At 44.3% G+C, this 41,410-nt stretch carries 48 protein-coding genes; 8 read left to right on the top strand and 40 right to left on the bottom strand.

The annotated features are described in order from the left end of the window. Nucleotides 1-648: 648 nt before the first annotated feature. From JC606_RS16545 to dusA, 7 genes are all read right to left on the bottom strand, one after another. Nucleotides 649-1,425 carry a phosphoadenylyl-sulfate reductase gene (locus JC606_RS16545; RefSeq protein WP_137408851.1) on the bottom strand — a complete coding sequence of 259 codons (777 nt, stop codon included), beginning with the start codon at nt 1,423-1,425 and terminating at the stop codon, nt 649-651. Continuing rightward, a complete protein-coding gene (cysI, locus tag JC606_RS16550; protein WP_198779000.1) occupies nt 1,418-3,145 on the bottom strand; it encodes an assimilatory sulfite reductase (NADPH) hemoprotein subunit in 1,728 nt (575 codons plus the stop codon). Before cysI ends, JC606_RS16545 begins: the two co-directional genes overlap by 8 nt. Continuing rightward, on the bottom strand, nt 3,145-5,010 hold the full coding sequence (locus tag JC606_RS16555) for an assimilatory sulfite reductase (NADPH) flavoprotein subunit (protein WP_137408849.1): 1,866 nt from the start codon (nt 5,008-5,010) through the stop codon (nt 3,145-3,147). Before JC606_RS16555 ends, cysI begins: the two co-directional genes overlap by 1 nt. A gap of 123 nt (nt 5,011-5,133) precedes the next feature. Continuing rightward, entirely contained in the window at nt 5,134-5,364 is a 231-nt protein-coding gene (locus tag JC606_RS16560; protein ID WP_004735813.1) for a hypothetical protein, read from the bottom strand. A gap of 192 nt (nt 5,365-5,556) precedes the next feature. After that, complete coding sequence (locus tag JC606_RS16565; protein WP_137408848.1) at nt 5,557-6,228, bottom strand: TIGR04219 family outer membrane beta-barrel protein; 672 nt, start codon at nt 6,226-6,228, stop codon at nt 5,557-5,559. A gap of 135 nt (nt 6,229-6,363) precedes the next feature. Then, a complete protein-coding gene (gene pspG, locus JC606_RS16570; RefSeq protein ID WP_008224319.1) occupies nt 6,364-6,585 on the bottom strand; it encodes an envelope stress response protein PspG in 222 nt (73 codons plus the stop codon). 182 nt (nt 6,586-6,767) lie between these two features. After that, entirely contained in the window at nt 6,768-7,772 is a 1,005-nt protein-coding gene (dusA, locus tag JC606_RS16575) for a tRNA dihydrouridine(20/20a) synthase DusA (RefSeq protein ID WP_198779001.1), read from the bottom strand. A 104-nt stretch (nt 7,773-7,876) separates the two neighbouring features. Between dusA and JC606_RS16580 the strand changes: the two genes are divergently transcribed. Beyond that, nucleotides 7,877-8,947: a tyrosine-type recombinase/integrase gene (locus JC606_RS16580; protein WP_198779002.1), complete on the top strand. Its 1,071-nt coding sequence runs from the start codon at nt 7,877-7,879 to the stop codon at nt 8,945-8,947. A 104-nt stretch (nt 8,948-9,051) separates the two neighbouring features. On the opposite strand, the gene JC606_RS16585 is transcribed toward JC606_RS16580, so the two are convergent. From JC606_RS16585 to JC606_RS16680, 21 genes are all read right to left on the bottom strand, one after another. Continuing rightward, a complete protein-coding gene (locus JC606_RS16585; protein ID WP_198779003.1) occupies nt 9,052-9,501 on the bottom strand; it encodes a hypothetical protein in 450 nt (149 codons plus the stop codon). Nucleotides 9,502-9,529: 28 nt separating this feature from the next. Further along, complete coding sequence (locus JC606_RS16590) at nt 9,530-10,072, bottom strand: hypothetical protein (protein ID WP_198779004.1); 543 nt, start codon at nt 10,070-10,072, stop codon at nt 9,530-9,532. 280 nt (nt 10,073-10,352) lie between these two features. After that, nucleotides 10,353-10,514 (bottom strand): hypothetical protein, encoded by a 162-nt coding sequence (locus JC606_RS16595; RefSeq protein WP_198779005.1) that lies wholly within the window; start codon nt 10,512-10,514, stop codon nt 10,353-10,355. Then, nucleotides 10,514-10,732, bottom strand: coding sequence for a hypothetical protein (locus JC606_RS16600; RefSeq protein WP_198779006.1), 219 nt, complete (start codon nt 10,730-10,732; stop codon nt 10,514-10,516). The genes JC606_RS16595 and JC606_RS16600 overlap by 1 nt, the downstream gene beginning before the upstream one ends. 36 nt (nt 10,733-10,768) lie before the next feature. Further along, nucleotides 10,769-11,197, bottom strand: a complete 429-nt coding sequence (locus JC606_RS16605) for a M15 family metallopeptidase (protein WP_198779007.1) — start codon at nt 11,195-11,197, stop codon at nt 10,769-10,771. Nucleotides 11,198-11,270: 73 nt separating this feature from the next. Continuing rightward, nucleotides 11,271-11,954 carry a hypothetical protein gene (locus tag JC606_RS16610; protein WP_198779008.1) on the bottom strand — a complete coding sequence of 228 codons (684 nt, stop codon included), beginning with the start codon at nt 11,952-11,954 and terminating at the stop codon, nt 11,271-11,273. Continuing rightward, nucleotides 11,954-12,604, bottom strand: coding sequence for a hypothetical protein (locus tag JC606_RS16615; RefSeq protein WP_198779009.1), 651 nt, complete (start codon nt 12,602-12,604; stop codon nt 11,954-11,956). Before JC606_RS16615 ends, JC606_RS16610 begins: the two co-directional genes overlap by 1 nt. Beyond that, nucleotides 12,601-13,524 carry a hypothetical protein gene (locus JC606_RS16620; protein WP_198779010.1) on the bottom strand — a complete coding sequence of 308 codons (924 nt, stop codon included), beginning with the start codon at nt 13,522-13,524 and terminating at the stop codon, nt 12,601-12,603. The genes JC606_RS16615 and JC606_RS16620 overlap by 4 nt, the downstream gene beginning before the upstream one ends. Next, entirely contained in the window at nt 13,505-13,711 is a 207-nt protein-coding gene (locus tag JC606_RS16625) for a hypothetical protein (protein ID WP_198779011.1), read from the bottom strand. The genes JC606_RS16620 and JC606_RS16625 overlap by 20 nt, the downstream gene beginning before the upstream one ends. Continuing rightward, complete coding sequence (locus JC606_RS16630) at nt 13,711-13,857, bottom strand: hypothetical protein (RefSeq protein ID WP_198779012.1); 147 nt, start codon at nt 13,855-13,857, stop codon at nt 13,711-13,713. Before JC606_RS16630 ends, JC606_RS16625 begins: the two co-directional genes overlap by 1 nt. Nucleotides 13,858-13,859: 2 nt before the next feature. Next, nucleotides 13,860-14,132, bottom strand: coding sequence for a hypothetical protein (locus JC606_RS16635; protein WP_198779013.1), 273 nt, complete (start codon nt 14,130-14,132; stop codon nt 13,860-13,862). Nucleotides 14,133-14,141: 9 nt separating this feature from the next. Next, nucleotides 14,142-14,957: a major capsid protein P2 gene (locus tag JC606_RS16640; protein WP_141925965.1), complete on the bottom strand. Its 816-nt coding sequence runs from the start codon at nt 14,955-14,957 to the stop codon at nt 14,142-14,144. Between the two features lie 12 nt (nt 14,958-14,969). Beyond that, nucleotides 14,970-15,098, bottom strand: a complete 129-nt coding sequence (locus JC606_RS23560; protein WP_256099348.1) for a hypothetical protein — start codon at nt 15,096-15,098, stop codon at nt 14,970-14,972. A 131-nt stretch (nt 15,099-15,229) separates the two neighbouring features. Then, nucleotides 15,230-15,994 carry a hypothetical protein gene (locus JC606_RS16645; RefSeq protein ID WP_198779014.1) on the bottom strand — a complete coding sequence of 255 codons (765 nt, stop codon included), beginning with the start codon at nt 15,992-15,994 and terminating at the stop codon, nt 15,230-15,232. After that, on the bottom strand, nt 15,954-16,421 hold the full coding sequence (locus tag JC606_RS16650) for a hypothetical protein (protein ID WP_198779015.1): 468 nt from the start codon (nt 16,419-16,421) through the stop codon (nt 15,954-15,956). The genes JC606_RS16645 and JC606_RS16650 overlap by 41 nt, the downstream gene beginning before the upstream one ends. Further along, nucleotides 16,408-16,947, bottom strand: coding sequence for a hypothetical protein (locus JC606_RS16655; protein WP_198779016.1), 540 nt, complete (start codon nt 16,945-16,947; stop codon nt 16,408-16,410). Before JC606_RS16655 ends, JC606_RS16650 begins: the two co-directional genes overlap by 14 nt. Next, entirely contained in the window at nt 16,940-17,257 is a 318-nt protein-coding gene (locus JC606_RS16660) for a hypothetical protein (protein ID WP_198779017.1), read from the bottom strand. The genes JC606_RS16655 and JC606_RS16660 overlap by 8 nt, the downstream gene beginning before the upstream one ends. Nucleotides 17,258-17,321: 64 nt before the next feature. After that, the gene (locus tag JC606_RS16665; RefSeq protein WP_198779018.1) at nt 17,322-19,151 is read right to left on the bottom strand and encodes a replication endonuclease; all 1,830 of its coding nucleotides are present in this window, start codon (nt 19,149-19,151) and stop codon (nt 17,322-17,324) included. After that, entirely contained in the window at nt 19,151-19,345 is a 195-nt protein-coding gene (locus tag JC606_RS16670) for a hypothetical protein (protein WP_198779019.1), read from the bottom strand. Before JC606_RS16670 ends, JC606_RS16665 begins: the two co-directional genes overlap by 1 nt. A gap of 2 nt (nt 19,346-19,347) precedes the next feature. Then, entirely contained in the window at nt 19,348-19,542 is a 195-nt protein-coding gene (locus JC606_RS16675) for a hypothetical protein (protein ID WP_198779020.1), read from the bottom strand. Between the two features lie 10 nt (nt 19,543-19,552). Continuing rightward, complete coding sequence (locus tag JC606_RS16680) at nt 19,553-19,807, bottom strand: pyocin activator PrtN family protein (protein ID WP_016783608.1); 255 nt, start codon at nt 19,805-19,807, stop codon at nt 19,553-19,555. A gap of 133 nt (nt 19,808-19,940) precedes the next feature. On the opposite strand from JC606_RS16680, the gene JC606_RS16685 reads away from it, so the two are divergent. Continuing rightward, on the top strand, nt 19,941-20,546 hold the full coding sequence (locus JC606_RS16685) for a S24 family peptidase (RefSeq protein WP_048667338.1): 606 nt from the start codon (nt 19,941-19,943) through the stop codon (nt 20,544-20,546). Between the two features lie 373 nt (nt 20,547-20,919). Here the strand turns inward: JC606_RS16685 and JC606_RS16690 are convergent, their stop codons facing one another. Both JC606_RS16690 and JC606_RS16695 read right to left on the bottom strand, forming a co-directional pair. Further along, nucleotides 20,920-22,206 carry a hypothetical protein gene (locus JC606_RS16690; RefSeq protein WP_137408846.1) on the bottom strand — a complete coding sequence of 429 codons (1,287 nt, stop codon included), beginning with the start codon at nt 22,204-22,206 and terminating at the stop codon, nt 20,920-20,922. A gap of 22 nt (nt 22,207-22,228) precedes the next feature. Further along, nucleotides 22,229-23,479, bottom strand: coding sequence for a magnesium transporter (locus JC606_RS16695; RefSeq protein ID WP_137408845.1), 1,251 nt, complete (start codon nt 23,477-23,479; stop codon nt 22,229-22,231). A gap of 691 nt (nt 23,480-24,170) precedes the next feature. Between JC606_RS16695 and zur the strand changes: the two genes are divergently transcribed. Then, a complete protein-coding gene (gene zur, locus JC606_RS16700; protein WP_063524689.1) occupies nt 24,171-24,629 on the top strand; it encodes a zinc uptake transcriptional repressor Zur in 459 nt (152 codons plus the stop codon). A 17-nt stretch (nt 24,630-24,646) separates the two neighbouring features. Next, nucleotides 24,647-25,108, top strand: coding sequence for a chemotaxis protein CheX (locus JC606_RS16705; RefSeq protein WP_004741271.1), 462 nt, complete (start codon nt 24,647-24,649; stop codon nt 25,106-25,108). Between the two features lie 141 nt (nt 25,109-25,249). On the opposite strand, the gene pgi is transcribed toward JC606_RS16705, so the two are convergent. Continuing rightward, a complete protein-coding gene (pgi, locus tag JC606_RS16710) occupies nt 25,250-26,902 on the bottom strand; it encodes a glucose-6-phosphate isomerase (RefSeq protein ID WP_137408844.1) in 1,653 nt (550 codons plus the stop codon). Nucleotides 26,903-27,228: 326 nt separating this feature from the next. Here pgi and JC606_RS16715 point away from each other — a divergent pair, with 326 nt between their 5' ends. Beyond that, complete coding sequence (locus JC606_RS16715; protein WP_004741273.1) at nt 27,229-27,648, top strand: secondary thiamine-phosphate synthase enzyme YjbQ; 420 nt, start codon at nt 27,229-27,231, stop codon at nt 27,646-27,648. A 157-nt stretch (nt 27,649-27,805) separates the two neighbouring features. Here the strand turns inward: JC606_RS16715 and alr are convergent, their stop codons facing one another. Further along, entirely contained in the window at nt 27,806-28,891 is a 1,086-nt protein-coding gene (gene alr, locus JC606_RS16720) for an alanine racemase (RefSeq protein WP_137408843.1), read from the bottom strand. A 6-nt stretch (nt 28,892-28,897) separates the two neighbouring features. Further along, the gene (locus tag JC606_RS16725; protein WP_004741275.1) at nt 28,898-30,289 is read right to left on the bottom strand and encodes a replicative DNA helicase; all 1,392 of its coding nucleotides are present in this window, start codon (nt 30,287-30,289) and stop codon (nt 28,898-28,900) included. A 175-nt stretch (nt 30,290-30,464) separates the two neighbouring features. Between JC606_RS16725 and JC606_RS16730 the strand changes: the two genes are divergently transcribed. Beyond that, complete coding sequence (locus JC606_RS16730) at nt 30,465-31,349, top strand: DUF481 domain-containing protein (RefSeq protein ID WP_137408842.1); 885 nt, start codon at nt 30,465-30,467, stop codon at nt 31,347-31,349. 164 nt (nt 31,350-31,513) lie between these two features. Here the strand turns inward: JC606_RS16730 and rplI are convergent, their stop codons facing one another. The 5 genes from rplI to rnr all read right to left on the bottom strand — a co-directional run bounded on the left by rplI (nt 31,514) and on the right by rnr (nt 36,662). Continuing rightward, the gene (rplI, locus tag JC606_RS16735) at nt 31,514-31,966 is read right to left on the bottom strand and encodes a 50S ribosomal protein L9 (protein WP_008223927.1); all 453 of its coding nucleotides are present in this window, start codon (nt 31,964-31,966) and stop codon (nt 31,514-31,516) included. Between the two features lie 38 nt (nt 31,967-32,004). Next, on the bottom strand, nt 32,005-32,232 hold the full coding sequence (gene rpsR, locus JC606_RS16740) for a 30S ribosomal protein S18 (RefSeq protein ID WP_000090472.1): 228 nt from the start codon (nt 32,230-32,232) through the stop codon (nt 32,005-32,007). Nucleotides 32,233-32,342: 110 nt separating this feature from the next. Next, on the bottom strand, nt 32,343-32,732 hold the full coding sequence (gene rpsF / locus JC606_RS16745; RefSeq protein WP_004741278.1) for a 30S ribosomal protein S6: 390 nt from the start codon (nt 32,730-32,732) through the stop codon (nt 32,343-32,345). A gap of 549 nt (nt 32,733-33,281) precedes the next feature. Next, complete coding sequence (gene rlmB, locus JC606_RS16750) at nt 33,282-34,022, bottom strand: 23S rRNA (guanosine(2251)-2'-O)-methyltransferase RlmB (protein WP_198779021.1); 741 nt, start codon at nt 34,020-34,022, stop codon at nt 33,282-33,284. Nucleotides 34,023-34,160: 138 nt separating this feature from the next. Then, entirely contained in the window at nt 34,161-36,662 is a 2,502-nt protein-coding gene (gene rnr, locus JC606_RS16755; protein ID WP_102422993.1) for a ribonuclease R, read from the bottom strand. Between the two features lie 249 nt (nt 36,663-36,911). Here rnr and JC606_RS16760 point away from each other — a divergent pair, with 249 nt between their 5' ends. Next, complete coding sequence (locus JC606_RS16760; protein WP_198779022.1) at nt 36,912-38,321, top strand: amidohydrolase; 1,410 nt, start codon at nt 36,912-36,914, stop codon at nt 38,319-38,321. A gap of 128 nt (nt 38,322-38,449) precedes the next feature. On the opposite strand, the gene motX is transcribed toward JC606_RS16760, so the two are convergent. Continuing rightward, a complete protein-coding gene (motX, locus tag JC606_RS16765; RefSeq protein ID WP_137408840.1) occupies nt 38,450-39,085 on the bottom strand; it encodes a flagellar protein MotX in 636 nt (211 codons plus the stop codon). A 450-nt stretch (nt 39,086-39,535) separates the two neighbouring features. Next, on the bottom strand, nt 39,536-40,852 hold the full coding sequence (locus tag JC606_RS16770; RefSeq protein ID WP_004741285.1) for an adenylosuccinate synthase: 1,317 nt from the start codon (nt 40,850-40,852) through the stop codon (nt 39,536-39,538). 172 nt (nt 40,853-41,024) lie between these two features. Between JC606_RS16770 and JC606_RS16775 the strand changes: the two genes are divergently transcribed. After that, on the top strand, nt 41,025-41,213 hold the full coding sequence (locus tag JC606_RS16775) for a DUF2065 domain-containing protein (protein WP_004741286.1): 189 nt from the start codon (nt 41,025-41,027) through the stop codon (nt 41,211-41,213). Nucleotides 41,214-41,410: the final 197 nt, after the last annotated feature.

Consider the following 41,410-nt stretch of genomic DNA (forward strand, 5'->3'; position numbering starts at 1 on the left):
CTGCCGCCAGCGTTCAATCTGAGCCATGATCAAACTCTTCAATTTAAGATTTTGTCGACTCAATGAATACTGATTACATTCTCTTCGCTTAATAAAAAGCTAAGTAATGTTGAATTGACTGTGCCGAATCTTACGATTCGAATTGGTCACTCAGTTCATTGAAATCAAGTTGAAACCGAAGCTTCATTTTTTGATATTCATCAACGAGTGCCCACACAGATTGATAGGTTTAAATTGTTAAAGAACTTCTCTTCGTTGTGACTTACATCACTTCGGAAGAGGTGGCCATTCTAGCGACTTAATCTTCAGTGTCAAACACTTTTGAAAATTAATTTCTACTTTCTAAAAGTAGAAGCGAATAATCGCTTGAAGCTAGTTGCCTAACCAACATTCTTTGCTGAAGCCTTATGGCGTCTGCCGTGTCAGTGAGGCGGCATTATAGAGATGTAGCTCACATTGGCAAGTGTTTATTTAAGAAAAATGCAAAAACAAGGCTTACATGATGGATAAGCCACCAAGAGCTTATTTATTCAAGTTTAACTACAAAGTACCTACAAACTAATCACAGAGTTACCCACAGGAGTTGCTTTCTTGCCCCCAGAAAAGCAAAAAAGCTGCCCTAAAGCAGCTTTTTAATAAACAATGAGCCTAAATACCTGAGCCATATTGTTCGCCATCGTCCTCATGAAGCCCACATTCTCGTTTTAACCCGTTAAAGCGGGTTTCTTCTTCTGTCATACCAGGCTCCCACTTCTTAGTTGTGTGTGTATCTCCAACTGAAAGGTAACCCTGCTCTCGAAGCGGATGGTAACTCAGACCGTACTCTTCTAGGTAGTAGTGAACATCTTTATTGGTCCAATCAATTATAGGTAAGAACTTAAACACACCATTTTGGATAGACAAGATTGCCAAATTTGCACGTGATTGGGATTGCTCTCTTCTCAAGCCGGAGAACCAAGTACCTGCCTCAAGTTCATCTAACGCCCTTCTCATCGGTTCGACTTTATTGAGCTTGTTATATTTCTCGATACCTTCTAGCCCTTGCTCCCAAAGTTTTCCATATTGTGCTTCTTGCCAATTAGGACTTTGCTGAGCACGAAATACTTGTAGGTTTAAAGTGAGCTTCTGGCTTAACTCATCTATAAAGCGATAGGTCTCTGGAAATAGATACCCGGTATCGGTAAGGATAACTGGAATATCCGGCTTTGCCTGAGTGACTAAGTGCAGCATGAGTGCTGCTTGGATTCCAAAACTTGAAGACACCACATGTGTCCCTTCTAAGTTTTCTAGTGCCCATTTGACTCTTTCTAGAGCAGTTAGCTGTTCTAACTCTGCATTTATCTGTCCAAGACGAAGTACCTGCTCCGTCTTGGTCAATGCGAGCAGCTCTGCTAACTTCAATTTTGAAGCGACAGAATTATGCATGCAGGTCCCTCTTTGAAATGATCACCTCTTGGATGATGCCAGCTCGGATTGTGAAGTCACCGAACCCTTCGTTCTCTTCTCGCTCTGCTGCCCAACGGCCCACCAGCGTGTCAATCTCTTCTAAGATCTGAGCTGATGTGATGTTCTCTTTATACATCTTAGGAATACGAGTACCGGCTTTGTTGCCACCTAAGTGCATATTGTAACGACCTGGAGCTTTGCCTACTAAACCAAGCTCAGCCAACATTGCACGGCCACAGCCATTTGGACAACCGGTTACACGAAGGATAATGTTATCGTCTTCTGGTAAACCGTGTTTCTCGAGAATGCCTTCAACATCGGTAACAAACTCTGGAAGAAAGCGTTCGGCTTCTGCCATTGCTAGAGGACATGTTGGAAATGCCACACACGCCATCGAATTTTTGCGTTGTTCACTTACCGCGTCATCCATCAAACCATATTGACGAGCAAGCTTCTCAATTTTTGCTTTTTGGTTCTTAGGTACACCTGCAACAATTAAGTTTTGGTTTGCAGTCATACGGAAATCGCCTTTGTGGATCTTAGCAATTTCTGCGACACCGGTTTTCAATGCTTTACCAGGAAAATCAAGCAAGCGACCATTTTCAATAAACAGCGCCAAATGGTGCTTACCATCAATGCCTTCAACCCAACCGATACGGTCACCACGCTCCGTGAATTCATAAGGGCGACTTTCCGAGAACTTAACACCCGCACGCTTTTCAACTTCCGCTTTGAACACATCAATACCTACACGGTCTAGTGTGTACTTAGTTTTTGCATTCTTACGGTTTGAACGGTTACCCCAATCACGCTGTGTGGTAACAACCGCTGCCGCAACATCTAACGTATTTTCTAGTGGTACGAAACCAAAGTCGTCAGCTTTACGAGCATAAGTAGAAGTATCGCCGTGCGTCATTGCTAAGCCGCCACCAACTAACACGTTAAAGCCCACCAGGTTTCCGTCTTTAGCAATTGCAACAAAGTTAAGATCGTTAGCGTGAACATCAACATCATTTTGTGGTGGGATCACAACTGTTGTTTTGAATTTACGCGGTAGATAATTATTACCTAGGATAGGCTCATCATCGGTTGTTTCTAATTTCTCGCCATCAAGCCAGATCTCAGCGTAAGCACGAGTTTTAGGAAGTAGGTGTTCACTGATCTTCTTCGCCCACTTATAGGCTTCTTGGTGAAGTTCAGATTCTACTGGGTTTGTCGTACACAAAACGTTTCGGTTTACGTCACCCGCAGTAGCAATTGAATCAATACCAATGCTATTTAGCGTTTGGTGCATCAGCTTGATATTTGGCTTTAACACGCCGTGAAACTGAAACGTTTGACGAGTCGTTAAACGGATTGAACCATAAGAGGTACTTTCATCGGCAAACTTATCTATTGCTAACCACTGCTTAGGAGTAATGATACCACCTGGCATACGCGCACGAAGCATGACGTTATGTAGAGGCTCTAGCTTTTGCTTAGCACGTTCGTTACGAATATCACGGTCGTCTTGTTGGTACATGCCGTGGAAACGAATCAGTTGAAAGTTATCTGCTGTAAAACCACCAGTGATACGATCTTGTAAGTCTTGCTCAATCGTACCGCGCAGGTTATTGCTCTCACGCTTTAGACGCTCATTGTCAGCCAACGGACCAAGTACTTGGCCTAGCACTTCTTGCTCTATTACTTGCTTGCTCATTAGTACACATCCCTTTGGTAACGTTTTGCTTTACGTAAATCATTAATAAATTGCTCAGCCTGTTCGCGACTTTGATTGCCCTGCTTTTCAGCAATCGTAACTAGTGCTTCATGTACGTCTTTCGCCATTCGAGTCGCATCGCCACACACATAGAAGTACGCACCTTCTTGTAGCCATTGCCATACTTGTTCTGCTTGCTCGATTAAGCGGTCTTGTACATACACTTTCTCTTTTTGGTCTCGGCTAAAAGCAACATCTAGCTTAGTTAGCGCACCAGATTTGAGGTACTTCTGCCATTCAACTTGGTATAGGAAGTCTTGAGTAAAGGTACGGTCGCCAAAGAACAACCAGCTCTTACCTTGAGCGTCATTGTTTTCTCGCTCTTGAACAAAGCTGCGGAATGGTGCAATACCAGTACCAGGGCCGACCATAATGATTGGAGTATTGTCGTCTTGTGGTAGCTTGAAGTTATTGTTGTTCTCAACGAACACCTTCACTTCACCACCTTCCTCTAAACGCTGAGCTAGGAAACTTGATGCTCCACCTAAGCGAGACTCTTCACCTTTTTGGTATTCAACCAAACCAACGGTTAGGTGAACTTCTTCATCCACTTCAGCTTGGCTCGATGCGATTGAGTACAGGCGAGGTGTAAGCTTACGCAACAGGCCTAGAAGTTCATCAGCCGATAGTTTGGTTTTCTTCTCAGCTAATACATCAACAATTTGCGTGTTGCCCGCGTATTCACGAAGCTTGTCTTTATCTTCCACCAGCTTTAACAGTTTCTTGCTACCAGATAGCTCAGCAAACTTAGTCACAAGTTGAGGGTTTGAAGCCGTTATCTCGAACTTACTCACTAGAGCACTATGAATAGAGAGGTTTTCACCATCCACATCTACGCTCTCGATACCAGAGAGCCCAACTTGAGCAAGAATCTGATTCGCTAATTCTGAACTGTTTTCATACCACACACCCAGTGCGTCACCCGGTTGATAAGTAATACCGGACTCATCCAGATCAATCTCGATATGACGAACATCTTTACCCGAATCACGACCTGTGATCTTTTGGCTTGTTAGCAATGTTGCTGTATACGGGTTTTGCTTGGTGTACTGCGAATGACCTGAAGCGGCTTGACCTACTGGTAATTGAACTACTTCAGCCTCTGCGCCCGTCGACAGTGTTTCTTGTACTTGTGATAGAGCTTTAGCACGCCACTCTGTTGCTGCCGCTTCGTAATCCACGTCGCAGTCAAGACGGTCAACAAATGATTTGGCACCAAGCTTGGCTAGGAAGTTATCGAAGTCTTTCGCGGTTTGGCAGAAAAACTCGTAGCTTGAGTCGCCCAGACCAATCACACCGTATTGTAAGTTTGATAGCTTTGGCGCTTTCTTTGATTGTAGGAACTCGTGCAGCTCAATCGCGTTATCTGGCGCTTCACCCTCGCCATTAGTCGAAGCCACGAAAATGACGTGCGTCTCTTTCGCTAGGTTCTTGCCTTTGTAATCACTGGCATCGAAAAGCTCGACGGCGATACCTAAGGCTTTTGCTTCTGCCTCTAGTGATTCAGCGACGCCTTTAGCATTACCGGTTTGAGAAGCAAAGATAATGCTGAGCTTACCAGCAGGTTTTGCAGCAACCGCCGCAGCTGCTTGAGTAATCGGTGCGGCTGCGCCCACAGGTTGAGCTTGGCTCACACCCCATAGGTAACCACTGACCCATGCCAATTGCTGAGAAGATAATTCGGAAACAGTTTGTTGAAGATGACCCAGTTGTTGGTCATTAAGCGGTGCAGCTAATCCAGGTAGCTCGTTCGCCCCAGACTGTGCATTATTATTTTGTGAAGACTCTTTCTTATTTAAAGACATGGTCACGACATCCCTAATCATTGCGTGACGATAGATTAACCACTCCTTCTAATAACAAGAAAGAATATAAAAGTATGTTTTATAACTTTTTGGAAGTAAAAAGCGATTGAATGGGTAAATTGGCTACTGGTTTTCAATACGAACTTGTTGAAAACCCACCGCCATTGCCGACTTAGATGCTAGATCTAAATCCGCATAATGGCACTCCTCACCATGGACATCAGTAAGCAGAACAAAACCGCCGCCCATATGGCGAAACTCCACAACCCAAGACCCTTCTTGTATTGAGGGCTCTATGATGGCTTCAACTAACAAATTTTCTCGATATAAATTGCGTAATTCATTGAGTGTCATATTCCATCCCTTGTTCTGACCCAACAACATAGACCTTATAAGAATAGACGTTAATCAGCTCTCTGTATAAGGATGGTCGAAAGTGATGAATGTGCTAACTAATTCCAGAAAGATATAATCAACAGATATAAAAAAACGCCGCTTAATAAAGCGGCGTTTTTAAAATTGGTTTTAGATGTTCTTTAGGTGAACTTAGAATCGTACTTCTGCGCCAGCAAACCAGCCATCTACCATGACAAAGTTTTTACCTAGCTCAGAATCAAAGAACTCATCTGAATCTAAGTCGATAACACGGTAACCACCGCGCAGAGCGATTTCAGACTCAGATACTGGTATTCGGTACTGAACACCCGCCATCAAATCTGTGCTCTTAATACCGCTGCTATCACCGAATTCCATGGTACCAATGATATCGAAGTTGGTGTCAGGAACGTTGATTTCTGCGTTACCGTAGAAGCTCCAAGTAAACTCATCAAAGGTTGATGTTTTCGCACCTGTCGCTTTTGGTTTAATGTAATTCGAGTTTGAGTACTGAGTAAACGTCAGACCCGCATCGAAGTTCATCAACTTGTGCTCTAGCAAGGTGTAGTAGAATGTGTAGTCGTACTTATCAAAAGCCAATGCATCCGTATCAATAGACGTATAACGGAAGCTAGCATTTGGCAGCATTGGGGCATTATGCTCAAATGCGAAATACACAGAAGGAGAGTTAGAGTCTTCGTCTTGTCTCACTTCATTTAGCTTGGTACTTCCCCACCACATATCGGCACCGACTTTAGCCGTGTAAGAAAACTCTTCCTCAGCAGATACCGCTGAACTTAAAGATAGCATTCCCACTAAAGCAATTAATGGCATTTTATTCATTTGAGATAGCTCCAATTCCATATCGTTGTGCTAAGTGTATGCACATTCATAGATTATTGGGGAAAATTCTACCACACATCTTAAAGACTAAAACGATAAACCGACGGCAAGCCGATATTTGACGGTGTCATGACTTTAGTAGCGTCTCTGATTCGAGCTATGTACAAAGTTTTTGAAAAACCACACACCGATTGCAATCACAATCAACCAAGGCAGTAATTTAAACACCACACTCATCATACCAAGCAGCAACATTACAGCTAATGCGACTCCAGTTGCCGCTAATACCGTCATAAAGGTAATGCCTGTCACAAGTAGCGTAGCAACGAAAATAAGAACAAAGATTAATTCAAACATAATGGTCTCCCTAATGAGTTAATGACCTATCTTTCCTACTTTCTAACATTGCAGCATCTGTACCAAGTCGCCAAAACCAATAAAATCCTTATTTATCAGTCAAATAAAAAGCCGCACATTCTCATGCGCGGCTTTTTAAATAAATCAAAGTGGTAAATTTAGCCTTTAATGGCGAATTTAACCTATACGTTCAGCTCTTTAGGAATCTTAGCCAATGCCGTCTGCATGACTTCGATACCCGCACCTTTCTTATGTGCATTTTCGCTGATGTAGCGACGCCATTGTCTTGCACCCGGCATGCTTTGGAACAAGCCAAGCATATGACGAGAAATGTGTCCTAAGCTTGCACCGTTTGAAAGTTCACGTTCAATGTACGGGTACATCTCTTCCACGACTTGTGAGCGTTTCTTAATTGGCGTATCTAAGCCGAAGATCTGTTGGTCCACTTCCGCCAGAATAAATGGGCTATGGTAAGCCTCACGACCGATCATCACGCCATCAAGGTACTGAAGATGTTCTTTTGTTTGTTCTAATGTGGTGATACCACCATTTACTGCGATCACTAGATCAGAGAAGTCTTTCTTGATCTGGTAAGCACGATCATAATCCAGAGGTGGGATCTCACGGTTCTCTTTCGGGCTAAGACCACTCAACCACGCTTTACGTGCATGAATAGTGAATTGCTCACAACCACCCTTTTCAGAAACCGTTGAAATGAACTTCGTCAGAAACTCATATGAGTCTTGGTCATCGATACCAATGCGAGTTTTCACTGTGATTGGAATATCAGTCACTTCTTTCATTGCTGATACACAGTCTGCTACTAGCTCTGGCTCCGCCATTAAGCACGCACCAAAGCGACCGTTTTGAACTCGGTCTGAAGGGCAACCTACGTTAAGATTTACTTCATCATAACCACGCTCAGCCGCAAGTTTGGCACAAGCCGCAAGATCAACTGGATTTGAACCACCAAGTTGAAGAGCCAGTGGATGCTCTTGCTCACTGTATTCTAGGAAATCGCCCTTACCGTGTAAGATCGCGCCTGTTGTTACCATTTCCGTGTACAGAAGAGTCTGCTGAGAGAGCAAACGGTGAAAGTAACGACAGTGGCGGTCAGTCCAATCGAGCATGGGTGCAACAGAAAGTCGGTTACTAGCGTATTTACTGGTTTTATTAGTGTTTGTCATGATTCAGTCTCAATTAATACTGTACAAACATACAGTTAATTACCTAGAATTAATCGGAATTACTTCCTGTAGTACCCCTCAAGTACCCCTTTAGGAGTTGGACAATGGCAAGTTATACCATCGAGACCAGAAAGCTAAAAAGCGGTGAACAAAGGTTCAAGGTAACAATCATCGTTAAAAAGAATTCGCGCATTATACACAGGGAAAGCAAAACTCTAAAAAAGAAAGCACTCGCTAAAGCTTTCGGTAAAAAAAGGGTAGCTGAACTAGAAACTCAAGGGGTACTAAATCAGCCAAAAACAGTCCCCCTTTCGGTACTCCTCGATTTCTTCATGGCAGAACGTGACCTTTGGGATAATACAGGGCGCACCAAACGTTATGTGATTAAGATGCTTAGGGATTGTGATATCGCCAAAGTTGATAGTAATCAGCTACGGACTAGCGACTTAATTGAGCACTGTAAAAACAGAAGAGGTGCGGGAGCCAAACCCGCAACGATTTATCATGACATTGCTTACCTACGTTCTGTAATGAAAAAGTCTAAGCCTGTATTCAACGTCGACACCAATCACCAGATATTTGATGAAGCGGTGCCTGTTCTCATTGATATGGGGTTAGTTGGTAAAAGCCAGAAACGAACACGCCGCCCTACTTCTGAAGAACTAAAACTCTTAAAGCTTGGTTTAGAGCAACGCGAGTCTTTTAGGCCAAACGGCACAACTCGAATCCCCTTCACCGACATTCTTGAATTCAGCATTCTTACTTGTATGAGAATCGGTGAAGTCTGCAAGCTGCGTTGGGAAGACCTCAACCAAGAACATAAAACAATACTTGTTCGAGATAGGAAGGACCCAAGAAAGAAAGAGGGTAATCACATGATTGTGCCACTGCTTGGTGAGTCATTTGAGATCGCACTAAAACAACCAATCAAAAGTGAGCTTATTTTCCCGTACAACTCACGAAGTGTTAGTGCAGGCTTTCAACGAGTAAGAAATGATTTAGGGATTGAAGATTTGAGGTATCACGACCTACGAAGAGAGGGAGCAAGTCGGTTGTTTGAGAAAGGCTACTCGATTGAAGAAGTAGCTCAGGTCACTGGGCATCGAAACTTAAATATTTTGTGGCAAGTTTACACCCAGTTATTTCCGCATAAGTTGCATAAAAAGGCTCAGTGAAGAGCTAGTGCGATAAGTAAAATCGCACTAGCAAAAAGATTGATTTAGGTATGCACTAAGTGCAGTTACGTTAAATCGATGTGCCAATAGAGGCGCATTATCAACTAAAAAGATTTCAACAGAGCACTATGGAACCCTTTCAACTTCCGATTCTTTTCATTTAAAAGGTCATCAAATCCCTGAACTTTATAGAGCTCCCTAGTACACATAAGAAAGTATTCTATCGAATCGTCATTTACTTTTTCATTAAGCCAACCATCGAGATTTTGCAGAGAAAGCGCGCTGTTATCATCCGTGCAGGTAACCTTTAGAAGCTCAAAATCGTGTCTAAATTGGTCTTCAAAACCTTTAATCTTAGATTTTTCATCAGTATCCGATTTAGCCAGAACCTGAATTTGACCAAAACAATGGATTATAGACTGAAGTAACCTCAGAGATTCTTTATTAACTGCATACTTTAATTGAGTGCGAGATTCATTCTTTAGGTGCCGTAGGCTCAAAAAGGAAACCACTACAGCGCCTAAAGTTGCAAGGCTAGAGAGTACATCAAACAAATCCAACAACCCCTTTGAAAAATTCAGTTCAAAAATAAAAAGCCCTCCCACTATTGAAAGGTCCGTATGCCCTAGACGTTCCAGTTATTGAATCATGCAAAATTATTACTGCGTGAGGCATACCCGAAAACTCTATCCTTGATTCACAATTAAAATAGCCGCCATCATTGCTCACTTCGATCAAGCCTAAATATTTAGCATTATTGAGCCTATTGACCAACTTTAGAGACTCATTTCTACAAATGGAGTTTTGCTGTTTTTTCCGTTTTTTCCCAGCCTCGGAAGCCCAGTAATTACGAATTCGCTCTTGCTCTTTATCATAAGCCTGTTTTTCTAAAACCCTTTTTTTTGCTTCATTTTCTTCTTTGATTTCCTGCTTGATTTTTTCTTCTTCCCGTCGAACACAAGAGTCCTCAATCCAATCGAGTTTATCTTCCGCGTATACATCTAGTGACCTAAGAGACGGATTAGTATTTTTGCAATCTGGATACTTCGCAAATACAGCATCACGATTTGGAGTAGAACAACCAAATAGCAAGAGCATTAAAATGGGATAAAGAATTTTTTTCATATAGGTCGATACCTTGGATAAGCAACAAACTGCAAGCCAATAATATATTGGCTTCATGCCACAAGGCTAGATCCGACATAAACGTTTTTTTTGGGGATGTTCAACGTGTGAGTTAGCTATCAAAAACAGATCTTAATACACCTCAAACACTCTTAGTGAAGATTTTAGACACTTGAAAAACCCCATGCTACCGTGAAAGTTTGTAACGCTTTCAGAGCGATTCACAGGGCAAAATTCGATTCTCGTGAACTCGTACTTATTCACGAGAATCTAAAGCACCCTACGAGTTTGGGCTTTTACTTTCAAGTCGTGTCAAACGCTCATCCATCTTTTCCATCATCAAGCGCAGCCACTTAACATCGGTTTTGAGTGTGATACCCACACCGACACCGCTAGACAAGGCACTAACAACGGCGATTATTAATGTTTGATACTCTGCCATTACTTGAACTCATTGCGTAGGGTTTCCCATAGGCCAAATACTATTGGAGCACTTGCGCCAATAATGCCACCGAATTGAACACCATCAGCTGATACGCTCGCGGTGATAAGTTCAGGGTGACCAGCTACCAAAGCAGCTCCCGCGCCAAGTAACGCTAAACCCTTTTTAGTGGATGGTTGGTCAAGGTAGATTCCGATTTTTTCTAATAAGCTTTTCATAGTAATTTACTCTTCCTTAAATACTTGATGGTGTAACTATGAGTAATGGGCTCTATCAAGTTCAATATGAGGACCATCTTTAAAGCTGACCCAATCACCGCCCCATACAATCGGAATACCTAACTCGTCCGCAGCCTGTTTGAATGCCCAACTCACTTGTTCGTAATAACTAAAGCCCCACGTCACTTTGCCGTTTTCGTCGTACACCACAAAATCAACCGCGCAGCCTGATTGGTGACGGCTTTTTTTGCTGTACCCGTCTAACTGGCTTGCGCCTTGTTTGAATAGAGCGTTTTGCTCTTCTGCGGTGCGCTTACCTGATGTGATACCAAAATCAAAAGGGGTTAGCTCAATAGCCCGGCGAACGACACGTTTTAGATCACCGTGTACGCCCACCATGCGCATCTCACTTCTAGCTGATAAAGCAAACCCGCCCACTATTTTGATTATCTTGTCTTTTTTCATTAGATACCCCCCTAGCAGGATTAGAAAAAGCAGCCCTAAAAAATACTTAATATTCATTACCGTCAACGCCTTGTTAATCCGGTATTGGGGGAGAGACTTGCTCAGCAATCCACGCCTTTTTGACATGAATAAACCCAAACAAGCTTTCTAACGTTGCAGGAGCCTCTTCCAAGTAAACCATCACATCATTAGTTATATCTTCCACATCGAAAGACATTTGAAGCTCTGACTCTGCAATACTGGCTACATCGCCTGCTTGAACATTGAGAACGACATCAGACGAACCACCAAATACCAATGACGAATCGCTCGAAGAGTACGCTGCTGTCACACTGCAATACGTACCTCTATATGATGGGGCTGCTTGAGTCTTAATTCCGATTACGCAAGAAATAGGCGCACTCATAGCACTTACTTTCGCAGCCGTTGACGCATCGAGGTTTACTTTTCCTTTGAGCGTAACCCCAAGCAGAAAGGAGACAGAATCATAAGGTTCTGCTTTCGTTAGCAAGTCGACAGCCGATTTCAATTCCAACCTTCGACCGTATTCACCATTAATGCTCTCATCTCGATGATACAGAGCGGCATTATGACCGCGCTCAGAGTCATCATGAGTGTTGTTTAAGATGGTCACGAAACCAGATGCACTCCCACCATATTGAGCATCTAGAGGAACACAGGACAAAACATTAGCCCCGACTTCCCCAACGGAGCCCGAATTCGAAGAACCTTGGGGCGGGTTTGAAAGTTGAAACATTAAATAAACTCCCCTACTTTTACGCTGTCACCCAACGCACCTTTCAGCGTCACAATGGCATCTGTTTGAATTAACGCGTGACCGCCAGCCGCAAGGTCAATAAAGCCTTGCACCAAGACGGGACTAGCATTTCTCGTGGAAGCCTGAATAAAGAGCCCTTTACGCCCTGCTTTCCCATCAATAACTTGCTCATCGCTTGTTAAATCCAGTAATCCACTGCCGACCTTTTGCAAGGTGTACAAGTCAGCAAGCTTTTCCACCTTGAGGACATCATTTTGAATGCGTGTTTTTACCTCGGCTTGAACTTCGCCCACCTTGATAGGGGATAGAACTTTATCAACCGTAATTGGCGTTAAAATCTCGCTGATCGCTACCGAATTACTGATATCAATTTTTTGTGCTTTGGTAATGATTGGAATATCTGCAATTTGATACTCAATCGTCACGGCATCCGCTTTGTGATTAAACAGTTCAAGCTCATCAAAACGAGTAATATCAACCGTGTCACCGCGCTCAATCTCTACAGGTCGCAGAGCATCACCGCGCAACATAACGGTATTGCTAGCCTCCCGCATGATGAGGTACTTACCCGACTGACCAGCATTAAATTTAATGGTTTCACCCATCTTTAAGGTATGCAGTTGCTTCATTGCTTACGCCCCGCGAACATATAAGCCATAGTTAACACTGAAACGAGGATCCCCACGATAAGAGACACATTTTTCAGTAACTCGTTATTGCTTTCGTTCTCACCCGTTTGCTCTCGTGCTTTTGCCGCCCCTGCTATAGCAAGTGCCGCTTTGGTCGTTTCCGTTTGTTGGCCTGCCATAGACTTAATGGAATCTATCGCGTGCTCACTAAGGTTTGCATTTGCATCTAATGCACTCTCACCAAAACTGAATGCTCCATCTAAAGCTTTCTCACCAAACTCCAAAGACGCATCAACGGTATCTGCTGAAAAATCTAATGTGTCAGTTCCGAATTTAAACGCCTCTTCTGCCGTTCGACCTGCAACTGCCATTGCACCATGGTCAGTCATGCTTAAATTAATGTCAGAGTTTTCTATCCCTGACAGAGCAAAGCCATTGTTATCACCACCGATACCTTGGCTATTACTTTTGTTTGTGGTTGTGGTGACGGTTTTAGCGTCACTTCTTGAGCTGCTTCTTCCGCCCATATCATCAAACCTTATCTGTAATACATGCTCATTCTTGTGAGTTTCAATCTCTCGAACGGGCAATCGTAATTTACGCTGAATATAGCGATAGGCTCCGCGTTTACTAAAGTGAGCGCGAATGGAGTCAAACCCATTCGCTTTGCCGTGATTAATTGCACTGAGCGTCCCTGCTGCCATATCCCCCGCTAAAGCCACCACAACCAACTCTTTTGAGCCTGATTGTGACTGCTCACCACGCAGTAACATGTAGGTATCTTCCACTCGATAAAGGGACTCTCGCCCCTCCTTAACTTCAATTTCTGCTTGCTTGAGGTAATCACCAAGGGCTTTACATAGCCTCGGCTTGGCATTACTCCAAGTCTCAGGAATTAAGTTACTTTCGAGTGAGAACATACAGCGCAATCAGAGCAACAAGCGCAATTCCCCACCACGGTATGCCGTTGTTACTGCCAAAATTCATTCCGCCAACAGTAAAGCCACTGTTATTCGTAGTGTTAGACGTGTTACCTGACTTTGCAGGACCCGAAGACCCGCCTGTCAGACCACCACCACCCGTTAAAGACGTCAAAGAACCTAGCATTAGCGAAATACTCCCGATTTGTAGGCAAGGTATAAAAGGGCAACCACTGCGGTGGCAGTCAGAGCTTTATTGATACCCTGACTAACCCCAAACCCAAGCGCAGACCCAAGCCCAAGACCACCTAACCCCATGAAAATTAATGGCATAACTATTTACCTTTCAGCATGGTGACAAGTAGAACCAGCACTAACAGCGCAGCAATACCGCCACCGATATAAAGTAGGGTGTTATCTTTCGCTACAAGTGAGCCTTGAGGGGTTGTAACTGCATTGCCGTTGTTATCAACAACGGGTGCATTTGGCTGTTGAGTAGTGCTCGGGTTAGATGAATTATCATCATCACCAAACAGCCAATCGGCATTTTCACCTACGCTATCGAGCGCACCGCCCCCAAATTCCAAGAGGTCATCAAAAAAGCTCATATCGGCTCCTTAGCTGCGACCCGCGAGCATTTCTGGGCGAACCACTTTCACTGATTCAACCAAGATAGGAATTGAGCCAGCTACGTCACTTGTTGTTACAGAGAACTTCAAGTTAGAGCTGTGCTGCGTTGGAAATAGCTCATCAATAGAGAAACCACGCACGATTGGGTCGAAATGAAAGTAACCCGCTTGAGGTGTACGCTCATTACGCTTAGCGTTCGCTTCATTGATAAACTTGTTGGCTTCGTACTCTTTAACAAAGTCGCGCTCAACTTCGAGTTTAGTTATACCCGTATGCATAAAGTGAGCACGACGAAGACTAATCAACGGGCTTGATACTAGGCTTGTAAATTCGTTTACCCCTGCCGCATTCGCAGGCATGGTTTCACGCTTGACCATTGGCACAATAATTCGTGCAGGCTGCGCATTCGTTACCCACGCATGAACTTGAATTGATAGCGGGTCACCACTGGCTTTCGCTTTAAACTGAATATCCAAGTGAATATTGTCACCCGCTTCCGTTACCAGTCCGGTGTAGCGAACACCATTTTTGGTGCGAGCAGTGATATCACTGAATGGGATCACATAATGACCCGTTGTATGAGCACGTTGTTTGTAGCGCTCAAGCATCAAAATCTCACTACCCGTTAAGACATAGATTTCTTCTGCATTAAGCGTGATAGACAAACGCTCAATATCGGCAGCTTCTGCATTGGTTTCTAATACCAACTCTTGATAAGTAGGTCCGACAGGGATAGGTAGAGTACCTTTTTGTCCCCAAGCAGCACCGACCATTGAGTTAAGTTTGATTGGTTTTACTGACATGTTTATATCTCCTTAAAACCAGCCACGCTTGCCGTTAATGAGTTCTTTGACTGCTTCTAGCGTTGATACGTTATTGATGATGGCAATCACCAGTAAGGTCAGTGCTACAGCAATCAACATGTTTTTATGTTGTGCTTTCATAAGCTCCCCTGTCTCTCGACGTTGGATTGTGAATAATCAAATTGAGCGTTTATCAAATAGGAGTGAGGTGAAAAAAGGAAGGAAACGTAACCTATAGGTTGAACGGGTAACCTATAGGTTAAAAAGATCGATTAACGGTAGTTTAAATTGAGTTTAGAGCCAGACTGACAGTTAAACGCTTTGTGCTCGATATTGCCGATACCATCACCAATCAATAAATATTCGGCTATCGGTTTGCCAATGCGCTCTTTATTGACCTTGGCAGACTTTAGCCCTGCAACGGTGTTGACATCTAACCCACGCTTATCAGCAATCCAGTGTGCATCACTCATTGAATTGACTGCCCCCACCCACCAAACACTTGATTGTTCAGTCACTGTTTTAGGTACCTCTTGACCACGTTGAAACACCGTATGAACAACGAGACCATACTGACGACCACCTCGTAAAAGCTCACCCGCACGCCCCCGAAGCTTGCCTGCGGTTTCAACACATGAGGCTAATTCCTCGATAACGGTATAGAGTTTATTAGCTCGACCATTACCCACCGACCAAACCACCGATGCAAAGAACTCTAATTCATCGCCAGTTGCTCCGTTCTTGGGGATATAAGCCAGCTTAAACGACCCACCACGACGACGCGCCATAATGAGTGTTTTGACAAAGGTTAAACGTGATGAAGTGCCGTGACACATTTGGCCTTGGAACTTGCTTCCTGCGTAGTTGGTGTAGGGGTCAAAGAAGACCACTTGAGCCGCTTTGGGAACGAGTCCCAAATGCTTAACTGCTGAGGTTTTACCTCCACCTGTTCCCGCCACATAGATCGTATGTTCGGCATCATGCGACGGGTTCGAGTTAACGGGGTTCGGTAGAGCTAGGGGCTTCAACTTTTTCACCGTCCACCTCCTTTGATTGTTGCAGCATTACCAATTGCTTTTTAGACGCATAAATCAAACCAAGAACCGCAAGCAATAAAGTTGCCTCTTCGATGTAATCCCCAAACACGCCCATAAGCGCATTACCGTGTTTTGCAAAGACAGGCTCTGCAGCATCCATCACCGCTTGCTTACCTTTACCGTCAAACTCAAATTCAACCCCTGAAATGATGGAGGTCGCTTGCTCAGTTAAGGCAAACAAAATATTCAGTAAGCCCGCCATAGCTTGAGTTTTATCTTCGGTTTGCGCCTCAGCTGACTCGGTTAGACCAATCAAATCGCTATCGGTTTTCTCTTGTTCTTCAAGCTGATTAATAACGGAGCCAAAGTCCCCCCAATCATCCAGTTCAATTTGCTCACCTGGCAAAGTTTCGTTAGCTTGCTCCATGCTCACCCCCTTGCGGTTGTTCGGTTGGGGCTTTCGGTAGCAATTGAGACACCGCCCAAATGATGAAGATAACCGACGCTAACCCCGCGAACACTCGTTTAAAGGGGAATTTACTTAGTGGACTTTCTGTTTTTTCAGTTACGACCGTTTCGGTTACCTCTCGGTTAGAAACCTCGTCTTTACTGACTTCATCCACTTGCACCGATTCGGTTAACTCAATTGCATCGGCAGGGCTAGGCTCAGTAATCAAATCAGACTCAATAACCGAACCTTTTTCGGTTGGGTTCGGTTTAAGTTCGCTTAACTCTGCGACAGAATTTGCTTTGATGAACTCCGTAACCTTTTTACTATTCGAACTATTGCCGCACTCAGGGCAACGGTAATACATGAGCCCAATGTTACGACTGTTTTTGGGTGGCTCACCAGACGCGATCAATTGCCCCTCACCCACTTGGTGAGTAGTGGCTGCTGACTGGCAAACAGGACAAGAAATATACCCGCGAACAGGGTTTTCATATTTAGCCATGTTTCACCTCAACGCTCTCTACTTCACTAAGCTTTTCTTGGTTAGCCACAACGACAGCTCGGTATTTACTACGTGCCACCCCGTTGAGTTTTTCGAGCTGCTCTAATTGCTCAAATAAATTGACGGGAAGCCCTAATGCCTCCAATGATAGGTTGCCACCCATCAGCATTCCCATGGCTTTTTTCATGAGCTTGCTGGTATCCATTTCTTTGAAGCGGTCGATTTCCACTTTCATGTTATTCGTTAGCTTTTCAGCCGCATCCAAAGCGGCTAAGTCTCTTTGGCACTCTTCAAGCGATAGTATTTTCATTTTAATCCTCTGTCTCACGACGTTGTTTAGTGTTTAGCCCCTGATTCACATCGTTGGCAATGGTTTAATACACAATCAGACGGTTGTTTCTAAAGCTGATACTCGTGTATTTATCAATTTGAACTTTGGCTCCCCGCATCAGCGGTGATATCAAGCATTGGACTCCCTCCACGCTCCATCCGGTCGCGCGTTGAAGATGTTCAACTAAGGGAGAGTTACAGTTATTTTCAGTGCTCCAAGGTGAGACGCTCCGCGCCTCTTGAAGACGCTTCACGTCTTTTTTCTTAACGAGCGAATAGCACTCGCTAGATGTTTCGATAAGACGACCGAGCCAAGAAAAGCCGATCACCTTTTTGGTTATTTCACCGTATTGGTTTTGTTTCGATTGGTAGGCAACTTTTGCACTATCAGCCAATTGGCAGAACAGCGACCACTTCGAAGAATCTGCCGCTTGACGCAGCTCTTCGAGCTTTGGGTCTATCATGGTCTGTTCCGGTTTTGCCCTGCGTAGATTTCGCCAAAGGGACACAGGTTTGCCACCAAATTGCTGAAATTGACGGATGCGGTGAGTGGAAGCCCAAGCACGAGCACGATAGGCAGATTCTTCACCCTCGCTTTCTGGCATGTGCTTACCGTTGATATTCTTAGAGACGTATTTAGCAATGTAGGCAGTCGCCCCGCCCTTTTTCGGGTCTGCCTCTTTCACATCAAAGCGAGGTGAAATATCAGAGCCAAGCTCGAACCTGTCCTCAGAGATCGCGCACGACTTTAAGGTTTCGATAATCAAGTCTTTGTCGTCAGGTGAGCAAAATAGAAAGTAGTGAGCATGACTGGTCGCGTCCTTATGTGGCTCAGCTACTCGAAACCCAAAATAATGAATATCTTCTTTGGCTAGCATTGCTCGGCCTAACGCCCATTGCTGCATGAGAACTTGGTGACCGTCTTTGATACTCGCACCATTCCACTTTTTAGAGACTCGGTGGTATTTACTCGGCAACGTCCAAGTAATAAAGAGCGCGGTATAACCTAAGTCTTGAGCCAACTCTTCAAAGCCACGAGATCGCACCATCATTTCAATACGACGATTTTCTGGATTCGCGGTCGTTCGCTTGACCACATCCTCAAGATTGAAAGAATCGCCCGTCTCGTTATTCATCACTGCCATAGTTTCAAGGAACGCTTTAGCGTCTCGCTGTTTCTGTTTCCAGTTGGCAAATGACAACGCACTGATCACCGGTGACTGATGTTTTCCCTCTCCAACTCGCTCAAGCGTGATTTGTGAATACTCAATGTATTGCGCTCGGAGGTGTAACAAGCGTCCCTCTATCCAAGATTCAGATTGCATCTTGAGTACGGCTACCTGTAGGTCTTGTTCTAACTCTTCCGGTTTCTTGTCGCGTTTTTTAAGGTTCACTTGTGGAGCATTAACATGAATCGTTTTTAGTTCAGCTTCCTGTAATTGGTAAACATGCTCTATCGCATCTAAAAAGCTTTTGAATACTTCGGGTTGGCTTTCTTCGGTAAGCAGTAACGCACACTTATCAGCGAACGTTTTTGCTAGTTCACTAACGGCATCATCACGCATCAAAATATCGTGGCTTAACGGTTGAGTTCGAGTCTTGGCGCGACTATCAACAAACGGGAATTTGTCTTCAATGAAGTGCGCTCTTTTCAGCCCAAACTTAACGGCATCTTCTGCCGCTAGTATCAGATTTTCTTTGGTAGGGTTTTGGCGTTGTTTACGTTTGGCTATTTTACGCTTCACATCGTTACGCACGATTTTAGGCAAGCGAGGAAAGAAGCGTTTAGTGAACGCAGAGTAACGAGTGAGTTCCCCTGCGTCACTTTTCGCTTCCATGTTAGCAAGTGCGGCTATCATCGCTTGTTCGTTCATTACAGCCCCGTACACGAATGATTTGTGCAAACGTAATTCATCGGTCTAGCTTTACTCTTTGAACGCTTCGATAAGCCGTGTTTCTCGCGCAATTTATCTAACAAGTAGATAGAGCGTTCGCGTAGCTCCGGTTTTGGGTCAACCATGCCAAGCATATCGGGACAAGGTAGGTGGATAGGGTCAGATACCTGCATGTCTATTCCTCCAAACTTTCCAATAACATGGTGGCTTCTAGGAACTGGTTATAAATTGGGTATAAGAATTCAAACTCAGGTGAAGACTCGCTTAAACAAGACAAGCGACCTTTAATAATCATGAAAAGCTCTTTGGCTTCACTCGAATGAGAGAGGTCTACGCTAACGCTGTGATTCGGAGTCGTTACATTATTCATGCTCAATCCTCTATCCGTTTACCGATAGCCAATCTTGCTTGGCTTCTGCATGACGCTTATCAATGTATGCTGCCAAGTCTTCAATCTTGACTAGCGAAGGGCTACGTTCTGAATCACGTAACTTAAAAGTAGGAACGGGGAAGTCACAGCCTTTGGCTTTTTGTTCTGCCGTCTTTGGAGTGATGCCAAAAAATTCTTGGCTGATCTGTTTAAGTTCAACAGTCGGGTTTTCAAATCGCGCAAGTAAAGCAAATCTTGTGTTCATAATTCCTCCATGTAGTACACTTGAGGTAACTGTAACCAATTCACAATTCCTCAGAGTTCCTCAAAGTCGATTTGAGTTAATTATGAGGCATTACTTTTTGATTTCAACACATTTTTGAAGAATTGAGGCGATAATGAGCGAGTTTGAGTTAAGTTTGAGGAAGTTAAAGGAGGTTACGAATACCTCTACGAATGCAGAGCTAGCAAAGGTTTTAGAGATATCTCCAAAGACGATTTATACGTGGAGAGAGCGTCAAAACATCCCTGAAAAAATATTCCTCAAAGCTAGACAGCTATCACAAAAGGCCGTCAGTTTGCCTACTGGTTATCTTGAGCTTAAGTTTTTCGATATTGAGGTGAGTGCTGGACAAGGCACGCTTGTTGAAAAAGAAGAAGAATCTAGCGCAATGGTTTTCAGTGAGAAATTTATTAGGCAAGAGCTTGGCTTTAACCCAAACAATATCTTCCTGATGCCCGTTCGCGGTGACAGCATGATCCCAACTCTTAAGAATCAAAGCGTTGTAATGGTGAACCGTGTTGATGGTTTTTCTACTGATGGGATTTACGTATTCAGATATGACAATCGATTGATGGTGAAGAGACTTCAATTTCTACCAAACGGAATCAAGGTAGTCAGTGACAATAGTGCTTATGAAGCATGGGAACTTGGAAAAGAAGAGATTAAAGGTAACGACTTCGAGATCATCGGTGAGGTGGTTTGGTCAGGCCAAAGAATGTAACGCGTAGAAGTATCTATTGAGTGCGGTACTCCTATAGTACCCCTCAAACTAGCTCAGCCCTTGCTAAGGCTGCTTAATCAATCCAATCGAGCATGGGTGCAACGGATAAGCGGTTTGATTGGAATTTACTCATGTTACCTGGCTTGGTCATTGTTTTACCTAATAATTTTACCCATCAAATCCGCTTTGAATATTGTGGAGTTTCACACACTCAGTAATAAAGCGGTTATCGTGATCAAAAAAACAGCTAATAATACACAGGGAGCGGAAGAGTTTCAAAAAGAAAGCGAAGTGGCTAATAATCGAACCAACGCGGTTACCAGCTCGTATCTGGACCAACAATTGCAATTCAAAGGCCACCAGCCACCTCAATCTAGCTTACCGGTTTTATTTCAAACCAACGACTATTGTCCTCATTATTACAACGAAATGATTTTGTTATGGTGTTTCTATTTGATTGGGTAATTTGGATGCAAATATGCAAATCACGATTATCTCGTATTGGTGTACGTTCACTTTCTCCATGCTGATTCAGCACTCTAAAATGCTGCGTCTTACGATATTTGTCTAAGCTGTTTAGTGATATTTGAGTCTCGCAGTACACTGATACTGCATGTTTACTAAGTCTTTTGGCAACAGAGATACTCTCCGCTTTTTGCAAACACATCTTAGATGATGCTTTTTGCGGACTAAATTGAGACTGCATCCGAGTTTTTCGTTTACCAATACTTCGAAAACTTCCAGGTCGAATCAATTTATATCTTCGGTAGAAATTAAATTTGTTAAGCTGCTTAGTGATCTTTAATTTGAGAACTTCTTTGACTACATCACGCCCACCATAAAGTAAGCAGATCAATATAAGTAGACTCAAAGTCAAATGTCCATCCTGTTTCATCAAATGAATATTGAACATTAACACGACTGACATAGCGAGCATGCTGCTTAAAGCAATGGTTATCAGGTGGTTTACGGATGCACGGCGCTGAGCACATAAGTGTTCATGCCGATAAGCCGGCCAACTAGAGGCAAACTCCTCGATTTCATCACGATACCCCGTTCCACTATATGCTTTCTTTCTCTGTTCGTATGGACGCCAGCCTGCAATATGGTTGCGTTCAAACAAAAGCCGAGACAAACAGCTCAACACAGATTGCGATGACGACTCTGCATGATTGTCTCTCAACCTTTCATAGAGTTTTAACAGCTCTTGGCATGCGATGACCAATAAGCGTTGATGTAATGAGCGCGCCGATGGGCAACGCTCAAACAAAAGAGCAAACTTATAATTTACCCTCTCCACCTGCCAACACAAAGATGGCACGCCAGGGTATCCAGACTCACAACAAACCGAAAGACAACGTGCACGTATCGCAGTATGGAACGACGTTAACCATTCCACTAGTCTACTTTCAGTTGTAGGACACCAGTGACCCATTTCCAGAGAGATGAGCTCCAGTCGAGCTTCTTCAGTTAATAGACTATCAGTGTTGTGATAGAGGAATATTGAACGGTACAGATCATCAGTTGCCTCCTCACTGAAATCTGCAACTGAATAACGTTGGCTATCCATATAGATCTTGATATCTATGGTTCCAACCTCACCACCTCGTAGCATCTGGGACACCATTATAGCGTTGCTAGCTCTCCATTCTATATTCATGATGACAACTCCTACTCTGAGGTTAAGACAAACCGAGTAATCGAGTAGTACAGAAGAAATAGATTAGCAGCCCACCAATATCAACGATGGTGGTTATCGCTGGACTAGCGACAACGGCAGGGTCTAGGTTGAGTCGTTTAGTCATCATAGGTAGCATAGCGCCAATAACGGTAGAAGAGACTATTTGGAAGAAGAGTGCTAGGCCAATTGCACAGCCCAACATGGTTAATGTCAGATTCGCCGGCAACTCAACGCCATAAGACAGTAAGCTCACTTTACCTAAGGTAATAAAAGCCAGTGCACCACCAATAACAATGGCAATGCGTGTTTCCTTCCACAACACGGACAGCCAGTCACGCAGCTTGATGCTTCCTAACGCCAGAGAGCGCACCATCACAGTCGCAGACTGCGTACCAGCATTACCGCCAGAGTCCGCTATCATTGGCATGTACAAGGCCAAAACCGTAAACGCTTCAATTGCATCTTCATAACTATGGATCACCATACCGGATAGCAAACCCAATATGGCTAGGCCTATTACCCAGACAATACGCTTACTCACATGATCCATAACAGACAAGTTCATATAGTCGCCGACATGACCATCTTGCTGAATGCCCATCAATCGTTCCATGTCTTCAGTTTGCTCTTCGGTAACGATATCTATCGCCGATTTAGCCGATAGCAAACCGACAGGAAGTCCCTGACTATTTAAGATTGGAACAACGTCAAAACGACTTTGTTTGAGTAGCGCCACCGCATGTTCTTGTGATGCGCTAAAATGACAGCTGATGGCATGATGTACAATCTCAGACAGTTTTAAATCAGGTTGAGACTTAAACAACATATCCAGTTTGATTAGGCCAACAAACCGTCCCATATCATCGACGATAGTAAGACAGGCAAACTCAACATACAGACTGTTCAATGCTTTTTTCGCCTGCTCTACGGACATATCATGATAGAGCACTGTCATTGCTGCGGAATTAACAGCATGGATAACTGGATGCCTTGCTTGAAGAAACAGCTCTACATCTTGCTGATAGTCGAACCCCTCAAGTGAACAAAGACGTTGAAGCGACTCTGCCGATAACTGAGGAGTAAAACAAAGCGCTTGCTGAATGTATTCAGCGTTAAAATGTTGGTTAAGCTTTTGTATCTCACGTATTTCAATCCAATGATTAAAAAGAGTGAAATCTACCTGAGTCGCACCAGACTCGAAGCTAACGGTTTGATGATGGTTGTATTCGTTTACTGTGTTAATAACGGTCATAATAACGCACCTTTTTATTAGATATGACGATCCCTTGCCCTATTCGAGCAATAGAAAAAAACCTCATTTTCAGGTGGTTACTAACAAGATAACGTTTGAGTTTCAAAGAAAGAAACCAACGTCATTAATAAGAGGGAGAGAAGAATTGAAGGGGGAAACAGTGTTTAGTCCATATTACTCCAATAGGATCCTCGCTCTTGAGCTAGTAATCCACCTTCGACTGTCGTTTTCCATAATATTTCTCCTGTAAAAATATGGGCGCATAGTAGGTATCTGACGCCTCATAGTCAACAATATCAATATACAACTTAGCAACTATGATGTTGCAAAATATTTCTCTCAATAACTTGAGATTTAAATTTGCTTAGTTGTAAGCTACGTTGAATGCGTTCATATAAAATAGTCTTATATGACCTATCAATGCGTATTCAAATAAAAAGCCCACCAAAACATGGTGTCTCGAGCTATTTGAGCACTCCCAATATGCAAACATTATTTATAAACCATTCACCAGATCTCTAATTCAGCGTCACTAATCAGTTATGCCTTGAGTCACAATGTCATTTTGAGTTACCTTGTCTTATTAAAAGTCGTGGGTCACAATACGCTCTGTACCTGACTTTAATAGAAATCAATGGCTCCTTAGCCGAAATAACCTGAAAATAGGGTTTGTTTAAGGATGTCCGATTGAATGGTGAAGAATTTGGACCACACATTAATAGAGCAAGTTGAAGGGATATGCGCATCGCGTGGTGTTAGATTAACGCCTCAAAGAAAGCGAGTGTTTGAGCTCATCTTCTCTAATAAGAAAGCCTCTAGTGCTTATGAATTATTAGAGCAATTGAAAGTCAGTGAGCCGCAAGCAAAGCCACCTACAGTGTATCGCGCTTTGGATTTCTTGTTGGAGCAAGGTTTCATTCACAGAGTTGAGTCAACCAACAGCTTTATATGCTGCTGTTCTTGTAATGCCAATAAACATTTCTCCCAACTACTGATCTGCGATAAATGTGGCACAGTGATAGAACTACAAGACGATTCCCTTGTGACTCTGCTCGCGAGTAACGCTGAGAAGCATGGCTTTCAATTGACCAACCACGTCATTGAATCGCATGGCATTTGCCAGTCTTGCTCCTCCGATATGAAAGAATAAGATTATAGAAGAACATTATGCGCGCTGAATTTGTAAACCCGTTTTTAGCTTCTTTGATGAACGTTCTAAAAACGATGGCTTCTCTAGAATTGAAGCCACAAAAACCAAGAGTTAAGAAAGATGAAATCGCTCGTGGTGATGTCTCTGGTTTAATCGGTATGGTTGGTCCACAATCACGTGGCTCAATGTCGATTACCTTTGATGAAGGTCTGGCTCTGGAAATCATGGAAAACATGCTTGGTGAGCGACCAAACGGTTTGAACGAAGAAGTAACCGACATGGTTGGTGAGATCACCAACATGGTAACAGGCGGTGCAAAACGTATTCTTGCGGAAAGCGGCTTCGACTTCGACATGGCAACGCCGATTGTGGTTTCTGGTAAAGGCCATACTATTCGTCACAAATGCGAAGGCGCAATCATCATCATGCCTTTCTCATCTCAGTGGGGTAATGCCTTCATCGAGATCTGTTTCGAATAAAAGTAACTACTGCAAAATATTTAGAAGGCTGGCGTCGATACGTTAGCCTTTTTTATTACCTGCGATTTAACCATTGCTTACTCTACAGATACAAAAACGCCAACCCTAAGGTTGGCGTTAACTTTTATGCTATCAACTCAATTAAGCTTTAAGTGCTTTGAATGCGTTGATTAGACCGTTCGTTGAGCTGTCGTGAGATGTCACTTCTGCGTCATCAGCAAGCTCTGGAAGAATTTGGTTCGCTAGTTGCTTACCAAGTTCTACACCCCACTGGTCGAAGCTGAAGATGTTCCAGATAACACCTTGAACAAAGATCTTGTGCTCGTACATCGCGATCAGGTTACCCAGAGAGCGAGGCGTAATTTGCTTAACAAGAATAGAGTTCGTTGGGCGGTTACCTTCAAACACTTTGAAAGGTACTAGTTCAGCCACTTCTTCTGCAGTTTTACCAGTCGCTAGGAATTCAGCTTCCACAGTTTCTTTTGTCTTACCGAATGCTAGTGCTTCAGTTTGAGCAAAGAAGTTAGACATTAGCTTCTGGTGGTGATCAGATGCTGGGTTATGGCTGATTGCAGGAGCAATAAAGTCTGATGGGATCAGCTTAGTGCCTTGGTGAATCAGTTGGTAGAACGCGTGCTGGCCGTTTGTACCTGGTTCCCCCCAGATGATAGGACCTGTTTGGTACTCTACTGGGTTACCTTCACGATCTACAAACTTACCATTTGATTCCATGTTGCCTTGCTGGAAGTAAGCAGCAAAACGGTGCATGTACTGGTCGTAAGGTAGAATCGCTTCCGACTCAGCGCCGTGGAAGTTGTTGTACCAAATACCGATTAGCGCAAGGATTACTGGGATGTTGCTTTCAAACTCAGTTGAAGCAAAGTGGTTATCCATCTCGTGAGCACCTTCTAGTAGCTCAACGAAATTATCGAAGCCTACAGAAAGAGAAATAGAAAGACCAATCGCAGACCATAGAGAGTAACGACCACCAACCCAGTCCCAGAATTCGAACATGTTGTCAGTATCGATACCAAACTCAGCGACTGCAGTTGCGTTCGTCGATAGTGCAGCGAAGTGCTTAGCTACGTGCGCTTCATCACCTGCTTCTGCTAGGAACCAATCACGTGCAGAGTGTGCGTTCGTCATTGTTTCTTGAGTCGTGAATGTTTTTGATGCTACTAGGAATAGCGTTGTTTCTGGGTTCAGAGACTTAAGTGTCTCAACGATGTGCGTACCATCTACATTAGAAACGAAGTGCATGTTTAGGCGAGTTTTGTATGGCGTTAGTGCTTCAGTCACCATGTATGGACCAAGATCCGAACCGCCGATACCAATGTTTACAACATCAGTAATCTCTTTACCTGTGTAACCTTTCCACTCACCAGAAACGATGCGGTGTGTGAACAGTTCCATTTTTGCTAGTACAGCGTTAACTGCTGGCATTACGTCTTTGCCGTCAACCATTACTGGCTTGTCGCTACGGTTACGTAGTGCAGTGTGAAGCACTGAACGGCCTTCAGTCTTGTTGATCGCATCACCGCTAAACATCGCTTCAATTGCAGACTTAACTTCAGTCTCGTTTGCAAGAGCAAATAGGTGCTGCATCGTTTCTGCGTCGATTAGGTTCTTAGAGTAATCGACTAAGATGTCTGAACCGAAACGAGTAGAAAAGCTCTCGAAACGTTTTGCATCTTGAGCAAACAGCTCTTTCATATCCATATCTTGAGCAGACTCAAAATGAGCTGTTAGAGCTTTCCACGCTTGTGTTTGCGTTGGGTTGATATTTTTCAACATGGTATCTATCCCGATGTTACTGTAGGTTTTATTCTAAACGTCACCTGGGTGATGAATAGAACCCCCGATTAGGCGAAAGTTTATATTTTTCTGTGATGACCAAACCGCGTCACCACTGAAAGATTCTTTGTAATTTTTTTTCACGACGTATTATGCCGTATATGAAGAGCTGTACCTTGAGATAAATCAGGATTAGATTTCCTGAGACAGGAATCGGTACAGACTCTGGCTCTAACACAATTAAATGTGAGCGAGACCTGATAAATTCAAGTTCAAAAGATAGCCTCAAACCACTTTTTTTCCAAATACATTATAAAGGATGGCGTATGTGGATTCAGAAGACTATACACCTAAATGCACAAAAGCGTGGATTTCATCTCATTACTGATGAAATTGAACAACAGATACACGAGGTGAACTCTTTATCTGTTGGTTTATTACATCTATTTATTCAGCATACTTCTGCCAGCTTGACGCTCAATGAAAACGCCGATCCGACCGTCCGTAGTGATATGGAGTCACACTTCAATAAGTTTGTGCCCGAACGAGCCCCCTATTACAAACATACTTATGAAGGTGATGATGATATGCCAGCTCACATTAAAGCATCGACACTTGGCAACAGTGTGACAATCCCTATCACCAATGGTCGTTTAGCTTTAGGAACATGGCAGGGCATTTACTTGGGAGAACACCGAGACTACGGTGGTAGCCGCACTGTGATTGCTACTATCCAAGGAGAATAGCTCATCGTAACTAAGCCTAGAGTAGCGAAATAAAAAGGGGGACACAGAAATGCGTCCCCCTTGAGTAATAGAAAATTGAGCAGATAAACCTTAACTTAGAAAGGCTGGTTTATCAGGAAACTAAAGCATCATAAGTTAGGGGGGCTGACTAACCAAGTTACTTCACGTATTCCATCGCTACACGCGAGGTAAGTTTCGTAACCAACTCGTAAGCGATAGTACCGATATGCTCTGCCACTTCCTCTGAAGGTAACTCTTTGCCCCAAAGTATCGCTTCATCACCGACTTTATCTTGAGCATCCGGCCCAAGATCGACCGTTAACATGTCCATAGATACTCGGCCTGCAATAGGCACTTTTCTGCCATTTACAAACACAGGTGTGCCGTTAGGCGCAGTTCGAGGGTAGCCGTCACCGTAACCAATCGCGATAACCCCCACTTTGGTGTCACGTTCACTGGTCCAGTTCGCGCCATAACCCACACTTTCACCAGCCTTCAAATCACGCACAGCAATCAGGTGTGAGGTGAGGGTCATCACTGGTAAAAAACCAAGCTCTTGTGCTGTTTTATCAATAAACGGCGATACACCGTAAGAGATGATTCCCGGGCGTACCCAATCCAGGTGGCTATTAGGCCAAGCAAGTAAACCCGCTGAGTTCGCAAGCGAACGCTCGCCCTCACAACCTTCTGTTAGAGATAAGAATAATTCTGTTTGCTGCTCAGTCGTTGTTTTATCTAACTCATCAGCACAGCCAAAATGGCTCATATAGCGTAAAGGTTTAGCCACATTTGGGCATTGATGCAGGCGCTCAACGAAATCGTGATATTGCTCAGAACGAACACCCAAACGGTGCATACCACTATCGACTTTTAGCCATACCACAACCGGTGATTCTAGAACTGAATTTTCCAGAGCACTAAGCTGTTCTTCACAATGCACCACCGTTTGAATGTTATTAGTGACAAGTATCGGTAAATCGCCGGAAGAATAAAAACCCTCAAGCAATAGAATAGGCTGAACAATGCCACCAGCTCGCAGCTGCAGTGCTTCCTCAATACGGGCTACACCAAACGCATCTGAGCTTTTAGAGTGCTTAGCAATGTGCAGTAAGCCGTGACCATAGCCATTGGCTTTGACAACAGACATCACTTTACACTGCGGGGCTTTCGACTTAATTTGGTTCAGGTTGTGCTCAAGCGCATTTAAATCAATGCTCGCGGTCGCCGCTTTCATATACGTCATTAGCGATTACTCGTCATCAAATGCAGGACCTGCATAGTTATCGAAACGGGAGTGTTGCCCTTGGAATGTAAGACGAACCGAACCGATCGGGCCGTTACGTTGCTTACCGATAATGATTTCAGCGATGCCCTTCAGCGAGCTGTCTGGGTTATACACTTCGTCACGGTAGATGAACATGATTAAGTCGGCATCTTGCTCAATCGAGCCCGATTCACGCAAGTCCGAGTTAACAGGGCGTTTATCGGCACGTTGCTCTAGGGAACGGTTAAGCTGAGAAAGTGCCACAACTGGAACGTTCAACTCTTTCGCTAGCGCTTTTAGGGAACGTGAAATCTCGGCGATCTCAAGGGTACGGTTATCAGACAGTGAAGGGACACGCATCAGTTGAAGGTAATCGATCATGATCATTGAAAGACCATCATGTTCACGAGCAATACGACGCGCACGAGAACGTACTTCGGTTGGCGTTAGGCCAGAGCTGTCATCAATGTACATGTTCTTCTTATCCATGAGGATACCCATGGTCGAAGAGATACGAGCCCAGTCTTCGTCATCAAGTTGACCGGTACGAATTTTGGTTTGGTCCACGCGAGACAAGGATGCAAGCATACGCATCATCAGCTGTTCGCCCGGCATCTCTAGCGAGAAGATAAGCACTGGCTTGTCTTGTTTCATCGCCGCGTTTTCACACAAGTTCATCGCAAATGTGGTTTTACCCATCGATGGACGTGCCGCCACAATGATTAAATCAGAACCTTGTAGACCTGCCGTTTTCTTGTTGAGGTCATTAAAGCCAGTATCGACACCTGTCACACCGTCTTGCGGAGTTTTGTATAGGATTTCGATACGCTCTAGCGTCTTCTCAAGAATACTATCTACGTTTTGCGGGCCTTCGTTTTCACTCGCACGACCTTCCGCAATCGCGAATACTTTACTTTCAGCAAGGTCGAGCAGGTCTTCTGATGTACGACCTTGTGGATCGTAACCAGAATCAGCAATCTCATTCGCCACACCAATCAGGCTACGAACTAATGCACGCTGAGCTACGATATCCGCATAAGCGTTAATGTTAGCCGCACTTGGCGTGTTCTTAGCTAGGTCAGCAAGGTAGGCAAAGCCACCCACTTCTTCAAGTTGCTCACGCAGCTCTAAGTGTTCTGAGAGTGTAATAAGATCCAGAGGAGAGCTTTCTTCAAGGATATCTTTTACCGCTTCAAAGATCAGACGGTGAGGACGGCTATAAAAGTCTTTGGCCACAACCTTTTCAGCAACCGTATCCCAGCGTTCGTTATCTAATAACAAACCGCCAATAACAGATTGCTCAGCTTCTAATGAATGTGGCGGGACCTTAATGGCGTCCACCTGATCTTTGGCTGATTTCTGACTTTTGGTATCCACTATGACTACACTCAATAACTAATAATGATCGTTCATTATACCCAAGAACACTCATTTGTAATGCGTTCCTATGAGTTTGTTTTATTATGTAGGAAGAATTTACTTATTGCTGACGAAATTAACCAAGGCTAGCATTACGATCTCGCCATTCGTTCACTGTATAACTGAGGTATGCGTGTCCAAACTACTGGCTCTGAGCACTGGTATTCTATGCACTGGTCTCTTGAGCACTCCGATGGCTTTAGCTGATGATGCTAAAACCGATGTTGATGCAATCCTCGACTCGATAGTAGTACCAGAACCTACTGCTGAGCCGATCGTCGTTGCACCAGCACCAGAAGAAAAAGATATGGATATCGCACCAAGTGATACGAGTGACACTGAACTGCCAAGCCCACTAAAAACTGAAGTCGAATTTGGATATCAGTCGCATACTGGTAATTCCGATTCACGCTCTCTAAACGCACGCTTAAACGGTGAGTACACGGCTGGCCGCCACAGAACCAGTGGCGAATGGAAATACTACAACCTCTATAAAGATGGTGAAGAAGATAAGAGGCAATCGACTTACACAGCTCAGAGTGACTACAAGTTAAGTCCTAAAACCTATCTCTACGGCAGTTTTAAAGGCGTCGATTCACGCTACAGTGCTTACTTTAAGGACTACACCGTTTCGAGTGGTCTGGGTTACCAGTTTTCGAATACCGAAGAGTTTGTATTGGAAGTCGAAGTGGGCCCGGGTTTCCGTTACCAAGAACCAAACCTCGATGAGATCGACGATGATGACATCATCTTCCCAGAGATCGTTGAAGAAGCGATTTTCCGTGGTAACGTGAATACTTCTTGGCAGGTGTTGAAGAATTTGCAGCTAAAAGCCGATGTGACGCTTGTCTCTGGTCACAGTAACTTGAAGTTCGATACCGAGTTAGAAGCGATCAACGATATTACTGACAATATCGCGCTGAAGATTGCACACTCTCGCCAGTACCACGACAAGGTACCCGAGGGGCTAGATAAAGAAGACTCGGTTCTCTCCATAAACCTGTTGTTCCAATTCTAATTTCCATGGCTGTTTGTTCAGCCATCAGAGCTTTTGGATCATAGTAAGCTTTTTGCCTACTGTAACCCTCCCTTACTCTTCCCTATATTCCAGATATAAAAAAACACCAGCCGAAGCTGGTGTTTAAAACTTTCATAAAGAAAGAATTCGTCTTGGTACTGAAATTACTCAGCTGCAACGATAGCGATTTTCGCAGTAGCAAAAACTTCAGAGTGAAGTTGGATGCTTACTTCGAATTCGCCGATGTTACGTAGAGCGCCTTCAGGTAGGCGTACTTCGCTCTTAGCTACTGCAACACCTGCCGCTGTGATAGCGTCAGCGATGTCACGAGTACCGATAGAACCGAATAGTTTACCTTCGTCACCAGCTTTAGAAGCGATAGAAACGCCTTCTAGAGAGTTAACTTTCTCTGCACGAGCTTCAGCAGCAGCTAGTTGCTCAGCAACTTTAGCTTCTAGTTCAGCACGACGAGTTTCGAACATAGCAACGTTGTCTTTAGTTGCCATAACTGCTTTACCCTGTGGGATAAGGAAGTTACGAGCGTAACCAGATTTAACGTTTACTTGGTCGCCAAGGCCACCTAGGTTACCGATCTTATCAAGTAGAATAACTTGCATTATCTTAGTCCTCTTAAACTATTATTAACTATTACCGATTACTGATGCTTGTCAGTGTACGGTAGTAGAGCTAGGTAACGAGAACGCTTGATAGCGCGAGCTAGTTGACGCTGGTACTTAGCGCTTGTACCAGTGATACGGCTAGGTACGATTTTACCAGCTTCAGTGATGTAGTTTTTAAGAGTTGCTACGTCTTTGTAGTCAATCTCTTGTACGCCTTCTGCAGTGAAACGGCAGAATTTACGACGACGGAAGAAACGAGCCATGGGCTATCTCCTGATCTTAAATTTAATAATGCAGCCTTTCAAAACTTCGGAAAGTGGTGAAAGACTTAAAACAAGTTGAGAATTTTTTAAGGCATTAAGCCAAAAAAGAATTACTCAGCAGCTGCTTCTGGTTTAGCTTCTGTACGCTCTTCACGACGAGGAGCACGCTCTGCACGCTCTTCTTTTTGCTTAAGCATAATAGATTGCTCAGTCACAGCGCCTTTAGTGCGCATGATCATGTTACGTAGAACTGCATCGTTGAAACGGAAAGCAGTTTCTAGCTCGTCAATCACTTCTTGACCAGCTTCAACGTTCATAAGAACGTAGTGAGCTTTGTGAAGCTTGTTGATTGGGTAAGCCATTTGACGACGACCCCAGTCTTCTAGACGGTGGATAGTACCGCCAGCTTCAGTGATAGAACCAGTGTAACGCTCGATCATGCCAGCAACTTGCTCGCTTTGATCAGGGTGAACCATGAATACGATTTCGTAATGACGCATTTGGTTGCTCCTTACGGATTATTAGCTTCCACGAATGGCTCGGTCGTCCAGAGGAAGCAAGGAACTAAAGATAAATGACCGAGTTTTAAGGACGGCAAATATTATAGAAAGAACCCTGTATTGGCAAGTGGTATTTGGCGAATAATGAAACAGTTTTTCTTTCGCCATTAAGGGGCTGTTAATCTTTCGAGCTGGCTTTTGCAGCTCTTTGTGGGAAATTTATACAAGACAGAGGCTTTGACGTGTAGCTAGCCTACATAAAAAGCCGATAACGCAGTAGAGATGAACCACAAAGGCTGCCCGAAGGGTTCGAGCTAGGCGCCCCCGCAAAAATCATTTTGTGCTTTGTTGAAGAATATTTGCTTAGAATGACTAGGCTACATACTCTTCGCCGCGCCTAAAACGATTTTATCTCGAACAAAATTCAACCACGAAAGAGCAACAGCCCCTTACCATCCGCGGTTCTATTGAGATCTGCCTTAATTAGATGAAAACAAACGCCCACCAGCATGTGGTGGGCGTTAGAAATAAATCAATTCAATGAGTAATTTACTGAGCTAGACGCTGACGTACCGCTTCAAACAGACAAATACCAGAAGCCACTGACACGTTCAGGCTTGATACACTACCAGCCATCGGAATCTTGATCAGGTCATCACAGGTCTCACGCGTTAGACGACGCATACCGTCACCTTCTGCACCCATTACTACTGCTAGAGGGCCTGTTAGCTTCGCTTGATAGATGTCGTGCGTCGCTTCGCCCGCTGTACCGACAAACCATACCCCTTGTTCTTGCAGAGCACGCATTGTGCGAGCTAGGTTGGTTACACGTACTAGCGGAACTGTTTCAGCAGCACCACATGCAACCTTACTAACCGTTGCTGTTAATGGAGAAGAGCGGTCTTTAGGCACGATAACCGCAGCAACACCAGCCGCATCCGCATTACGCAGACACGCACCTAGGTTATGAGGGTCTGTTACGCCATCAAGAACCAACAGCAATGGCTGTTCGTGCTGCGCTAGGATGTCGTCTAGGTGAGTTTCGTTGAGCTGCTTAGCCGGCTTCACCTTAGCGATAATGCCTTGGTGGTTTGCACCTTGTGCTTTGTCATCCAGCGGCTTACGGCCCATCTGTTGGATTGATACACCAAACTGTTGCAACTGATTCAGTAGTGGTAAAAGACGCTCATCTTGGCGACCTTTCAGCACATACGCTTCAATGAAACGTACTGGATCTTTTTCTAATACGGCTTTCACCGCGTGAATACCGTAAATAAATTCGTTACTCATTGTCTCAAATTACTCTTATTGCTCAGAGATGAACGGCACTAACTCCAATGCATTCAGCTCTGCGTTGTTTATTTCGAGAGTATGCGTTTCACGCCCGATACTCTCGCATTACATTCGTTGTTAACGCTTGGCGATGTCCTAAGACTTATCCGCCCTTGCCTTGCGAGTTGCTGAGCGCTTTTTCTTCGCTCGAGCTTTTGCTGCACCGGTCTTATTACGCGATTTTTTCTTTTTCTCAGAAGCTTCTGAACTACCATCTGGTCGCTTAGTTGGCTCAACTAATGGTTTAGCTGCGACACCTGGTTTGTTGCTCTTCACTGCGGCGCGTTTCTTACTTTTCGCCTTTTTCATTGCTTCAGCAGCACGCTTCTTGGCTGTTTTACCTTTGCCACGAGGCTGACGAGCAGTGTCTTCCAAATCAAAATCAATTTGGCGAGTTTCTAGGTTAACCGCAGAAACCTTCACTTTAACCGAGTCACCCAAGCGGTAGATGTTGCCAGAGCTTTCACCCACTAGGCGCTGACCAACCGCATCAAATTGGTAGTAATCGTTCGCTAACGCCGAGATGTGCACTAGGCCATCAATGTGCAGTTCCGTTAGACGCACAAAGAAACCAAAGCCGGTAACGTTGGCAATCACACCGTCCATTACTTCACCGACGTGGTCTTGCATGTATTCACATTTCAGCCAGTCGTTCACTTCACGAGTTGCGTCATCGGCGCGACGTTCAGTCATTGAACACTGCTCGCCGTAGAAGTCCATTTCATCGAAAGTGTAGTGGTAACCGCCGGTTGGTGTCCAACGTTCGCTGTTACGCCCCTCTTCTTTCGCAATAAGGTACTTAATTGCACGGTGCAGTAGCAAGTCAGGGTAACGACGGATCGGCGAAGTAAAGTGAGCGTAGCGTTTTAGCGCCAGACCAAAGTGACCTACGTTATCAGCGTTGTATACCGCTTGCTTCATCGAGCGTAGCAGCATAGTTTGAATTAACTCGCGATCTTCACGCTCGTTAATTTGCTGCATTAGCTTTGCGTAATCCGTTGGTGACGGAGACAAACCACCGTCTAGCGATAAACCAAGCTCACTTAGGAAGTCTTTAAAGCCTGCTAAGCGCTCTTCTCCTGGAGTTTCGTGAATACGGTACAGCGATGGCTCTTTCGCTTTCTCCACCAAAGATGCAGACGCGATGTTCGCTAGAATCATACACTCTTCGATGATTTTGTGTGCATCGTTGCGAACAACGGGTTCAATACGGTCAATCTTACGATCCGCATTGAAGATGAACTTAGTCTCTACCGTTTCAAACTCAATTGCGCCACGCTCGTCACGAGTCTGCTTCAGTACTTTGTACATTCTGTGCAGCTCTTCGAGATGCGGCACTTCTTGTACGTAACGCTCACGAAGCTCTTCGTTGCCATCTAAGATTGCGCCTACTTTATTGTAAGTAAGACGAGCATGAGAGTTCATCACTGCTTCGTAGTGCTTGTAGCCCGACAGTTTGCCTTTGTCTGAGATAGTCATCTCACACACCATACATAAACGGTCTACTTGTGGGTTCAACGAACATAGGCCGTTAGAAAGTACTTCTGGCAGCATTGGGACTACTTGTGACGGGAAGTATACCGAGTTACCACGATTGATCGCTTCTTTATCTAATGCAGTATCAGGACGAACGTAGTAGCTAACATCAGCAATCGCTACCCATAGGCGCCAACCTCCACCTTTCTTCGCTTCACAATAAACCGCATCATCGAAGTCACGCGCATCTTCACCATCGATTGTTACCAATGGCAATTTACGCAGGTCAACACGTCCTTCTTTCGCTTCTTCAGGGACATGCTCACCCAAGTTAGCAATTTGCTTATCAACAGCTTCTGGCCACTCATTTGGGATCTGGTGGGTATGAATCGCAATCTTGGTTTCCATGCCCGGGGCCATGTTCTCACCAAGCACTTCAGTTACCTTACCCATCATGTTACGAGAGCGACCGCCACGGTCAGTAATTTCAATCACAACCACATTACCCATTCGAGCTCCGCCTTTATGCTCGGTTGGGATAAGGATGTCATGACTGATACGTGAGTCATCAGCAACCACATAAGAGTGGCCATACTCTAAGAAGAAACGGCCAACAATTGGCGTGGTACGTTCTTCAAGTACGCGAACTAAACGACCTTCACGACGGCCACGCTTGCTGTTGTCCGTTGGCTGAGCCAATACGTAGTCACCGTGCATGATGGTTTTCATCTGATGGTGTGGCAGTAGAATATCGTCATCCTTGCCTTTGCTACCATCAGGGCGAACCCAACCATGACCGTCTTTGTGACCAATCACGTAACCTTTCACTAGCTCTAACTTTTCAGGTAGCGCGTAGCATTGGCGACGAGTGAAGACCAGTTGTCCATCACGCTCCATAGCACGTAAACGACGACGTAGCCCTTCATATTGCTCCTCTCCAGCAAGGCCAAGCGCTTCGAATAGATCATTTCGGTTCATTGGGATATTCGCTTCCGTTAGAAACGATAAAATGAACTCTCGGCTTGGTACTGGATTGTCGTAATTTTTCGACTCTCGATCGGCAAAAGGATCAACGTTAGTGGTAGCTGTCGTGTTTTCTGACATTGGTGTGTTTTTTGACATAGGCGGGCCTGCTTAAGCAAGGAAGGTATATACCCCTAGTATATCCGATGCTAGAGGTAAGCTACAGATATGCTTTAGAAAACCCGAAAATAACCTCAGATTGATACATATCTTCATTTTGTGAAACATCACTTCATCATCACAAACTACCATAAGAATTTCGCGCAAACGATAAAACAAACGTTTGCCTCATGAGTGAAATGCACTATTATCCAGACACTTTTACCAACTCCTGTTCTGAGTATTGATATGAAATTAAAACGCACCTTATTGGCTTCAGCAATGGCGAGCCTTGCGCTATTACCATTCGCAAGTTCTGCGATGGAAAAAGCAGATCTAATGATTACCGATGCGATGGTTCTAACCATGAACCAAGACAAAACGGTTTATGAGAGCGGAACGGTTGTCGTCAAAGACAACAAAATCATTGCGGTTGGCGATGCTTCACTAGAGAAGCGATACAAAGCTGAGCAAGTGCTAGATGTCGATGGCGACATCGTAATGCCAGGTCTAATCAATACTCACACCCACGTATCAATGACGGTTTTCCGTTCACTGGCCGATGATGTGCCAGACCGACTACACCGCTACATCTTCCCACTAGAGAAGAAGTTAGTATCACGCGACATGGTACGTATTGGTGCCAACTTAGGTAACGTTGAAATGGTCAAAGGCGGTGTGACAACTTACGCCGACATGTACTACTTCGAGGATGAAGTTGCAAAAACCGTCGATAAGATTGGTATACGTGCCATCCTTGGTGAAACCGTGATTAAGTTCCCAGTTGCCGATGCTGCAAACGCCGAAGAAGGTATCAAGTACGCGTTGAACTTTATTGAAGAATATAAAGATCACCCACGTATTACCCCTGCATTTGCACCACATGCGCCTTACACCAACACCACAGAGGTCCTGCAGAAGATTTCTAAATTGTCACTAGAGCTCGATGTACCAGTGATGATCCACCTTGCAGAATCGCACCGTGAAGTAGAGAAGATCGCAGAGCGTTCAGAAGGCTTATCGCCGGTTCAATACATGGATAGCATTGGCGCACTCAACAAAAACCTAGTTGGTGCACACATGATCTTAATCGATGACCATGATATTGAGCTTGTGAAAAAGTCGGACATGGGTGTGGCTCATAACATGAGTGCGAACATCAAGTCAGCAAAAGGCGTATCACCTGCACTACAGATGTATGATGAGAATGTACGTATTGGTTTAGGTACTGATGGCCCAATGTCTGGTAACACTCTAAGCACTATCGATGAATTCAACCAAGTTGCTAAAGTTCATAAGCTAGTCAATAAAGATCGTGCAGCAATGCCGCCGATCAAAGTGATCGACATGGCAACAATGGGCGCAGCAAAAGCGCTACACATGGAAGATAAGATCGGCTCCCTTGAAGTCGGCAAGCTAGCAGACATCATAGTGATCGACACTAAAGCACCAAACATGGTTCCTGTTTACAACCCGTATTCAGCACTGGTGTATTCAGCTAACTCTGGCAATGTTCGTCACACGATCGTCGATGGCAAGATCATCATGCAAGATCGCGACATGCTAACGGTAAATGAAGATAAGATTCGTCAGGAAGCGCTCGATTTTACCAAGGTAGTTCGTGAAACCGTTATCGAATCTGGTGAAGTCGTTCAATAAGTTCGCTATCGAATAACATGACCATCTAAACGTAAAAAGCCCCGCACTAATTTGATTAGGCGGGGCTTTTTATATCTTGTAACCTGTAACAATGAGTGCAGGAATCATTACAGGTTTCTAGCTCGGTATTACCAGAATACGTCGCGTCGTTTTGCTCGCGCGATAATATTGTCTGGCATTCTCTTTTCCAGACCACTTCGCAATACAGTAATGCGCTTGTGTTGTCTTTGGTCTGCAGTGACTGAGTTGTATAACCAGCGGTAAGCATCTTCGTAATCTAACGGGCTGCCATAGTCACGCAACAACAGCTCTGCTAGATGAATACTGGCACTCAGGTTCCCCAGAGAGGCCGCTTCACGCAGGTATGGGATCGCTCGCTCTTGGTCTTGTTGAACCAAGGTTCCACGAGAATAATAACGACCCAATTGCTCTAGTGCTGAAGGTAAACCTTGGTGTGCCGCGTTTTCCATGTAGTAAAGACCAAGCTCTACATCTTGAGGAACGCACACGCCCCACGCCAGCATATCACCGTATAAAAACTCATAAGAAGGCAAGCTAATACGCGTTGCACGAGCAACGATATCTTCAACTAACTGGCACTTATCAGCTTTCACTCGCTCTAGGTGTTGATTATTCTCGATTAAATTAATCAGTTCAGCTTCTGTATATATTGGAACCGGCTCCCCGACATCAGCCAAATTTGCATGACTCAAGGGTGAGCTCAGCGCCATTATCAATGAAGCTGCCACAATTCGTAGCTTCATACCTGCACTCTTTTATCGGTTTTAAAAACGCATCGAGCCTTTGGGCAACCCAAACTCAATTACATTTCACTCACTATGATATCTGTATCGGCAACTCAGCGTATCGCTTTAGACAAAACTTGCCGCTAATGGGCAATATTTTGCCAGATGGCGTTCAAAAGATCATCACAGAAAGCTATATACCAATCGTAGTAAATAACTGCTCACTCTAGCTTGTTAAAATACTCGATAACTTCGTTAGAATTTTTGATTGTAGAATAACTACTTATCGAAAAATTCTGCCTTGTTCTCAAGCATTTTTCCGGCGCTATTTTTGATCACTTACTTACTGTGATTGGTATCGTCCCTCAAATTACAAGTATAAAAAAGCCGACTTAAGAAAGTCGGCTTTTAGAAAACGATTTAATTATCAAAGCACTAAAGGTGCCGTGGTAATCACTCAATCAGGCATTATGCACTGTATGGGTGAACCTTGATGATAGTTTCGTTACGGTCTGGACCAGTTGATACGATATCAATTGGCACACCTGTTAGGTCTTCGATACGTTTGATGTAATCAAGAGCAGCTTGTGGAAGCGCGTCGATTGACTTAGCACCAAATGTTGTTTCAGACCAACCTGGCATTGTTTCGTAGATTGGCGTTGCTTCTTCGAAAGACTCAGCAGCCATTGGAGAAACTTCTAGGATAGAACCGTCAGCCATCTTGTAGCCAGTACAGATCTTGATTTCTTCTAGGCCGTCTAGAACGTCTAGTTTAGTCAGACACATACCAGTTAGAGAGTTGATTTGGATTGCACGACGCATAGCAACAGCATCGAACCAACCAGTACGACGTAGACGACCAGTAGTTGCGCCAAACTCGTGGCCAACATCACCTAGGTGCTTACCAACTGGGTCTTGCTTGTCTAGACCATCGTATAGCTCAGTTGGGAATGGACCTGAACCTACACGAGTACAGTAAGCCTTAGTGATACCAAGGATGTAACCGATGTGACGAGGACCGAAACCAGAACCTGCAGCAACACCACCAGCAGTCGTGTTAGAAGAAGTTACGTATGGGTAAGTACCGTGGTCGATATCTAGTAGAGTACCTTGAGCGCCTTCGAACATGATCTTGTCGCCGCGCTTACGTGCTGCGTCTAGTTCGTCAGTTACGTCCATAACCATTGAAGTTAGTAGATCTGCGTAACCCATGCACTGCTCAAGTACATCTTCGTAGCTTACTGTTTCAGCTTTGTAGAAGTGCTCTAGTTGGAAGTTATGGAATTCCATTACTTCTTTTAGTTTTTCAGCGAACATTTCTTTATCGAAAAGGTCACCAACGCGTAGACCGCGACGAGCAACTTTATCTTCGTAAGCTGGACCGATACCACGACCCGTTGTACCAATAGCTTTCGCGCCACGAGCGATTTCACGCGCGTTGTCGATAGCGATGTGGTAAGGAAGAATTAGAGGACAAGCTTCAGAAACGAAAAGACGCTCGCGAACTGGGATACCGCGCTCTTCAAGAGGCTTCATTTCTTTAAGAAGTGCTTCAGGCGAAAGTACAACACCGTTACCGATAACACATTTAACGTTATCGCGCAGGATGCCTGATGGAATTAAGTGAAGAACGGTTTTTTCACCGTCAATTACAAGTGTGTGACCTGCATTGTGACCGCCTTGGTAGCGAACCACGTATTTTGCATCTTCAGTTAAAAGGTCAACGATTTTACCTTTACCTTCATCACCCCATTGGGTGCCTAGAACGACTACGTTATTTCCCATCTTTCCAATTTCTGTTGCTAATTAAAAATGGATTCTAGCACTGAATCACACTTCTTGCAGTCACTTTTTGTTCATAAACGTTAACGCTGTACAAAAATAAAACAGCGATTACGAAGAGCAGATCGCTAAAGATGCTGATATCATTATATTTTTATAGATATAAGGCAGCATCATGTCTGATTCAATTTGGCTCGCAATTGGGCTTGTTCTCATCGTTGAAGGGCTTGGCCCATTAATCGCACCAAATGGCTGGAGAAATATGGTCGCTCAGCTAAGCGAGCAACCCGATACTCAATTGCGCCGCATTGGTGGCTGCCTGGTAGTCGCTGGCGCCGTGATCGCTTTTATGACACATCACTAATTCGCGTCATCGCATCCACAATAGTTCTCTGCATAGTTCCTTACCATTGCTAGCAGATAGATAGTTCGAGCAACCACTCTCCCAAAGCCGCTCAGACAAGATAAAAATAGCAGAACCCTAAAAAGTAAAAAGGCTCCCACAATGGGCTGTCTCTTGATCACAAGTCTGGTTAATCAAGAGACTTGGCGAGTTCATAC

Origin of the sequence: Vibrio sp. IB15 (assembly GCF_016406055.1) — a bacterium.
Taxonomy (GTDB): Bacteria; Pseudomonadota; Gammaproteobacteria; order Enterobacterales; family Vibrionaceae; genus Vibrio; species Vibrio chagasii.

What these genes read in the sequence shown, in the direction of transcription:
- JC606_RS16600 (WP_198779006.1), bottom strand. Translation starts at nt 10,732, where the DNA reads ATGAAAAGCTTATTAGAAAAAATCGGAATCTACCTTGACCAACCATCC.
- JC606_RS16615 (WP_198779009.1), bottom strand. Translation starts at nt 12,604, where the DNA reads ATGAAGCAACTGCATACCTTAAAGATGGGTGAAACCATTAAATTTAAT.
- JC606_RS23560 (WP_256099348.1), bottom strand. Translation starts at nt 15,098, where the DNA reads ATGAAAGCACAACATAAAAACATGTTGATTGCTGTAGCACTGACCTTA.
- JC606_RS16595 (WP_198779005.1), bottom strand. Translation starts at nt 10,514, where the DNA reads ATGGCAGAGTATCAAACATTAATAATCGCCGTTGTTAGTGCCTTGTCT.
- cysI (WP_198779000.1), bottom strand. Translation starts at nt 3,145, where the DNA reads ATGAGCAAGCAAGTAATAGAGCAAGAAGTGCTAGGCCAAGTACTTGGT.
- pgi (WP_137408844.1), bottom strand. Translation starts at nt 26,902, where the DNA reads ATGTTGAAAAATATCAACCCAACGCAAACACAAGCGTGGAAAGCTCTA.
- JC606_RS16685 (WP_048667338.1), top strand. Translation starts at nt 19,941, where the DNA reads ATGAGCGAGTTTGAGTTAAGTTTGAGGAAGTTAAAGGAGGTTACGAAT.
- JC606_RS16635 (WP_198779013.1), bottom strand. Translation starts at nt 14,132, where the DNA reads ATGAGCTTTTTTGATGACCTCTTGGAATTTGGGGGCGGTGCGCTCGAT.
- rpsF (WP_004741278.1), bottom strand. Translation starts at nt 32,732, where the DNA reads ATGCGTCATTACGAAATCGTATTCATGGTTCACCCTGATCAAAGCGAG.
- pspG (WP_008224319.1), bottom strand. Translation starts at nt 6,585, where the DNA reads ATGTTTGAATTAATCTTTGTTCTTATTTTCGTTGCTACGCTACTTGTG.
- JC606_RS16565 (WP_137408848.1), bottom strand. Translation starts at nt 6,228, where the DNA reads ATGAATAAAATGCCATTAATTGCTTTAGTGGGAATGCTATCTTTAAGT.
- rlmB (WP_198779021.1), bottom strand. Translation starts at nt 34,022, where the DNA reads ATGAGTAACGAATTTATTTACGGTATTCACGCGGTGAAAGCCGTATTA.
- JC606_RS16665 (WP_198779018.1), bottom strand. Translation starts at nt 19,151, where the DNA reads ATGAACGAACAAGCGATGATAGCCGCACTTGCTAACATGGAAGCGAAA.
- JC606_RS16690 (WP_137408846.1), bottom strand. Translation starts at nt 22,206, where the DNA reads ATGAATATAGAATGGAGAGCTAGCAACGCTATAATGGTGTCCCAGATG.
- JC606_RS16680 (WP_016783608.1), bottom strand. Translation starts at nt 19,807, where the DNA reads ATGAACACAAGATTTGCTTTACTTGCGCGATTTGAAAACCCGACTGTT.
- JC606_RS16555 (WP_137408849.1), bottom strand. Translation starts at nt 5,010, where the DNA reads ATGTCTTTAAATAAGAAAGAGTCTTCACAAAATAATAATGCACAGTCT.
- JC606_RS16605 (WP_198779007.1), bottom strand. Translation starts at nt 11,197, where the DNA reads ATGAAAAAAGACAAGATAATCAAAATAGTGGGCGGGTTTGCTTTATCA.
- JC606_RS16630 (WP_198779012.1), bottom strand. Translation starts at nt 13,857, where the DNA reads ATGCCATTAATTTTCATGGGGTTAGGTGGTCTTGGGCTTGGGTCTGCG.
- JC606_RS16760 (WP_198779022.1), top strand. Translation starts at nt 36,912, where the DNA reads ATGAAATTAAAACGCACCTTATTGGCTTCAGCAATGGCGAGCCTTGCG.
- JC606_RS16675 (WP_198779020.1), bottom strand. Translation starts at nt 19,542, where the DNA reads ATGAATAATGTAACGACTCCGAATCACAGCGTTAGCGTAGACCTCTCT.
- JC606_RS16770 (WP_004741285.1), bottom strand. Translation starts at nt 40,852, where the DNA reads ATGGGAAATAACGTAGTCGTTCTAGGCACCCAATGGGGTGATGAAGGT.
- rpsR (WP_000090472.1), bottom strand. Translation starts at nt 32,232, where the DNA reads ATGGCTCGTTTCTTCCGTCGTCGTAAATTCTGCCGTTTCACTGCAGAA.
- JC606_RS16670 (WP_198779019.1), bottom strand. Translation starts at nt 19,345, where the DNA reads ATGCAGGTATCTGACCCTATCCACCTACCTTGTCCCGATATGCTTGGC.
- JC606_RS16715 (WP_004741273.1), top strand. Translation starts at nt 27,229, where the DNA reads ATGTGGATTCAGAAGACTATACACCTAAATGCACAAAAGCGTGGATTT.
- JC606_RS16560 (WP_004735813.1), bottom strand. Translation starts at nt 5,364, where the DNA reads ATGACACTCAATGAATTACGCAATTTATATCGAGAAAATTTGTTAGTT.
- JC606_RS16620 (WP_198779010.1), bottom strand. Translation starts at nt 13,524, where the DNA reads ATGTTCTCACTCGAAAGTAACTTAATTCCTGAGACTTGGAGTAATGCC.
- JC606_RS16660 (WP_198779017.1), bottom strand. Translation starts at nt 17,257, where the DNA reads ATGAAAATACTATCGCTTGAAGAGTGCCAAAGAGACTTAGCCGCTTTG.
- JC606_RS16545 (WP_137408851.1), bottom strand. Translation starts at nt 1,425, where the DNA reads ATGCATAATTCTGTCGCTTCAAAATTGAAGTTAGCAGAGCTGCTCGCA.
- JC606_RS16650 (WP_198779015.1), bottom strand. Translation starts at nt 16,421, where the DNA reads ATGGAGCAAGCTAACGAAACTTTGCCAGGTGAGCAAATTGAACTGGAT.
- rplI (WP_008223927.1), bottom strand. Translation starts at nt 31,966, where the DNA reads ATGCAAGTTATTCTACTTGATAAGATCGGTAACCTAGGTGGCCTTGGC.
- JC606_RS16705 (WP_004741271.1), top strand. Translation starts at nt 24,647, where the DNA reads ATGCGCGCTGAATTTGTAAACCCGTTTTTAGCTTCTTTGATGAACGTT.
- JC606_RS16610 (WP_198779008.1), bottom strand. Translation starts at nt 11,954, where the DNA reads ATGTTTCAACTTTCAAACCCGCCCCAAGGTTCTTCGAATTCGGGCTCC.
- motX (WP_137408840.1), bottom strand. Translation starts at nt 39,085, where the DNA reads ATGAAGCTACGAATTGTGGCAGCTTCATTGATAATGGCGCTGAGCTCA.
- dusA (WP_198779001.1), bottom strand. Translation starts at nt 7,772, where the DNA reads ATGACAAACACTAATAAAACCAGTAAATACGCTAGTAACCGACTTTCT.
- alr (WP_137408843.1), bottom strand. Translation starts at nt 28,891, where the DNA reads ATGACGTATATGAAAGCGGCGACCGCGAGCATTGATTTAAATGCGCTT.
- JC606_RS16695 (WP_137408845.1), bottom strand. Translation starts at nt 23,479, where the DNA reads ATGACCGTTATTAACACAGTAAACGAATACAACCATCATCAAACCGTT.
- rnr (WP_102422993.1), bottom strand. Translation starts at nt 36,662, where the DNA reads ATGTCAAAAAACACACCAATGTCAGAAAACACGACAGCTACCACTAAC.
- JC606_RS16590 (WP_198779004.1), bottom strand. Translation starts at nt 10,072, where the DNA reads ATGAAAAAAATTCTTTATCCCATTTTAATGCTCTTGCTATTTGGTTGT.
- JC606_RS16655 (WP_198779016.1), bottom strand. Translation starts at nt 16,947, where the DNA reads ATGGCTAAATATGAAAACCCTGTTCGCGGGTATATTTCTTGTCCTGTT.
- JC606_RS16580 (WP_198779002.1), top strand. Translation starts at nt 7,877, where the DNA reads ATGGCAAGTTATACCATCGAGACCAGAAAGCTAAAAAGCGGTGAACAA.
- JC606_RS16775 (WP_004741286.1), top strand. Translation starts at nt 41,025, where the DNA reads ATGTCTGATTCAATTTGGCTCGCAATTGGGCTTGTTCTCATCGTTGAA.
- JC606_RS16640 (WP_141925965.1), bottom strand. Translation starts at nt 14,957, where the DNA reads ATGTCAGTAAAACCAATCAAACTTAACTCAATGGTCGGTGCTGCTTGG.
- zur (WP_063524689.1), top strand. Translation starts at nt 24,171, where the DNA reads ATGGTGAAGAATTTGGACCACACATTAATAGAGCAAGTTGAAGGGATA.
- JC606_RS16625 (WP_198779011.1), bottom strand. Translation starts at nt 13,711, where the DNA reads ATGCTAGGTTCTTTGACGTCTTTAACGGGTGGTGGTGGTCTGACAGGC.